Origin of the sequence: Accumulibacter sp., from assembly GCF_029255285.1 — a bacterium.
In the GTDB taxonomy this organism is placed as follows: domain Bacteria; phylum Pseudomonadota; class Gammaproteobacteria; order Burkholderiales; family Rhodocyclaceae; genus Accumulibacter.
In genome coordinates this window covers 57,672-110,302 of record NZ_JAPUVI010000002.1, presented here as the reverse complement: position 1 = coordinate 110,302, position 52,631 = coordinate 57,672, and the positions used below count along the sequence as shown (strand labels likewise).

The following is a 52,631-nucleotide window of genomic DNA, read 5'->3' as shown; positions in this document are numbered from 1 at the left end:
AACGGTCAATGAAGAACTGCAGATCAAGACCGCCGAGACGCAGGAACTCAACATCGAACTGGAAAGCATCCAGAACAGTGTCGACTACCCCCTCATGGTGCTCGACCGGAACGCTTCGCTGCAGCGCTTCAACAGCGCTGCCGCCCGCGTATTCAAGCTCGGTGCGGCGCAGACGGGACGCCACCTGCGCGATCTGCCGCTGCCATCCGACATGCCGGATCTCCTGGCGGACGTGCAGCAGGTGATCGACACCCAGAACGCCCGTGATCGCCAGATCGTCAACGCCAATCGGCGCCATTACACCTTGCACATTGCGCCGCTTCTGCGAGACACGCAGCGGATCGCCGGCGTCATCCTGCTTTTCGCCGACAACACCAATCTTTACGAAGTCGAGCGCTCGGCACGCGAAACACAGGTCAGGTTGCAGGCGGTGATGAACAACTCGGTATCGCTGATGGCGGTGAAGGACGCTCCCGGTCGCTACCAGTTCGCCAACCCGAAGTTCGAGCAGACTTTCGGCTTCGCCACCGGAGAGGTGATCGGCAAGACCGACCTGCAACTCTTTCCGGAGGCCGTCTGCGATCTCTTCCGCGAGAGGGAACTCGAGGCGATGCGCCTGCGCAGGGGCATCGAGCGAGAAGAAACCTTGCCGCTGGCGGCCGGCGAACGCCACTTCCTGGTTGTCCGCTTTCCACTTTTCGACGACGACGGAGCCATTACCGGCCTCTGCTTTCAGGCCACCGACATCACGGCCCGCAAACGCGCCGAGGAGCAGTTGCGGCTGGCCGCGCTGGTCTTCGACCGCGCTTCCGAAGGCGTCATGGTGACGGATACCGAGCAGCGCATTTTGACCATCAACGAATCGTTTTCGACGCTGACCGGCTACACCCGCCAGGAAGTGGTGGGCAAGACACCCCGCCTGCTGCGTTCCGACCGGATGTCGCCCGAGTTTTACGCCGACATGTGGGACAAGGTCACCCGCTTCGGTATCTGGCAGGGCGAAATCTGGAACCGCCGGAAAAACGGTGAGATCTATCTCGAATGGCTGTCGATCAACACCGTCAAGGACAAGGACGGCAAAGTGGTCAACTATGTCGGCATGTTCAGTGACATCACCAAGGCGCGCGAATCGCAGCAGCGAATCGAGTACCTGGCCACCCACGACGAATTGACCGGGCTACCCAACCGCGCGCTCTTCAACGATCGTCTGAACCTCGCTCTGGCCCATGCCGAGCGTTCGCGCGCGAGCGTCGGGGTGGTGTTCATCGACCTCGACAACTTCAAGGTGGTCAACGACACACTCGGTCACGAAACTGGTGACAAGTTGCTCAAGCAGGCCGCCGTGCGACTTCTTGAATGCGTGCGTGCCGAAGACACCGTAGCCCGACTGGGCGGCGACGAATTCGTGGTCCTGCTGGTCAATGCCGATCGTCAGCAGGCGACGCTGACCGCCGAACGCCTGCTCACCGCGCTCAGCACCAGCTACCACTTCGGCAAGCACGAATGCTTCATCAGTGCCAGTATCGGCCTGAGCATGTTCCCCGAGGACGCCGGCGATGCCAACTCGCTGATGCGCAACGCCGACTCGGCAATGTACCGCGCGAAGGATCACGGCAAGAACGGTTTCCGCTTTTTCTCCGCCGACCTCGCCAGCCAGGCCAGCAAGCGCCTGGCCCTGGAGACGGGCCTGCGGCGCGCCATCGAGAACGGTGAATTGTTCATTCATTACCAGCCGCAGGTCAGGCTCGAATGCGATACCGTGGTCGGCGCCGAGGCACTCGTGCGCTGGCGTTACAACGGGGAAGTGATCGACCCGGTGGTGTTCATTCCGATCGCCGAGCAGAGCCACCTGATTTTCGCCGTCGACGACTGGGTACTTGGCGAAGCCTGTCGCCAGATCATCGAGTGGGACAGGGCCGGACTGCCGCCGCTGCGCATCAGCGTCAACATCTCGGCTCGCCATTTCCGCAAGGACGGCATGGCGGCTGATCTGATGGGCATTGTCAGAGCCCATGGGATTTCGCCGCAGCGTCTGTGTATCGAAATCACCGAGGGCGTGCTCATGGACGTCGAGCGTGCGCAGCGCATGCTGGCCGAACTGGTCGACTTTGGGTTGCGCATCAGCATCGACGACTTCGGCACCGGCTTCTCCTCGCTGTCCTACCTCAAACGCTTCCCAATCCATGAGCTGAAGATCGCCCGCAGCTTCGTCGATGGTGTCTCGACCGACGCCGACGACCGCGCGATCGCGTCGGTGATCATCTCGCTGGCGCGACAACTCGGCATGAGCGTGGTTGGCGAGGGGATCGAGATGGCTGGCCAGCACGCCGATCTTTCAGCGTTTGGCTGCCACCGCGGCCAGGGCTTTCTCTATGCCCGGCCGCTGGCACCAGACGTCTTTGTCGACTGGGTGCGCACCCGTGTTGCCGGGTCACCAACCGATCCCGCAGCCGCCGGATAAGCCGATCTGCGCGGGTCCGCGCTTCGATAGCGTTGACCGCCGCGCTCAGTACTTGTACTGAGGTTGCACGTAGATGTGCGGATAGCCTTCGCCTTCCCGCACGACTAGACTCGCCCCATGCCCCGTAGCAAATCTATCGCTGACCGCCGGCGGCGAATGCAGGCGTGTTCACGCGTCGCCCTTTCGCTCATGCTCGGCGATGCGCCGGCGGCGAGCTGCGGTGTGCGGGGGATTCGGATCGCGGCACCATGCCTGCCGCCGACGGACAGGCTTGATTCCGGCGGCCCGTCGGACCAGAACCTCGCCACTCGGAACGTATGGGCTAAGAGGCTGTGCATCTGGGCTCTTCATGAACTTGTGAGATTTCCCGGCAATTCGGACCTTGTCTGCCCGCGCATGAACGCGTTGTTCAGGAAGCGAAACGGCCTACGACAAAGCAAGCGGCCGCAGGATAAATCACGATAAGTCATTGAATTGTAGGATTCTTCAACATTCCGTTAGAACGAAAAGACTCTGCCCAGCGGACGCGCCGCGCCAGTCACGACGCTCGCCTCGACCAATGGCAAGAAAGGGAAGCACGATGACCTATTTCAAAGCCGAAAATTCGGCCGCCCAACATGGGGCCGCACGGCGCGGAGGGATGGCGGACCGTCCAAGGAAACGACAGTCCTCACTCGCCGTGCCGCTCATCGTCATGCTGTTGCCCTTCGCCGAAGCCTGGGCGCTGTCGCTGGACACCGATTCGCCTGACGTGAAGCTGGTCTGGAACAACACGCTGCGCTACAACTGGGGAATGCGGGCGCAGGGACGCGATCCTCGCATCGCCGACAATGCGGTGTTCGACCAGGGCGACGCCCTCTTCGACCGGGGGGCCACGATTACCAACCGGATCGACTGGCTGAGCGAATTCGACCTCGTCTATAAGGAACGATACGGCCTGCGGGTCTCAGCCGCTGCCTGGTACGACGCGGCCTACGGTGACCGCGGTCGCAGCAACCCGTACGCCCAGGGCATGGATGTGGTGCCCAACAGCTACCTGGACAACAGGTTCACCTCCTACGTCAAGCGCTACTACGCCGGCCCTTCGGGCGAGTTGCTCGACGCCTTCGTCTACGGCGTGTTCGACGTCGGCGATTCGGTCTGGAACGTCAAACTGGGGCGGCACGCGCTGATCTGGGGCGAATCGCTGTTTGGCAATACACACGCGATTTCCTATTCCCAGGTGCCCAGCGACGGCATGAAGGGGGTAACCAATCCGGGCGCGTCGGCCAAGGAAACCGCGCTGCCGGTCGCCCAGATGTCGACCATCGCGCAGATCAATCCCGAGCTTTCTTTCCTGGCTCAGGTCGGGTTCGCTTGGGAACCTACCCGCATACCCGAGGGCGGCACCTACTTCGGCGTCGATGTGGTGAACAAGGGCCCGAACGTGAACCGGCTCTCCGCCATCGAGGGCAAGGCGGGCGATCTGGGGCTGGGTGTGAAGCTGAGCCCCGAGTGGCTGGACGGTACGCTGGGTTTCTACGCGCGGCGCTTCGACGACAAGAACGGATGGCTGGCGCAGGACGCGGGTGACGGACGAACCCGGGCGGTGTACGCCCGCGACATCGATCTGCTCGGCGTCGCATTGGTGAAAAGGATCGGCTGGGTTCTCGCCGGTGCCGAGCTATCCTATCGCTTCGACGACCCCCTGAGCAGCGCCGGTTCGGCAGGCCCGGCCGGCGGTTACGAGGGCGCCCGGGGCAATACCTGGCATGGCGTGCTGAACGGCATCGTCAGCTTCAGCCCGAGCGCGGTTTACGACTCCGCCTTCCTGGCGGCGGAACTGGCGTGGAACCGCCTCGACCGGGTGACTCGCAACCGCGAACTGTACTTTGCCAAAGGCTACAACGCGGCCTGCCAATCCGATGCCACCGTCAAAGGCTGCGCGGACAAGCAGTTTCTCAGCTTTGGGCTGTCCTTCACGCCAGCGTGGACGCAGGTCTATCCCGGCGTGGATCTCAGCCTGCCCATGTTCTATTCCCGAGGCCTCAACGGCAACGCCCCGTCGAACGGCGGTGGCGTCGAGGGCTTCACCGTTTACAAGGTCGGCCTGTCAGCCAAGGTCTATTCCATCCACCAGTTCGACCTAACCTACACCGGCTACGATCAAAAGATCAAAAGCGCGCCGGACTCCCCCCTGGGTTCCTACGTTCTCGGAGGGCCATTGCAGGACAAGGGCTGGTTGTCGTTCACCTATCAAGCCACCTTCTAAACATCACAATACAGGAGACGCCATGAACCGTCGCGCGACCCTCTACTTCATCGTCGTCGCCTTGCTCCAGACCGGCATTGCTCGAGCCGAAGTCAGCGCCAGCGAGGCCCAGCAGCTCGGCCAGAACCTCACGCCCTTCGGCGCCGAACAGTCCGGGAACAAGACCGGTACCATCCCGGCCTACACCGGCGGGCTGCCCACCACCACCTCGCCGCCCGGTTTCAAACCCGGCTCCGGGCGCTGGACCAATCCGTACCCGGACGAAAAACCCCTGTTCTCCGTGACGGCCCAGAACCTGGAGCAGTATCGGGATGCCTTGAGCGAGACCGGCAAAGAACTCTTCAAACGCTATCCGAACTACCGCATGGACGTGTATCCCAGCCACCGCAGCGTCGCCTATCCGGCCTGGGTGCTGGAGAACACCAGGAAGAACGCCACTGCCGCCCGACTCACCAAGGACGGCGTGGCCTTGGAGGGAGCCTATGGCGGGATTCCCTTCCCTATCCCCAAGAATGGTAACGAGGTGATGTGGAATCACCTGCTAAGTTATACCGGCGTGGCGTTCGATGCCTATGCGACCCTGTGGTCCGTGGATGAGTCGGGCAAGGCCGTGAGATGGGCAGGGCATTTCAGCTTCCAAAACAGCTACTACGATCCCCAGTCCAACGCCGAGGAGCACAAGAGGAACGGCTCCTACTATTACCAGCACGTCTATAACTGGAGCGTTCCGGCCAGCGCGGCAGGATTTTCCGTGCTCGATACGCAAACCCTTGATCCGACCATCGAGCCACGCCGCATCTGGGATTACGACCCCGCGACCCGCCGCGTTCGCGAGGTGACCGGTTTGCCGCCCGATCTGGGCCTGGGCTCTCTGGGCAGCCTGATCACCTTCGATCAGGACAATCTGTTCGCTGGGTCGCTCGAACAGTTCGACTTCAAACTGGTCGGCAAGCGGGAAATGTTGATCCCCTACAACGATCACGCGCTCTTTTTCGAGACTCCTGCCGAACGGATCCTGACTCCCGGCCACTTGAATCCGGAATTCGTGCGTTGGGAATGGCATCGGGTCTGGGTCGTGGAAGCAACGATCAAGCCGGGCATGAAGAATCAGCATCAGCGCAAGGTTCTCTACCTGGACGAGGACTGGAGCGGCGCCGGCATGAGCGACGAGTATGACGCTGCCGGCAAGCTCCGGCGGGGCCTTTTCCGGCCCGCCATGCCGCTCTACGATGTCCAGGTGCAGATCCCGCGAAGCTACTGGGGCTACGACCTGGAGAAAAACATGTATGCCCTCGACCAGCATTTCGGCGACACCGGCCAGTCGTTCCAGCCCAAACCGCAGGCATTTCCGAAACTTAACCTGAAGCCCGATGCACTGGCCCGGAGAGGAGTGTTTTGATGGTTCCTCGACACGATTCTCCCCGCGAGACGATGAAATAGGCCAAGCGCTATTCGTCGCGGGATCGGCGCCACCGCCACGCCGCCCGCGCGTCGGGAGCGCTTTGGCGCGCGGGCTATCGCCGGTTCGGTCCCGCGCTGCCAAATCGGATCCCCCGACTCCGGCAGTGGCAGGGGGAAGAATGTCGTAATTGAAAGTTGCGGAGAGCGCCATGCGAATTTGGCAGCGCGTAATGGTAGTCCTGGCCCTATTGCTGCAACAGGCGGCACTCGGGGATCCGGTAGCAGGCATCGCGGGTGGCCGGGAGCCCCGCTTCGAGCATGTCACCATGGATCAGGGGCTGTCGAATGGCAATGTGGAAGCCATTTTTCAAGACCGGCAGGGTTTCCTCTGGTTCGGCACCGGCGCCGGGGTGGACCGCTACGACGGTTATCGGATCAAGACCTACCGGCCGGACCCGGACAATCCTCACAGCCTGATCGGCAACGCGGTGCACGACATTCTGGAGGATGCCGACGGCGCCTTGTGGATCGCCACCAACCAGGGCTTGAATCGCTTCGACCGGGCGACGGAACGCTTTACGCGCTACACGCATGACCCCGCCGATCCCGGCAGCATCAGCGGCCATGAAGTCTTCCGCATTCGGGAGGATGGCCAAGGTGGTCTCTGGGCGCTGACGACCGACGGCGGCCTGAATCGACTTGATCGAAAGACGGGCCGCTTCGTCGCCTACCGGCATGACCCGGCGAAACCGAACAGTTTGAGTGGCAACGAGGGACGAGCGCTGCACGTCGATCGGGCCGGCAACCTCTGGGTGGGCATCCAGGGTGGCGGGCTGGAGCGCTTCGATCCGGCTAGCGGCGGTTTCATCCATTACCGCCACGATCCCGCCAACCCCGACAGCCTGAGCGGGGACGGAGTCTGGTCGATTTACGAGGATCGCCAAGGAATCCTCTGGGTGGGCACCATCGGAAATGGCCTCAACAGCTACGACCCCAGGACCGGAAAGTTTACCCGACACCGCTCGGAACCGAGTTTGGTCAACGGATTTGTCTTCGCGCTGACCGAAACCCGCGACGGTGTGTTGTGGATTGCCACCCTGAGCGGTGGCCTGTACAGCCTGGATCCGGAGCGACGCCGATTCACGCGCTATCTGCCCAACGCCGCCGATGCGATGAGTATTGTTCACACGCTGATCGGCCCGCTGCACGAGGACCGTCAGGGCGCCCTGTGGATTGGCTCTCTGGGCAAAGGCGTCAACCGCCTGGACCGCTCCGCCACCAAGTTTCAGTGGTTCCGCCACCGGCCCGACGATCCCACCAGCCTGAGCAACGGCTCGGTCTGGAACCTGCTCGAGGATAGGTCCGGTATCGTGTGGGCGGGTACGGAAGGCACCGGGCTGAATCGTCTCGACCCGGCCACGGGCAAGTTCACCCATTACCGGCACGACCCGGACAATCCACGAAGCCTGATTGGCAACTCGGCCTACAACCTCTACGAGGACAAGCGGGGCGCGCTCTGGGTGGGAACGCGGGACGGCATCAACAAGATGGACCGGACCTCCGGAACCTTTACCCGCTACGTCCACGATCCCAAGGACTCGGGCAGTCTGCCGTTCAACGATACACGCGGCACCTGCGAGGATCGCGACGGCACCCTGTGGGTGGCGACCAGCTATGGCGGTGTCGCCCGCTTCGACCCCGCCACCGAAAAATTCAAGGCCTACCGCCACGATCCAGATGATGTCAATAGCCTGGGAAAGGGAATCATCACGACGCTCAAGTGTGATCCGGCCGGTGGCCTGTGGCTCGGGTTGTGGGGCGGCGGGCTGAACCGATTCGACCCGAAAACCGAGAAGTTCCGGCGCTACGAGAACGACCCTCGCCATCCGGCCAGTCTGAGCAACAACGAAGTGTGGTTCATCCACCTCGGAGCATCGGGAGACGCATGGGTCGGCACCAGCGGCGGTCTCAATCGCTTCGATCCCCGCACCGAACGCTTTAGCGTCTACCGGCGAAAGGACGGTCTGTCCGGCGACCGCATCAACACCATTTTGGAGGATGACCGGGGACAACTCTGGCTGGGAACGGCAGATGGTGGAATCACTCGTTTCGATCCGGCTACTGGCGCCACCAAAGCCTACGACGCCAGCGACGGCTTGCAGGGCAACCAGTTTCTCAACAGCTCCGCCTACAAGTCCCGCACCGGGATGCTGCTGTTCGGTGGCGAGAACGGCTTCAACGTCATCGACCCGACGAACATCCCGACGAACACTCAGGTGCCACCCGTGGTACTGACCGAGTTGCAGATCTTCAACCAAACCATCTCCGCGACGGACAAGGATTCGCCTCTTCAACAGTCCATCACCGAAACGCGGCGAGTGGTGCTGTCGTACTGGCAGTCGGTGTTTTCCTTCGAGTTCGCGGCGCTGAACTACCGGCATCCGCAGAAGAACCGCTATGCCTACAAGATGGAAGGCTTCGACCGTGACTGGACGCACGTCGACGGATCGCGCCGCGTCGCCACGTACACCAATCTCGATCCGGGAACTTATGTCTTCCGGGTCAAGGCGTCCAACAACGATGGGGTCTGGAACGAAGAAGGAACATCGGTCGAGGTCGTCATCACCCCTCCCTGGTGGAGAACGGCCTGGGCAAGAACGCTGGCGGTACTGCTGATCCTGGGGCTGTTGGCCGGCGGGTATTACCGGCGGGTCGGCGCCATCCAGCGCCGCAACCAGGAACTGGAACTCCAGGTCGCCGAGCGGACCCATTCGCTGGCGGAAGCCAAGGAGGCGGCCGAAGCGGCCAACCGGGCAAAGAGCGCCTTTCTGGCCAACATGAGCCACGAACTGCGCACGCCGCTGAACGCGGTACTGGGCTTCTCGGAGCTGCTGCTGCGCGACGCGGCCGGCGGCCGCGAGCGGCTGTCACCGGTCCAGGCGCAACACCTGGCCACGGTCCACCGCAGTGGCGACCATCTGCTGACCCTGATCAACAACGTGCTGGACCTGTCCCGCATCGAGGCGGGGCGGACCACGATCAACCCGAGCGACTTCGACCTGCACGAGTTGCTGGCTGGGCTGCAGGGGATGTTCACGCTCAAGGCGGCGAGCAAGGGGCTGGCCTTGCAAGTCGAGCACGAGCCAGGGGTCCCCCGGCTCGTTCGCACCGACGAGCTGAAGCTGCGGCAAATGCTGATCAACCTGATGAACAACGCCTTCAAATTCACCGAGCGAGGTGGTGTGACGCTTCGCGTAGGCGCGACTTTCCCGGCCCACGACGACCCGGAGATAAAGCCGGGCCGCGCGCTGCGCTTGACTTTCGAGGTCACCGACACCGGCGCCGGCATTTCCGCCGAGGAACTGGCTGGACTGTTCCAGCCCTTCGCCCAATCTGCCAGCGGCCGCAAGGCGGAAGAAGGCACCGGCCTGGGGCTGGCCATCACGCGCCAGTTCGCCGAGTTGATGGGCGGCAGCATCGAGGCGCACAGTCGCGTGGGCGCGGGCAGCACCTTCGCCTTTTCCATCGCCGCGCGCGAGGCGGCGAGCCCGGAACGGGTGTCCGAGCCGGCAAGCCGGCCCATACTGGGCCTGCTGCCGGGACAACCTGCCTGGCGCATCCTGGTCGCCGACGATGACGTCAACAGCCGCCGTCTGCTGACCGAGATCCTGGAGCCGCTGGGCTTTGCGATCGAGGAAGCCGGCGACGGACTCGAAGCCATTGCGGTCTGGGAGCGCTGGCACCCGCATCTGATCTGGATGGACATGCGGATGCCGAACCTCGATGGGCGGCAAGCAACCCGGCGGATCAAGGCCTCGCCCGGAGGAACGGAGACCCGGATCGTGGCCCTGACCGCCAGCAGCTTCGAAGAGGAGCGCGCGGAGATCCTGGCGGCGGGATGCGACGATTTTCTCCGCAAGCCGTATCGAGCGACGACGCTGCTCGGGCTGATGGAGAAACATCTGGGCGTGCGCTACCTCTACGGTGACGACGGAGGCGCCGCAGTGGAGCAGGCGCTGGACGACCACGCCCTGGCCGAAGTCTTGCGATCCCTGCCCGACGATCTGCCCGTCCGGTTGGAAGAGGCGGCGATCCGGGGTGAGATCGACGAGATCGACCGGCTGATCGCCGAGCTTGCCGACCGCAACCCGGCGGCGGCGGCCCGGCTCCGGGCCTTGGCCGACGACTACGAGTACGAGCGGATCGCCGATTTGGCCGGACAGCCTCGGCACCCGGCCGAAAACACTCCCTGAAGTGCCGCACGCGACCTGTGATCCACTCGCCGGCAGCGGAAACCCGGGTTTCCGGACAGGAACGGCCAAGCCCGGTAAAAAAGAAGGGAAATTCGGATGAAGACAATCATCAGAGTCTGCGCCGCCCTCGCCCTATTGGGCGCCGTCTTGGAGCTCTCCGCAGTTGGTGCTCAAGAGCCGACCCAAACCCCCATCCGCCCGAACTCTGGTCCGCAGATCAAGTTCGAGCATCTGACCCCGGACGACGGGCTGTCTCAGGGCACGGTGGAAGCGCTTCTGCAAGACCGTCAAGGCTTTCTGTGGATCGGCACCTGGGATGGACTCAACCGTTACGATGGATATTCCTTCCGAGTGTTCAAGGCAAATCCGCACGATCCCCACAGCCTGAGCGGAAATCTGGTCCACGCCATTTACGAAGACTCCCAGGGAACGCTCTGGATCAGCACCAATAACGGCCTGAACCGGTTCGACCGCCAGACGGAGCACTTCACCCGTTATCAGCACGATCCCAAAAACCCCCGCAGCCTGAGCCAGAATGCCGTCTGGTCGATCCATGAGGATCGCTCGGGAGCGCTATGGGTCGGGCCCCTCGAAAAGGGGATCAATCGCCTGAACCGAGAAACGGGCGATTTCGTTCGCTATGAACCCGATTCGGTCGACCCCAGACAAAGAATGGAAAAAGGCATCGTATTCGCCATTACCGAAGATCCTGCCGGGATTCTCTGGGTGGCGACTTCGATGGGTCTTTATCGTTCCGATCGGGAACGTAAGGCGCTTGTCCGCTATCAGACCGATCCCAACGATCCGCACAGCCTCAGCAATTCTTGGCTCTTGACGGTCTATATCGACCGTCTCGGTACGGTCTGGACCGGTACATGGGGAGCGGGATTAAACAAGCATGACCCAGGCGCCGCAAAATTCAGACTCTACCAACACAAAAATAGCGAACCCAACAGTTTGATCAACAATAACGTGACATCCATTCTGCAAGACAATGAGGGGAAGTTATGGTTTGGAACGATGACTGACGGCTTAAGCCGTTTCGATAGAACCACCAATACCTATACCCACTTTCGCGCCAACCCGAACGCGCCTGACAGCCTGACCGACAACCAGGTGATGAGCCTTTACCAGGATCGGGAGGGATATCGGTGGGTCGGAACCCACGACGGAGGCTTGAACCAATTCGACCGCAAGACCGGAAAATTCATCGCTTACAAGCGCGACCCCAACGATCCCGGCAGCCTGGGACACAACGACGTGCGCGGCATCGTCGAATCGGACGACGGAACCCTCTGGGTAGCCACCACCTATGGCGGTTTGAACCAATGGGATCGTCAGACCGGAAAATTCCGGCGCTACAAGCACGATCCCAATGACGCCAACAGTTTGGGCGACGGGATTATCTATACTCTGCGTAAGGATGCTGAAGGGATGCTCTGGCTCGGTCTGTGGGGTGGCGGCCTGAACAAGTTCGATCCGAAGACCAGAACCTTCAAGCGCTACAAGCGCCACTCCGACGAGCCCGGCAGCTCGAACCAAAACGAAGTCTGGGCGATCGGCGAAGACGCGAAGGGAAATCTTTGGATCGGGACCAGCCAGGGCCTCGAAAAATTCGATCGCAAGACGGAAACATTCACCCGCTACGGAGAAAAGGACGGTCTCGCCAGCAATAGCGTGGTGACCATTGTGGAAGACAATCAGGGGGCTCTATGGATTGGCACGCGAGGCGGCGGCTTGTCGAGATTCGACCCTCGCACCGGCGCGTTTCGGAATTACGACAAGCACGACGGCCTGCAAGGCAACGATTTTTATGAGGCCGTTTGGAAAACCGACGATGGCGAACTCTATTTCGGCGGGGTCAACGGCGTCAATGCCTTTTATCCCCAGGAAGTCAAGGATTCGACTTTCCTTCCGCCCATCGTCATTACCGGATTCCAGGTCTTCAACAAGCCGGTCGCCATCGGCGCTCCCGCCTCGCCTCTGGAACGAGCGATCAACGAAACCGAAGCCTTGACCCTCGGCCACGAGCAGTCGGTGTTCTCCCTGGAGTTTGCCGCTTTGAACTACCGGTTTCCCGACAAGAACCGCTACGCCTACAAGCTGGACGGCTTCGACCAGGACTGGAACCAGGTGGACAGTCGGCGCCGCTTTGCCACCTACACCAACCTCGATCCGGGCACCTATGTTTTCCGGGTCAGAGCCTCGAACAACGACGGCATCTGGAGCGAACAGGAAAAATCGGTACGTATCGTGATCTTGCCACCGTGGTGGAAAACCGTCTGGTTCCGAGTGTTGCTGATCGTCTTCAGCGTAGCGCTGCTGGTCGCCGCCTACCGTCACCGCGTCAGCTTCATCCAGCGGCGCAACCGCGAGCTGGAGCTGCAGGTCGCCGAGCGCACGCGGGCGCTGTCCGAGCAGACGAAGTCGCTGGCCGAAGCCAAGGACGCGGCCGAGTCGGCAAACAAGGCCAAGAGCGTCTTCCTCGCCAACATGAGTCACGAACTGCGCACGCCGCTGAACGCCGTGCTGGGTTTCTCCGACGTGCTGCTGCGCGACGCCCAGGTCGGACGCGAGCATCTCTCGCCAAGCCAGCGGAAACATCTGGCCACCGTACATCGCAGCGGCGAGCATCTGCTCACCCTGATCAACAACGTGCTCGAACTGTCGCGTATCGAAGCCGGGCGCAGCGTGGTGCGCGTCGTCGAATTCGACCTCCACGAACTGCTCGCCGGGCTGCGGGGCATGTTTTCGCTCAAGGCCGAAGAAAAAGGCTTGAGCTTCGGCGTCGAACGCTCCGCCGCGACGCCGCGCTATGTCAGTTGCGACGAGGTCAAGCTGCGGCAGATACTGATCAACCTGCTCGGCAACGCTTTCAAATTCACCGAGCGTGGTGGCATCAGCCTGGCAGTCTCGGTCGTGGGGGGAGAGCCGGCCAACACCGGCGCACGATTGCGCTTCGAAGTCAGCGATACTGGCCTGGGCATCGCCGCCGACGAACTCGAACAAGTCTTTGTTCCCTTCGTGCAAGCGGCGGCGGGACAGCGGGCGACCGAGAGCACCGGCCTTGGCCTGGCCATCTGCCGCCAGTTCGTCGAGCTTATGGGCGGCACGATCCATGCCGAAAGCACCTTGGGCGTGGGCAGCGTGTTCAGTTTCGAGGTTCCGGTTCAGCACGCGACACAGGCGACCGCCGAGACAGCGACCGAGAAGCTGCCGGTGCTCGGCCTGGAAGCCGGTCAGCCCGCCTGTCGCATTCTGGTGGTGGATGACGACATCGACAACCGCCGCCTTCTGCTGAGCCTGCTGGAACCACTGGGTTTCGAGCTTGCCGAGGCCGGCGACGGACAGCAGGCTGTCGATCTCTGGCAGAGCTGGCGGCCGCAGTTGATCTGGATGGACATGCGGATGCCCGGCATGGACGGGCGCGAAGCGACGCGGCGGATCAAGGCCACGGCAGGGGGACACGAAACCAGAATCATTGCGCTCACCGCCAGCAGTTTCGAGGAGGAGCGCAAGGAGATCCTGGCTGCCGGCTGCGACGACTTTCTGCGCAAACCCTTCCGCGAATCGGAACTGCTCGCCATGATGGCGCGGCAATTGGGCGTGCGCTATGTCCGTGGCTTGCCGACGCCGCCACCCGCGGAGCAGCCGACGCTCGATGCCGCGGCTTTGGCTGCCGCCCTGCGGAGCGCGCCGGCCGAGTGGCTGACGCGCCTGGACGCCGCCGCCGTGCGCGGCCAGATCGCCGAGGTGGACGGACTGATCGACCAAGCCCGTGCTTTCGATCCGGCGCTGGCGAGTACCTTGGCGCGCTTCGCCGACGACCTCGACTACGGCCGCATCGCCGCCTTGACGGGTCACGCCATGGGGCACAAAGTGCTAGCATCGGAGAAAGATCCAGGCAAGGACAGCGACTCATGACCGATTCATCCGGCGACGCGCCAAGCTACCTCGGACGAGTGAAGCTCTCGCTTCGACGTTCGGAGTTGTGGCTGGTCACTGTCCTTCCGTTCATGTTGCTGATCGTGATCACCGTCGGCCTGGTCAGCTACTTTTCCTATCGCGGGTCGGAGCGGGCGGTCGCTGTGCTTGCGGCAAGCTTGATGGCGGAAATCGGGGAACGGGTCGAACAGAAGCTATCCCGCCTGTTTGACGACATGGAGCGCGTCACGATCGACAACGCCGCTCGGGTGCGGGCCGGCAAGCTCGATCCCGCCGACGCGTCCGCCGTCGTCGAGCAATTCTCCAGTCAGTTGTCGCAGTTTCCGGACGTGAACACCGCCGCGCTCGGAAGCACGCAGCGGGACTTCACGGTGATCGAGCGCGACTCCGACCAACGGATCCTGCGCGAGTTCGACAAGACCCACAGGCGCTTCGTCAGCCGGCGCTTGAGCGCGCAGGGTGAACGCGGCGAGATCACCGGCGTGATCGAGAACTACGACCCGCAACGCGATCCGCCCCACGATCCGTGGTACCTCGGCGCCATGGCGCGGCAGGGTGAGCCTTTCTGGTACCTGGCCGTTTCGGTGCCGGAAGGGCTCAGCCAGCCGAAGCTGATGTTGATCAACTTTCGTGCCATTCTCGACGGCCCGCGGCCATTGGGCATCGCAGCCGCCAGCAGCTATCTCGGTGACATGAACCGGTTTCTCGCCACGCTCAGCGTTGGTCGTACGGGCCAGGTGTTCATCATCGATCGTCAGGGCAACCTCGTCGCCTCGTCGTCGGGCGAGGCGCCGTTCAAGAGAATACTGGACACGAGTTATGCCGCGACGGCCATGCAGGGCAGGCACCGCCTGGCCGCCGTCGACAGCGCGAATCCGCTCACCGCCAGCAGCGCCCGGGCGATCCTCGATCGCGTCGGCACGCTCGACGGCATCGTTAAGGCGGCGCAGTTCAGCTTCCCATGGAACGACGGCGAACACTTCGCGCGGGTAATTCCTCTGCGGCGCGCCAATCTGGACTTGCTTTCGGTTGTCGTGGTGCCGGCGCGGGATTTCCTGTCCGAGGTCGATCAAGCCCGGCGGATGAGCATCTATCTGGCCGTGCTGGCCGCCGTGATCGCCACCGTAATGGGCGCGTCGATTGCGCGCTGGATCGCGACGCCGATCCAGCGCCTCAATGCCGCTGCCAAGAGGACAACCCGAGGCGAGTGGAACGAGCCGCTGGTCATCCACCGCGCCGACGTGATTGGCGAACTGGCGGAATCGTTCAACCAGATGTCGCAGCAACTCAAGCTGTCGTTCGAAACCCTCGATCAGCGTGTCGAACAACTTGACCGTTCTCGCGAACGGCTCGAGGTGGCCACCCGGGCAGCGGAGATCGGCATCTGGGACTGGGACGTCGAGAAAGACGAGCTGGTGTGGGACGATGCCATGTACCGGCTCTACGGTCTGCGCAAGGAAGACTTTGGCGGCGCCTACGAGGCGTGGTCGGGCGCCCTGCATCCAGAGGACAGGGCACGGACCGAAGCCGGTATCCAGGGCGCGCTGCGCGGCGAAAGGGAATACAGCGAGGAATTCAGAGTCGTCTGGCCCGACGGTTCGGTGCACTACATCCTCGCCGCGTCCCGTACCTATCGCGACGCCGATGGCCGGCCGTTGCGCATGGTGGGCACCAATATCGATACCACCGAGCGCAAGCTGGCCGAAGCCGAACTCATCCAGTATCGCGACCATCTCGCCGAATTGGTCGAACAACGCACAGCGGAACTGGCGCACTCCAACAAGGAACTCATCGTCGCCAAGGATGCGGCGGAGGCGGCAAACCGTGCCAAGAGCGCCTTCCTGGCCAACATGAGCCACGAGTTGCGCACGCCACTGAATGCTGTGCTGGGCTTCTCCGACGTGTTGCTGCGCGAGGCCCAGGCCGGCCGTGAGCAACTTTCGCCGCTACAACGGGAGCATCTGGCCATCATCCATCGCAGTGGGGAGCATCTGCTCACCCTGATCAACAACGTGCTGGAACTGTCGCGCATCGAGAGCGGCCACAGCGTGGTCAACCCCGTCGAGTTTGACCTGCATGAACTGCTTGCCGAATTGGAAGGCATGTTTACGCTCAAGGCTCAGGGCACGGGTCTGGGCCTGAGCGTCGAACACTCGGCTACGACACCACGCTGGCTGCGTGGCGATATAGTCAAACTTCGGCAGATCCTCATCAACCTGCTCGGCAACGCCTTCAAGTTTACCGAGCGCGGCAGCGTCAGCCTGAAGGTGAGCATCGTGGCGGGCGAGCCGGCGGCGGGCGAGCCGTCGCCAGGCCACACCGTCCGCCTGCGCTTCGAGGTGACAGATACGGGTATCGGCATCGCCGGCGACGAACTGAATCGGCTCTTCGTTCCCTTCGCGCAACTGGCGGCCGGGAGCCGGACAGCAGAAGGCACCGGCCTCGGGCTGGCCATCAGCCGGCAGTTCGTGGAACTGATGGGCGGTGCGCTCGATGTGCAAAGCACGCCGGGCATGGGCAGCGTGTTCGGTATCGAGATCCCGCTGGAAGCGTTGGCGGAAATGGCCACGCCGGCCGAGAAGCAACCGGTGGTCGGTCTGGAGCCCGGGCAGCCGAGCTATCGCATCCTGGTGGTGGACGACGACGAAATCAACCGCCGTCTGCTCTCCGGATTGCTGACGCCGCTGGGCTTTGCGGTCAAGGAAGCCGGCGACGGGCAGGAGGCCATCGCCATCTGGCAAAGTTGGCAGCCGCGCCTGATCTGGATGGACGTACGTATGCCGGGAATGGACGGGCGCGAAGCGACGCGCCGAATCAAGGCCGCCGCAGGGGGACATGAAACCAAGATCATCGCGCTCACCGCCAGCAGCTTCGAGGAGCAACGCCAGGAGATCCTGGCCGCCGGCTGCGACGACTTCCTGCGCAAGCCCTTCCGCGAAGCCGAGGTGCTGGACATCCTGGCGCGCCATCTGGGCGTGCGCTATGTGCGCGGCGTCCAGGCCGCGCCGCCAGCCATAGCCCCGGCAATGGATGCCTCAGACATCATTGCGGCCTTGCGGACGGCGCCGGCCGAATGGCTGGCGCGCTTGCAGTGTGCCGCCGTGCGCGCCTGGATTTCCGAGGTGGAGAGCGTGATCGCCGAGGCCCGCGTCTTCGATGCGGCGCTGGCGAGCACCTTGGCGCGTTTCGCCGACAACCTCGACTACGGCCGCATCGCGGCCTTGGCCGAGCAGGCCATGACGTCGTCCACTTTCGAAGGAGAACGCAGTGACGATTGACGACGTAGCTGCCCGCGTTCCTGGCAGCATTCTCGCGGTGGATGACAACCGGGAAAATCTGCGCTTGCTGGTGCGCGTGCTGTCGGCCCAGGGTTACGTCGTGCGGCCGGCGCTGGACGGCGCCACGGCCCTGGTCAGCGCCCAAGCCGAGCCGCCCGATCTGATGCTGCTCGACGTGCACATGCCCGGTATCGACGGCTACGAGGTCTGCCGACGGCTACGGGGCGACCCGCGCACCGCCGCCATTCCCGTGATTTTCGTCAGTGCCGCGAGCGAACTGTTCAACAAGGTACAGGCCTTCGAGGCCGGCGGGACGGATTACCTGACCAAGCCCTTCGAGAGCGCCGAGATACTGGCGCGGGTCGAAGCGAATATTCGCGTGCACCGGCTCAAAGCTCGCTTCGAAGCGCAAAATCTTTCCTTGCAGGCGGAGGTGGCGGAGCGCGAACGAGCGCAGAAAGCGCTGCAAGACTTGAATCAGCGCCTCGAGGCCCTGGTCGGCGAGCGCACCAAGGACCTGATCCAAAGTAACGAGGAACTGCATCGGGAAATCGAGGAGCGCGTTCTGATCGACAAGGCGTTGCGCGAGAGCGAAGCCCGTTTTCGGCGCCTGCATGAAACCATGCGCGATGCTTTCATCAGTGTCGATATGGAAGGCCACATCCAAGATGCGAATTCCGCCTTCCAGGAGATGCTCCGCTACGACCTCGAGGAACTGCAGCGCCTGACTTACGTCGATCTGACACCGCCGCGCTGGCATGGCAGCGAGGCGAGGGTCGTCGAAGAGCAAATACTGGCGCGTGGCTATTCCGACATCTACGAGAAAGAGTACGTTCGTCGCGATGGAACAGTGTTTCCGGTGGAGTTACGCAGCTTTCTGCTGGCCGACGATGGCGGCGTTCCGATCGGCATCTGGGCCATCGTGCGCGACGTCACAGAGCGCAAGCGCGCCGAGGCGCAAATCGAGTCCGCGCTGAGGGAAAAGGAGGTCCTGCTCAAGGAAATCCACCATCGCGTCAAGAACAACCTGCAGGTCGTCTCCGGCCTGCTGGATTTGCAGGCGCGCGAGATTGCTGATCCTGCGGCACGTGCGCTGCTCGGCGACAGTTCGGCGCGCGTACGCGCCATGGCCTTGGTGCACGAACTACTGTACGGTGCGGCGGATCTGTCGAGCGTCGCGTTTGACGCCTTTATCGCTCGCCTGCTCGATCAGGCGACGATCCAGAACCATCGCCCGGAGATCGTCATTGGCCGCGATCTGGCGCCGGCCGCGCTGGGCATCGAGTTGGCGGTGCCCAGCGGCCTGATTGTCAATGAACTGGTCTCGAATGCCTTCAAACACGCGTTTCCGGGCGGCCGCGGCGGACGCGTGGACGTCGTGCTGGAATGCCGTGCCCACGGTGCGATGCGTATTTCGGTGAGCGACGATGGCGTCGGCCTGCCGCCGAACTTTGACATCGCGCGCCAGAAAAGCATGGGCTGGCGGTTGATCGTCAATCTTATCGAGCAGATCGACGGAGAGATCCTCCTGCTTTCGGGAGAGCGCACCGCCTTCGTGTTGGTGTTTCGCGAAGAGCCTCGTGCCGGTCGCGGCCGGAGCCAGGCTCTCGACGCGGCGACCGGCGCAACGAAACCATGGCTTTGCCCGGGCCTTCCCCAGACAGCTGCCGTGCCAACTCCAAACCCGTGAATTGGCCACGCACAATTATTTAGCTGGAGATTTGGCGCTGATGCACCGGATGGCAAGCCGCAGGTCGAACATATCTGCTTCCCTTAGGTGTTAGAATCCGCCACTCCGCTGTTAGCGTACGGGATTCGTCATGACTTTTGCAGCCCTGCTCGATGCCGAAATCGGGCGCAATGTCGCGGCCGCACTCACCGAGGATGTCGGGAGCGGCGACCTGACCGCACAACTCGTTCCCGCCGGCGTCCGCGGTCGCGCCGCTGTTGTCGCCCGCGAGGACGCCATCCTGTGCGGCTGCGCCTGGTTTGAGCGTTGCTTCACGACGCTCGAGCCAAGCATAGAGATCGTCTGGCACGCGCAGGATGGCCAACGCATCGCTGCGGATCAACTGCTCTGCGAGATCATCGGCCCCGCCCGCGCATTGCTCACCGCCGAGCGCAGCGCGCTCAACTTTCTGCAGTTGCTGTCGGGTGTCGCCAGTAAGGCAAGGCGCTTCGTCGACCTGGTCGCCGGTACGCGGGCCCAGATCGTCGACACCCGAAAGACGATCCCCGGCCTGCGCCTGGCGCAGAAGTACGCGGTTCAGTGCGGCGGTGGCGGCAACCACCGCCTTGGCTTGCATGACGGAATTCTGATCAAAGAAAATCATATTCTCGCCGCCGGCAGTATCGCGGCGGCTCTGACGGCAGCCCGGCTGATCGCACAGACAGCGGCCGGGCGCTGCCAGTTCGTCCAGATCGAGGTCGAAACCCTGGACGAGTTGCGGCAAGCGCTCGCGGCCGGAGCGGAAATGATATTGCTGGACAACATGAATCTTGCGCAAATGCGTGAAGCGGTGGTCATGACCGCCGGCCGCGCGATTCTCGAAGCCTCCGGCAATGTCAGCGTCGAGACCGTGCGGGGAATTGCCGAAACCGGCGTGGACCGCATTTCGATCGGCGGCTTGACCAAGGATGTTCGCGCGCTCGACCTGTCGATGCGTTTCGTCGCCTAGTTCGCGCGCCGCATCCGAGTTCTGCACATCAAGTAAAAGGGTGGTTTGATGCTATTCGCGCTGTTCTATGTAGTGGCGATCACGATTCTGATCATGCACTTCACTGGCTTCCTCGCCCGGCACAATCTCGAATGGCTGGTGCTCGTCCTCGCCGTTGCCGTATTTCCTGCCGTCATTTATCTTTGACGCTCATCGCATCAACCCGCTGCGCAATCAGCCGCTTGACAGTCTCGACGCTGACATCGACCACTTCGACCCTCTGCGGCAAATCTTCGATGCCCTGCAAACCAGGCGGACGTACCGGCTGACAGCCAATGGCCTCGACGATCGTTTCCTCGAACTTGGCCGCTAGGGCGGTCTCCAGCACGACCATCGGCATCTCCGGCGTTCGCCATTGGGCGGCTACCTTGAGCCCGTCGGCCGTATGCGTATCGATCATCAGACCGTATTTCTCATACGTTTGGCGGATCGTCAGCAAGCGATCGGCGTGCGTGCTCTTGCCCGAGACAAAGCCGAAATCGGGCAAGCGGGCAAGAAACGGGGTTCCGGACAGGTCGAAACTACCTCCCGCGTCGACCGCCGCCCACAATCGGCGAACCACCGCCGGATCGCGCCCCACGAGATCGAACACGAAACGCTCGAAGTTGGACGCCTTCGAGATGTCCATCGACGGACTCGACGTGGTGCGGGTTTCAGCGGCGGAGCGTGGACGGTAAACACCGCTCCGGAAAAACTCGTCGAGCACGTCGTTCTCGTTGGTCGCCAGGACCAGGCGGCCGATCGGCAAGCCCATCATGCGCGCGATGTGCCCGGCGCAGATATTGCCGAAGTTCCCGGAAGGCACGGCAAAAGCCACTTGCTGCCGATCGCTGTCGGTTGCCGCGAAGTAGCCCTTGAAATAGTAGACGACCTGGGCAGCCACCCGCGCCCAGTTGATCGAGTTGACCGCACCGATGCGATACCTGGCCTTGAAGGCCTGATCCTTGAACACGGCCTTGACGATATCCTGGGCATCGTCGAACATGCCGCGCACGGCGATATTGTGGATGTTGGCATCGTGCAGCGAGTACATCTGGGCGCGCTGAAAAGCGCTCATCCGTTCATGCGGCGAAAGCATGAAGACGTGCACGCCCTGTTTCCCACGCAACGCGTACTCGGCCGATGAACCGGTATCGCCCGAGGTCGCGCCGAGAATGGTGATCTCTTCCCCCTTGATCGCCAACACGTACTCGAAAAGGTGGCCCAGCAACTGCATGGCCATATCCTTGAAGGCCAGCGTGGGGCCGTTGGACAGTTCGAGAATCGCCAGCCCGGCTTCGCCGCGCGCCGCATCCGGCCGCTCGAGCCAGCGCAGGGGTGCGATGTCTCTGGCTTGCCCGTCGCGGCGTCCATTCCCGAAAACCTCCGCCGTGTAGGCCCGGCCAACAAGACGCCGCAGGTCGGCCAGCGGGATGTCGTCGATGAACTTGCCAAGAACGGCGCAGGCCAGTTCCGCGTACGACAGCGTCCGCCATTGCGCAAGTTCGGCCACCGTGACTCGGGGATAGGTTTCCGGCACATAGAGGCCACCATCCGGAGCCAGCCCGGCAAGCAGTATCTGGCTGAAGCTCGGTCCTGGCGAATCGGCTGTGCTGGAGGGATTACCGCGAGTCGAAAGGTAGCGCATGATGATGACCGTCGGGACGTGGCGAGAAGAGGGAGCAACAAAGGCGGCAGTCTAGCACGCTCTCTACAGCGCACGGCCGGCAGCCGGAGCAAGTCGCGTCAGCGGCACGTCACGCGCTGATGACGCAGTTCTTACCCGCCCGCTTGGCCTCGTAGTTCGCTGCGTCGGCACGCCGAATCGACTCGTCGAGCGACTCGCTGAAGCGCTGAACGACGACACCGGCGCTGAAGGTGGCGACGATCTCACGCCCCGGAACGGCGCTCGCCGCGAACTGACGCTGAAAGCGGGAGATCGCCGCCACCGCCTCGGCGAGCGCCGTTTCCGGCAGCAGCAGGACGAACTCTTCGCCACCGAAACGACACAGGATGTCCGACGGGCGTAACGCCGTGCGCAAACCCTTGACCAGATGCACGAGCACGTCGTCACCCGCCTGGTGACCCAGGGTGTCGTTCAAGGCCTTGAAATTGTCGAGATCGATCATAGCAACGGCGAGTTGGCTACCACTACGGCGCGCGCGGGCAATCTCGCGTCGGTAGGCGTCCTCGAAGCCTCGACGATTGAGCGCGCCGGTCAAGACGTCGGTGAAGGCGGCCGCGCGCGCCTCGGCCAAGGCCGCTTCGAGCTCACCTATGCGTGCTTCGGCCGCCAGAAGTTCCATCAGCGGCGTTGGCGAAACGGGCGTGGCCAGCCGCCGGATATGCAGGTGGTGGGCGCGACCCGGCGCCGCCGGCGGCAGAGCGCGCTCCGCCGCGGCCTGCCGCTGGACGGAGGGTTGCCGGTGAAGGCGGCGCGACGCGCGCCGCGATGACAGAACATGGAGTGAGTGATCGTGCTTGAACATTTTCTTGACTCCGTCCGATGAGCCGCTGACAACCGGGATTACCTCGCCAACGGATGCTCACCGGGAATCTTGAGACTTATTTCACGGATCTGTGGCTTCCCGGTTGTGCAACATCTCTTCTGCAGGGCGGCGGCTGGATAGGCGAAGCCGACAAGCTGACGGCGAGCGGCGTCGCCGGCTCGTCGAGCGCACGGTGCAGGAGAAGCGCCGGGGCATCGACCCGCCGGCAGTGGCGCAGCCTGCCGAGTTGCCGGAAACCCAGGCAGCGCTGATAGTAGGCCGCGTGACGGGGGTTGACTTCGATCACCACGTCACTGGCCGCGAAGAACTCTCTGCCGTAGCGATGCGCGGCCTGCCACAGACTGTTCAGCAGACCCGGCGAACGATGCTCCGGGTCGACCGCCAGCCTCGATACTTCGCACACGGTGCAGCCGGCGCGGCGCAGGCCGGCCAACTCGCTCGCGTACAGGGCATCGGCCAGCAAGCCGGCCGGCGAATCACCGCCGACGGTGAGCGTCGCCACCACATCGTCGTCGCACCATGCGACGAGTGTCAGCCGGCTGGCGTCTTCGCCTTGCGGGGCAAGCGATTCGGTGCGGTAACCTCGCCCGGCGTACATGCGTCGCACCAGAAGGCTGGCCAGTCCTTGCTGTTGCACCGTTCTGGCCAGACGAATGTCTTGCGCGCGTTGGAGCGAGGACCCTCCAGGAAGTCGACGCGGCGACAGCGACACGCGCTCTGCCGGCGGTCGCGGCGACATCCGGTCGTCTGGCCCGAAGGGCGCGGCAGACCGCCGACCGCCGTCGATGACGATGGACATGCGAAGCTCGTCCGTCGATCGCTTGGTCAGACGAGCGCGGCGGCGAGCGTTTGGATCACCGTCCTCGGCCGAGCAGCGTCCTGGTCGGCCAGCACGCCGATCTCGCCGCACAGTTCGCCGCCCTCGTCGACCACCAACTTGCCGTAACGAATCTTGCCGCTGACCCGCCCGGTCGAATGGATGATCAGTTGGCAACGCGCGGTCAGTTCGCCATCGAAACTGCCGTGGATTTCGGCGATATCGATACTCACTTTGCCGACGAAGGCGCCGCTCTCGGCGATCCTGATCACCCGGCTGTCCATTGTCGCCTCGACCCGGCCTTCGACCACCAGCGTGTCGCAGTCGAGAATCTCGGCGCCCTTGAGCTTGACGTCGGGACCGACCAGTAAGCGGGCGTCGATCACCTTGTCGTTGGCCGGCGACGGCCGCGGTTCGGCCACCGCCGTACGCACCGGCGAAACGGCCGGACCGACCGCCGGAGTGATGGCCGCTTGAGCGGCGACTGGCTTGTGACCAACCGCACCGGCCGCCGCTGTTTGTACGGCCGGAAGCGCGCCACCCGTACCCGTGTCTGCCGCGATCGATGAGGTGGCGGACGGCAGACCAGTGGCCGCGGCCGGCTGGGAGTCGCGACGCGTGATCGTCTCATTGCGACTAAAGACGTTGGGTTTGTTGAACATCTGTTCTCCTTTTCGCTTGAGTTGTCGAAGCCAACTTCCGGAGAACCAAAGCGGAATTCATGCCAGACTCTAGTTATTCAAGAAATCAGTCTGTTAAAAAAACAAGCCGACTCCCTCTCGAGCTTCCTCCCCGTTCGCTGTCGTGAAAGACCGACGCCATCGACGAGCTTTTCCGAAAAGTCCTGCGGGTCCAGAGACTTGCTTTGTCGTCAGGTGGCGACATCACACACAAGGTATTGATTGTTGGCTCCTAAACAGAAGCGAGCGAGCTTCCCACGGGCTGGGTACGGAGAAATTTCTCGCCCATGAAGTCTCTCCGGCGGTCTAGAATGGTGATCTGCTCGACAAGCGACAAGCCTTGCTGGCCACGCCCGACACGCGGCCAGCCGGGTGCGGCGCGACTTTCGGCAATCTCCGCCGGCGCCCGAGCCGGCCCGACGAGGCCGACGCTCCGACACCGCCCGCGTAACCGAGCGGCCATCCTCGACCACCCACCGTTGCCCGGAGAAGGCATTGACCATGCTTCGCCTGTCGTTTCGCCAGAGCATGCTGGCTGGCTTCCTGTTGATCGCCTTGCTGCTGAGTTGGGCAGCGGTACGGAGTTGGCTCGTGCTCGAACAGTTCGTCGAACGAAGCCGCCAGGACGGCGAGCGTGCGCTGCAGCTCAGCGCGTCGATCCAGGAACTCGCGGACCGCCGTGTGGACCTCGAACGGAACGCGCGGCAATTCCTCGTTCTCGACGATGCGACGCTACTCGAACGCTTCGACGCCAACGTCGCGCACGCTCTGGCGACGGTCGGTCGGCTCGAGTCGATCGCCGGGCAGGCGCTGGGCCGGCTTCCCGGCGACTGGCGCCAAGCGGTCGATGAACTCGGACAGGGGCTTCACCAGGCGGCGTCCGGCGGCGCGCTGTTTCCCCTGCTGAACCGGCTGGCCGAAGTCAACAGCGCGCTCGGGCACGCTGGCCAGCACTGGATCGACGAGCAGAATGCCGGCCTGCTGGCCGAACTCGATAAGAGTCGCCAACAACTCGCCGGGCTGGTGGCGGCCGCCGTCGGCGGCGCCTTCCTGGTCGCACTGGCCATGAGCTGGTGGCTGGCGCGGCCGATCGGCACGCTGGAGCGTGCCATCGAACAACTCGGCGAGAGCCGCTTCGCTACGCCGGTGGCGGTTGACGGGCCGGCCGACCTGCAGCGCGTCGGACGCCGGCTCGACTGGCTGAGACAGCGCCTGGGCGAACTCGAAGCCGAGCGCTCGCGCACCCTGCGGCACGTCTCGCACGAACTGAAAACGCCGCTGACGGCTTTGCGCGAAGGTATCGCGCTGCTGCAGGAACAGGTACCGGGGCCACTCGACGGAGCGCAGCAGGAAGTGGTCGATATCCTGCAGCACAACGTGATGTCGCTGCAGAGGCAACTCGAAAGCCTGCTGCGGCTCAATGCCGCGTCCTTCGAGGCACGGCGCCTGTCCTTCCGCCCGCTAGCGCTGCGCCGGCTACTGGCCAATGTCGTCCAGGGCCGTGAACTGCAGATCCAGGCGCGCCAACTGACGGTCCTGCGCCGTGCACCGGCGATCACACGCGCCCTCGACGGTGAAAAGCTGTCGGTGGCGGTGGATAACCTGCTCTCCAACGCCATCGATTTCAGCCCCGAAGGCGGCGTCATCCGGCTGGAGGTCAGCGCCACCGGCAAGATGCTCCGCATTTCCTGCATCGACCAGGGACCGGGAATTGCCGCCGACGACGCGGAACGGATTTTCGAGCCCTTTGTCCAGGGCCGTCGTGCCGCGCCGGCGCCTCGCCAGGGCAGCGGAGTTGGCCTGTCGATCGTGCGCGACCTGATGACCTCGATGGGTGGGCGGGTCGCCCTGGTGCCCGGCGACGGCAAGGCCAAGGGCGCGCATTTCCGGCTCGAGCTACCCTGTGAAGCCTAGAGGCAATGGCGTGAACCGCTTCCGCGCTGGCCGACGAGCGCTCACCCTGCTCGCCGCCGCCCTGTTGGCCACGGCCTGCGTCGCGCCACCGGCGGCCCCGCCGGAAGCGCCGCCGGTGGCGGCCAAGGTCGACGAAGCGGCGATGTTGCCGCTGCTCGGTTACCTGCAACTGCTGCAACGCATGTCGCCACCGGAACTGCTACGCGAACGCGGCGTCCTGGCGGCGATTCCGCAAACCCCGGCGACTCATCTTCGCCTGGCGATGCTGCTGGCGCAGCCACGCGGGCCGCTCGACCTCGGTCGCGCGCTCAGTTTGCTGGACGGGGTGCTGAAAGCCAGGGAAGCGGCCGCGGTCAGCCTGCACCCGCTGGCCCAGACCCTCGCCAGTCAGTTCCAGGAGCGGCTCAGACTCGACGCACAGAACGACAGACTCGCCCAACAGTTGAAGGAAAGCCAGCGGCGCAACGTCGAACTGCAGGAGAAGCTCGATGCGCTGACCGACATCGAGCGTTCGCTGTCGACACTCCCGACGAACAGCCGGAACTTGCCCGGAGCGACCCGATGAAGCCCCTGCCCCGTGCGGCGGCGGCGCACGTCCTGGTGATCGACGACGACCTCGACCTGCTGCGCCTCCTGTCGATGCGCCTTCACGCCCGCGGTTTCCGAGTATCGACGGCGACCTCGGCCGAGGAAGGACTGGCGCGCATTGCCGTCGAACCACCACAACTGGTGGTGAGCGATATTCGCCTGCCAGGCCTGGACGGCCTGGCGCTGTTCGACGAAATCCGCGCCACCCGACCGACCCTGCCGGTAATCCTGCTCACCGCGCACGGGACGATCCCGGACGCGGTGCAGGCCACCTCACGCGGCGTCTTCGGCTATCTGACGAAGCCTTTCGACAGCAAGCGGCTGCTCGAGAAGATCGAACAGGCATTGCAGCTCTCGCCGCTCGGTGGCAACGGGCACGAAGACGGCACGGGCGAAGCCTGGCGCGAAGATATCGTTTTCCGCAGCAGCCGCATGGCGGAGTTGCTCGAAGAAGCCCGCGTGGTCGCCGCCTCGGACGCCAGCGTCCTGATCCGCGGCGAAAGCGGAACCGGCAAAGAGGTTCTGGCGCGCGCCATCCACCGCGCCAGCCGGCGCGCGCGGGCGCCCTTCGTGGCCATCAACTGCGGCGCGATTCCCGAGCCATTGCTCGAGTCCGAGCTTTTTGGGCACGTCCGCGGCGCGTTCACCGGCGCCGCCAAGGCGCACGCCGGTCTGTTCCAGTCGGCCGACGGCGGCACGCTGTTTCTCGACGAAATCGGCGACATGCCACCGGCGCTACAGGTCAAATTGCTGCGCGTATTGCAGGAGCGAGCCGTGCGGCCGGTCGGCGCGACGCGCGCCGAGCCGGTGGACGTGCGCGTGCTCTCGGCGACGCATCGCGATCTGGAAGCGGCCATGACCGAGGGACAGTTTCGCGAGGATCTCTATTATCGTCTCGATGTCGTGACGCTGACGCTGCCGCGTCTCGACGAGCGGCGCGAAGACATTCCCCTGCTTGCCAACTCCTTCGTCCAGCAACTGGCGAAGAAATACGGCAAGCCGATCGCCGGCATCGCGCCGGAAGCGCTCGAAGCGCTTGCCGTCGCCGCCTGGCCGGGCAATGTCCGGCAGCTCTACAACGTGGTCGAGCAGTCCTGCGCCCTGGCGACGACGCCGCTGATTCCGCTGACGCTGATCCAGCGCGCCCTGCGCGTGCCGGCGCTCGAGGCGATGACCTACGCCGAGGCCAAGCAGCGCTTCGAGCGCAACTATCTTGTGCAGATCCTCAAGCTGACTGACGGCAATGTCGCCGACGCGGCGCGCCTCGCCGACCGCAACCGTACCGAGTTCTACCGCCTGTTGCAGAAGTACGAGCTGACACCGGCGATGTTCCGCAGCGCGCCCGGCAGTTCGGGGCTCGCCGAACGCTGACGCGAAAGCCCGTCTCTCGGCCACGCTACAACAACGAAGCGACGCAGGAAGGGCGAGCAGCGGCGGGCCGACCGTCGTCGCCGTGACCTCGTCGGCCTCAAGCATCGCGGTGGACGATAAAAGGCTTCCGGCGATCACGAGGCAGAAACGAGGATGGCCGATCGCTGCCCCCGGCTCGTGCAGATCGCGGCTGGCCCAGGCGGCGATCCCGGCACACAGCGCTCGGCGGTCAACAAACCACATCGATTGCAGCGCACCGTGCAAACCCTCGGGGCTGTCGCCCAGCGCGTCCGGATCGTCGATCCGCTCGCTGCGCAAAAGTTCGCCGAATAGACCGAATCGGCTGCAACAGACTCTCTGACGCCGACCGCCGCGGGCGATCGGCTGAAACGGCAGCCGCCTAGCGCGAGCGCCGCTGCATGTCGGCCAGCGCGGCCATCAGCCAGGAACGCATGCCGATGACGATGGTGTAGGGTCGGCGTTGCTCGGGCGGCAGCCTCTGGTCGGCCAGATGCTGCTTGGAAAAATCCTGGCCGATGCGCATCAGCCGTTCGCGGAAGGAATTGGCAAGACCGCGACCGATCTTGCCGTGCACCACCATCAGCATCTCCGATTCGCCGTCGAAACCGCCGGCGAAATAGTCGTGCAGCACCTCCTTGCGGAAGAAGGCCATCACCGGACCATGCGGCAGCCAGCGAAACCCCTTGGCCACCTTGAGCCGATAGCGGTTGCCGGGGCGCAGGTCGATGATGCCAAGCTTGTCGAGCCGGGTCAGGCAGCGCACCAGGGCCGCCTCGGTCAGATCGTAGGTGGCGAGAATTTCCTCGACCGGCATCTGGCTCATCACGCAGATCGCCACCACCAGCAGTGTGCGGTCCGCGACCACCGCGTTTTCCTGCGCCAGCGTCAGCTCCAGCATCAGTGGCTGGGCGTCGGCGACGCGGCGCGCCAGATCGGCGAAATCGAGGTTGATGACGCGGCAAATGTCGTCGATGCGCGATACCGGCATGTCGCCCCCCTTCGAGAACATGCGCTTGACGCTGGACTCGGCTAGGCCGAGCCGCGCGGCCACCATCGCGTAGGTGACGCCGGCGGCCTTGAGTTCAGCCTTGAGATGGGTCAGCAGGTCGGCGGTCGTACTCATGATAATGGAGAATGGGGCGCCAAAAGTATCTCCAAACGATACTACAAGTCGCCATCGAGTAGACGCCGCTGCCTTGTCTTGCCCCATCGACGCGCTTTCCCCATGATGCAGCCGTCAAACCTGACGCACATTGGGAGCTCACCATGGAAAACAAGACACGCATCATCCAACGCGACACCGGCGCCTGGCGCCTGCAGGTCTGGATTTCCTTCGCCATCGCCCTGCTGCTCTGCGGCAGCGGCCTGGCTTGGCTACCCGGCGGCGACCTCGATCGCGCCTTCATGATCATGGGTTACTTCTTCTGCCTCTCGTCGGCTTTCGCTCTGGCCAAGTACGTGCGCGACAACGCCGCCAAGACCGCCGACACGCCCATGTGGTCGCTGGTGGTCTGGGGTGGCTTCGTGCTGTCCATGGTGCTCACCGCATGGGGACTGTGGCGCATGGAAATCAACCCGACCTGGAAGGCTTATCTGCTGGTGAGTTGGCTCTACCTGATCTCGTCGGCCTTCACCCTGGCCAAAACGCTGCGCGACGCCTACGAAGCCGATCGTCTCGAGTGCGCCCAGGAGGTGGCGAGCGGCCAGTCGGCCGCCGATTTCGGTGCCGCCAAGCACTGACCCTCACGTCCTCAGGGAGCTCGCCATGACCACCGATCTGTCACGCCGCACTGCCGTGCGCACGCTTTTCGCGCTCGCCCTTGCCCCTGCCGCCGCCCTGTTCGCCGCGCCTGTCCACACACACGGCAGCGAGGCCAGCGCAGCGTCCAGCCTGTTGTTGTCGGTGCCAGTCGCCGCGCTGAGCGTAGCGCCGGCGATGATCCTCAGTGCCGGCGCCACGCTCAGCGTGGTGGCGGTCGATACGCTTGCCGGCGGCACGGTGTGGTTGCTGCGGCGAACTTCCGACGGCGCCACCGCGAGCCTGCGCCTCGGCGCCGAGATCGCGGGAAGCGTCCTGGTGGTCGCGGGCAGTGTGATTTTGGTGACCGCCGTCACCGCCGGTTGGCTGCTGTCGGTAGCCGGCGAAGTAATCTGCCTGGTGCCCAATGCCTTGGGCGAAGCGCTGCTCTACAGCGAGAGGATACGGTGATGAGCTTCCCCAATTTCAGCAGAGCTTGCTTACGCCACGCACTGTGCGCCATGCTCGCCGGCGCGTGCCTAGCGCTGGACACGGGCGCGGCGGCGGCCGGCCAGTTCTGCGAGCCGCGAAAACGCAGTCTGGAGTCCATTCGGCGCGATCTCTCACTGGCCGCCAGCGTGGCCCAGCAACTCGACGAGTTGGCCCGGCGCGGCACCCAGGTGCTGTTGATTGCTCGATCCGGCCAGGATCTGAGCGACTACGGCCTGCGCTATTCACACCTCGGCATCGCCTATCGCGACGAGGCAGCGCTCGACGGACGCGGCGCCTGGCGCGTGGTGCATAAGCTCAACCAATGCGGCACCGATCGCAGCATGCTCTACCGGCAAGGATTGGCCGAGTTCTTCGGCGACGGCCTGCACGCGCACGAGGCCGGCGTGGTCGCGCTCAAGCCCGCAATCGCTGCTCGCATCGTCTACCGGCTCAAGGACGACCGCCTGCTCGGCACCTTGCACGAGCCGCGCTACAACATGCTCGCCTATCCATGGTCCGGACCCTACCAGCAAAGCAACCAGTGGGTAATCGAAACGCTGGCGTTGCTCGTCGAACCGGGTGCAAGCAACCGGGAGGCAGCCCGCAGGTGGCTGCTCGGCCACAACTACCGCCCGACGACATTGCGGATTCCTGCGCTGACGCGCCTCGGCGCGCGCCTATCGGCCGCCCACATCAGCTTCGACGACCATCCGTTCGAGCGCCGCATGGCCGGTCAGATCGATACCGTAACGGTAGACTCGGTGTTCGCCTGGTTCGACCGCGCCGGTCTGGGCGAGGCGCCGCTCCACTTGCGTCGCCGGCCTGACGGATAATTCCCCAACTGGCCACTTCGGCGGGGAAAACGGAGTTTTTGGGCAGACGGGCCCGCTTCCGCCTGTTCATGCGTCAGAGGCGTGGCCAGTACTTTGGCATTGACAGCGCCGATGGTGCAATGCAGAATCAAGGGTCGGGGTCGTCAGCGGATATTGCCATCGTCGCGGTCCGGAGCTGCCAGTCGTTTCAATCGTCAACCAGAAAGGAAAGATCTATGACGCAACGTGTTGCTTTGGTTACCGGTGCTATGGGCGGAATCGGTACCGCCATCTGCCAGGAACTGGCCAAGGCTGGCCACAAGGTGGTTGCCGCCTATCATCCGGAATTCGACAAGCCGGCGGAGTGGACGAAAGCCATGGCCGAAGCCGGTTTCAACGACTTCATTTGTGTTGCCGGCGATGTCTCCGACTATGATTCCTGCGTCAACCTCGTCGCCGAGGCGGAAGCCAAGGCAGGCCCGATCGATATCCTAGTAAATAACGCCGGCATCACCCGCGACAAGATGTTCGCGCGAATGGAACCGGCGCAGTGGAATGCCGTGATCTCGACGAACTTGGGTAGCCTCTTCAACATGACCAAGCAGGTCGCGTCGAAGATGGCCGAGCGCGGCTGGGGCCGGATCATCAACATTTCATCCGTCAATGGCCTCAGGGGTCAAGCTGGTCAGACCAACTATTCGGCAGCCAAAGCCGGTGTGATTGGTTTTACCAAGGCACTTGCCGCTGAACTGGCGGCCAAGAACGTGACCGTCAACGCCATCACGCCCGGCTATGTGGCAACCCAGATGGTGATGGCGATCAAGCCCGAGATCCTGCAGGGCATCATCGATACGGTGCCGATGAAGCGTTTGGCCAAACCCGAAGAGATCGGTGGGGCCTGCGTCTATCTTGCTTCCGAGATCGCCGGTTTCATGACGGGCTCGACGATGAACATCTGCGGTGGTCTGTACTACCAATAGACCTGCCTTTTTCTTTCGCAGCGGTCAGAACAGGCTCCGAGAGGGGCCTGTTTTTTTTGGCTGGAGTATAATTGTGCTGCACCGCACCAACGCGCTCCCGCCGAGTCATCAGCCAATGGAGGAAGGGTTATCATGCCCGAGCAGTTGCGACTGATCAAGAAGTACCCGAACCGCCGTCTTTACGACACCAAGACAAGCGCCTACATTACCTTGAGCGATGTCAAGGATCTGGTGCTGTCGCGCGAGAATTTCAACGTGCTCGACGCCAAGACCGGCGAAGATATCACCCGCGCCATTCTGTTGCAGATCATACTTGAGGAGGAGGCGGCCGGCATCCCGTTGTTTACGACCGACCTGCTCGCCCAGATGATCCGATTCTATGGTCACGCCATGCAGGGGATGCTCGGCAAGTATCTGGAGACCAACATCAAGTCTTTTGTCGATTTCCAGAAAAAGCTGCAGGACCAGTCGCAGCAGCTCTACGGCGAAAACAGCAGCCAAATGCAAAGTGATATGTGGTCGCAGTTCATGAACTTCCAGGGGCCGGCAATGCAGACGATGATGGCCACTTATATGGAACAGAGCAGGAAGATGCTGCACCAGATGCAGGACCAGTTGAAGACCCAGACGCGTACTCTGTTCACCAGCATTCCTCTGCCCGGGTTTCCTGCGGATACGGGCAAACCAACGGGCGACACCGAGAAATAACACTCGTCCGACAGCCCGTGCCGACGCGACTTGCTCGACCAAGCGGGCTGCCGTTACCTCAACCCCGCCGACGAAAAATCCACCTCGACAAGGCGCGCCGACCGGGATTCGGTCACACCGGGACTAGCGCAACAACGCCACATAGGTGGCGGCGATGATCGCCGTCGTAATGACACCACTGATGTTGGCCCCGAGTGCCTGGGGCAGGATGATTGCGCCGGGGTTCGCGTCGGTGGCGATCTTCTGGACTACCTTGGCCGTTGTCGGAACGCAACTGACGCCGGCGACGCCGATCATCGGGTTGTACTTTCCCCCAGTCCAGAAATAAAGGATGTAGCCGCCCAAGATGCCGCCCAGTGCAGAGATGGTCAGCGCCAGCATGCCGAGCAACAGCAGCTTCAAGACCGTCGGGTCGAGCAGCGTGTTGGCTTCGCAGAGAATGCCGAGAGTCAAGCCGAGGAAGAAGGTTGCGGCATAGAGAAACACTTCCCCGAGTAGCTTGGTAAAGGCGTCGATTCCACTCTCGCGTACCGCGACGCCGAGAAACAGCGAGAAGAACAGCGGTGCGGCGACCGGAAAAAGCAGACATAGCAACGTGCAGGCAACGACCGCAAAAGTGAGCTTTTGCGACCGGCTGATCTTCGGTCCGCGGTCCGCCACCATGTTGATGCCACGAATATGCTTGGGTATCAGCCACTTGATCAGGTAGGGATAGGCACCATAGGTGAGGCCAAGATACAGGTAGCCGACGACCGTAATCGGTACGAACAGGTCCTTGGCAAGCACCAGCGAAGTAAATAACACCATTGGCCCATCAGCGCCGCCGATCGTCGCCACTGCCGCCGCTTGTCCCGGATTTAGGCCCAGCCAGACGGCGATCGGAAAAACGGCGATCGTTCCGAGTTCGGCGAACAAGGCGATGAAGATACTCTGGAAAGGACGTGCCATCACGTAACCGACGTCGAGAAGGACGCCGATCCCCATAAAAACCAGACAGGCGATCAGTCCGTTGCTGAAGGTCAGCGTGTAGATCGGTTGCAACCAGTCGATCTGCATGATGTTCATCAGTTCGATCGGATCCGAAATCAACGGATCGACGAACAGCGTTCCCATTTTCCTGCCCTCGAGGAACATCACCCCAGCGTTGACCGACGACATGCCCAGCCCCATCGGGATCATCAGCAAAGGTTCGAGGACGTTCTTGGAGCCCAGATAAATCAGAACAAAGCCGAGCAGCATCAAGAAGATGCGCCCGAACATGATTTTCGGCTCGGAGGCCGCCAGCGTGGCGATCCCCTGGAACAGATCGAGAAAATGAATGCCTTCCATACGCTTTAGTCCTCGCGCCCAGCGAAAGCTATCGCTCGCCGGCGCATCGAATTGCGGGCGGCAGGAGCTCGCTCCTGCTTGTTTGTCCAGCTCAAGCGATGGTCACCAGTGGCTGACCGCCCTCGACGGCATCACCCGGAGCGACCAGCACACGGGTAACTTGCCCGGCGCGAGTTGCCATCACCGGAGTCTTCATTTTCATGGCTTCGAGAACAAGAAGACGGTCGCCGACGGCTACCGTCTGACCGACCTTAACGTCGACCTCGACCACGACGCCACCCATTCCCGCAACCGCGTCACCAGCCTCGGCAGCCCGCGGCGCCGCGGCAGCCGCCGGCGCCGCGCTGGTGGCGCTGCCGGCCGCCGCCGCGACGGGAAGCGGAGCGGCGGGGACGGATTGCGCCGCTTGTCCGGCGGTGAGTTCCAGAACGCTGACCTCGTACTCGCGTCCGTTGACGGTAACCTTGAATTGTCTGGGCATGTCTTACTCCTGTTATCTGGGGCCTCGGCCCGCAGGCCCCGGCGTATGGGAATGCTGGGCGGCGCGCGCGCCGGCTGCCCAGCCATGACTGGTTGGCGCGATGTGCAGTATGCGGTGCGGTCCCATGGCGACAAATATCGCCGCCGACAGCGCGGCAACGTCTTCATCGGGAACGCCGAGTCCGATTGGGCATACGGTGCCGATCGGAATGTCGAGCGGCTTGATCTTCTCCATCCTCCCAGTGATCGAAACCATCAGCTTGATCAATACGGCGACGAGCACCGAGATGACGATGGAAATGCCGTAGACCTGTAACGCGGTCAAGATGGCGTCAGTTGCCATGGGGGTATCTTCCTTCCGTAGCCGGTTACATGGGGATATTGCCGTGTTTCTTGGCCGGCCGGAGCTCGCGCTTGTCAAGGATCTTGCGCAAGGCGAGAGCCACCATCCAGCGCGTGTCCTGCGGCTCGATGACATCGGTGATGTAGAAATTGCTCGCCGAGACGTAAGGCGAGGCAAACTCGTCGCGGTATTCCTGCGCCAGTTCCGCCGCCTTGGCCTGGCGATCCTCGGCCTGGTCCAGTTCTTTGCGATAGAGGATTTTGACCGCGGCTTCGGCACCCATGACCGCGATCTCGGCCGTAGGCCAAGCGTAAACCATGTCGGCGCCCATTTCCTGGCTGCACATGGCGAGGTAGGAGCCGCCGTAAGCCTTGCGCAGGATAACCGTAATTTTCGGCGCGGTGCACGAACCGTAGGCCGAAAGCATCTTCGCTCCATGACGAATGATTCCTCCGCGCTCCTGCTCCACACCTGGCAGAAAACCCGGAACGTCGACCAGGGTCACCACCGGCACGTTGAAAATATTGCAGGTCCGCACGAAACGAGCGACCTTGTCCGCCGCATTGAGGTCGAGTGCGCCAGCCATCACCATCGGCTGGTTGGCGACGATGCCGACAATGACCCCGCTAATGCGGGCAAAACCGACGATCACGTTGCGGGCGAAGCCAGCATGCACCTCAAGAAGCTCCCCCCGGTCAACGAGCCGGCGAATCACCGCATACATATCAAGCGGCGCGGAAGGGCTGTCCGGAATGCAGTCGTTGATATCGGGATCTTCCAATTCCTCGATTGGTACGGACAGATCGTGTGGAGGGTCCTCGGTATTGTTGGCTGGCAGATAAGACAGCAGCGACTTGACCAGTGCGATGGCATGCGCGTCGTCTTCGGCGACGAAGTGCGCGTTGCCGCTGACTGTCGAATGCATTTCGGCACCGCCAACCTCGGCCATCGTCGTTGCGCGGCCGGTAACGGCCTTGATCACCTCCGGTCCGGTAAGGAACATGTGCGCGTTGTGGCGCGTCATGATCACGAAATCCATCAGCGCAGGCGAGTAGGCAGCACCGCCGGCGCAGGGACCGCATATCACCGCGATCTGCGGCACGACTCCGGAGAGCAGCACGTTGGTGTAGAAAACGTCGCCATAGCCCGATAGCGCATCGACGCCTTCCTGTATTCTTGCGCCGCCGGAATCCTTGAAAGCCACGACAGGCACGCCGATTTTCAGGGCATGGCGCATGATCCGGGTGATCTTCCGGGCCTGCATCTTGCCCAGAGTGCCTGCCACGACGCTAAAGTCCTGGCTGAACGCGGCGACCTGCATGTTCCCGACATAGCCGTTACCGGCGATCACGCCGTCGGCCGGGAGGACCCGCCCGGCCATGCCAAAGGAGATCGCGGCGTGCGCGGCATGGAGACCGAGTTCCTGAAAAGTGCCCTCTTCAAAGAGGGTATCGAGCCGTTCGCGAGCCGACAACAGGCCCTTGGCGTGCAGTGCTTCCAGTTTTTCAGGACTGACGTTATCGGTCAGTTTGGCACGTCGAGCGCGCAGTTTTTCTATCAACTCCGGTCGTATCGTCATCTGGATTCCTAAATAGGGCTAAGTTGGAACTGATTTTCATTCTTGTAGCAGCGGGTCGCAGGCGACCTTCCGGCAGCGTAGTATCCATATTTTCGAGCGTGTTGGCTAGTGCTGGTGGAATCGGGGTAAGAGCGTCCGGTGGTCAATACTCGAACAATCCGCTGATCAAGAGCCCTCCCTGAGTTCGACGGTAGGCGTCTTTGCGGCAGTGGAGCGAGGCGGCGTGGCGAACGCTGTGGATACCGACTTGTGTCGGCCGGCGAGGCGAACTAGTTTCGGACCGTTGCTAGGCAGCGGGAGCGCCCGAGAAGACACTGGCGTTCCACCTGAAGGGCGATGTGCCTGAGGCGGGAAAGCGCGAACTTCTCTTCAGGCGGCCGAGTGAGCAGTGGCGCAGTCGGCTTCCGCCTGCGGGCATGTGTCAATCCATAAAAAACGAGCAGGGCGAGGTGATACCCCACTCATTTCACCCAAGGGCGTGGGTCAGCGACGGTGAAACGCTGTCGGCCAACCGCTGGCGTCTGCTGGGACGATCGGAAGTCGGTTAGATGAAACTCAAGTTCGGCTTGTCCAATGCCACGCCCAGCGCTTTCCTGCGCCACCTGCTTTTCTGCCGCAGCTTGTGGCGATCAGCGTTCGCCCACCAAGATCGTTACCGGCCAGGACCTCGCGCCATCCACCATCGACGGCGGCGCTAAGCCATGGAATTCGCCTGATGTGATCCGGTAAAGCAAAGCCCGACACTTTCTCGCGGTCGACGGGCACGACCCGCAAGCTCGGATACAATGCAGACGCTTGGTGGATGCTGCGCGGCGATCGTCTGCGGGCGGCGCGCCGGCACTCAACCGAGAAGGTGAACCAAATCTGGCAAGCGTTTCGGGTTACAGTCACATCAAGGACGGTCATGTCGACAGAGAGATCAAACGAACGGCATCGACGCCTCGGCGGCGCGCAGAGCGCCGGGCGCTTCGGCGATTGCTGGCGTAGCCACGCGGTGCCCGCCCGTCATGCCGTCTGACGCTAGGCCTCGTACTCGCGATCACGACAACGCGGCCGTGGTACAGGCACCGCACCCCCCGCTGACCGAATACTACGCGGGCGAATCCCGCCGCCGCGACTGGCTACGCACGGTCTTCGACAACTCCGCGATCGATTACGATCGCGTCGAGCGTCTGCTGGCGCTCGGCAGTGGCTCCTGGTATCGGCGGCGCGCCCTGCTGCGCGCCGGACTGGCACCGGGCATGCGCGTCATCGATGTCGGAGTCGGCACGGGACTGGTCGCCTACCAAGCAGCGCGCATCGTTGGCGCGGCGTCGCTCGTCACCGGCGTCGACCCGAGCCCCGGAATGCTCGGCCGTGCTCGCCTACCGGCTGGCGTCAGGCTAATCGAGGGACGAGCGGAGGCGCTGCCGCTGCCGGATGCTTGTGCCGACTTCCTCAGCATGGGCTACGCGCTGCGCCACGTGGGCGACCTGGCGGCCGCCTTCGACGAGTTCCGACGCGTACTCAAGCCGGGAGGAATCGTCTGCCTGCTCGAGATTACGCGCCCGGCGACACGCTGGGGGCAACGACTCCTGAAGAGCTACATGCGTGGCGTGGTGCCAGCGTTAGCCTGGTGCGTGGCCCGTCACGCCGATACGCCACGGCTCATGCGTTACTACTGGGACACCGTCGAGCACTGCGTACCACCGGAACGGGTAATTTGCGCTCTCGAGCGGGCAGGCTTTGCGGACGCACGGCGGCATGTTGAAGCGGCGATCTTCTCGGAGTACCTCGCGCACCGCTCTGCCTAACGGTCGGCTCGCGGCCGCCAGCAGACCCCCAAAGACGCCGTCACGGCAGACGGCAGTGAGAACCTTCCGGGCTTTGGCGTTGTTGTGCTCCACGAGTCTTCGGCTGGCACCTCTGGCAGCGAGAACAGGGAAGGCAATCCACCGTTTTGGTTAAACTTCGGCATTGTCTGGCGCGCCCTGCGCTGCCAGAATGCGCCATTTGACAACCGCTTACCGAGGGCTTGCCGTGGATGTCGTCCTCTTTCTCAAGGCACAACTGATCGGCCTCTCGATTGCCGCGCCGGTCGGGCCAATCGGACTGCTCTGCATTCAGCGCACGCTGGATCATGGCGCGCGCATCGGTTTCCTCAGCGGCCTCGGCGCGGCGACTGCCGATGGGGTCTATGGCGCTATCGGCGCTTTCGGTTTGGCGGCGGTCACCCGTTTTTTCGTCACGCTGGCCGCTCCGCTCGCCCTTTGCGGCGCCGCTTTTCTCGTCTGGATGGGTTGCCGCATGCTGCGTACGGTGCCGACCAGCGAACTGGCCAGCGTCCCCGACATCGGTGGTAACTGGTCTGCCTTCGCTTCGGTCTTCGCCTTGACATTGACCAACCCGGCAACCATCGTTTCCTTCATCGCCGTCTTTGCCACGCTTGGCGGCGATGCGGCGACCACGACGTCGGCGGCGCTTGTCATGGTGTGCGGCGTCCTGTCGGGGTCGGCGCTCTGGTGGCTGGTCCTGGCGCTCGGCGTAGCCGGCGTGCGCCACCGCATCGGGCCGCGTCTCAGGCTGGCCATCAACCGCTGCTCCGGCCTGTTCCTGCTCGGCTTTGCCGCATGGCAACTGGCGACAGTCTTCCGTTGAACGTGAGGAGGTGGTCGCACTAAGGTAAAATCACGTGGATGAAAATCGCTCGTTGCTTCTTCTGGCTCATCTTCTGCCTCTCGCCGCTGGTCACCCAGGCCGAGACTTACGGCTTCGTCGATGAGAAGGGCGTCGTCCACCTCGCCAAGGAGAAGCTCGACGAACGCTACGAGTTGTACTTCCGGGGAGAAACCACACGTGAGTTCAAGCTGTCGTCGGAACTCAAGTTCGTGCCGGTTCCGGCCACTGGCCGCGTCGAAGATCACGTCATCGCCAAGCGCCTGCAAGCCATTCCCAACGTCCGTAAGTTCGACGCCCTGGTACTCAAGGAAGCCGAGCGCCAGAAGCTCGAGCCGGCGCTGGTAAAGGCGGTGATTGCCGTGGAGTCGGCGTACGACCCGGCAGCCGTATCGCCCAAGGGTGCCACCGGCCTGATGCAGCTGATCCCCGACACGGCCCAGCGTTACGGCGTGCGCCAGATCGAAGACCCGCAGGAAAACGTACGGGGAGGCACGCGCTATCTGCGCTATCTGCTCGACATGTTCGATGGCAACCTGCTACTCGCGCTGGCCGGATACAACGCCGGCGAGGGCGCCGTGCAGCGCTACCGGAATACGGTGCCACCGTTCCCGGAAACTCAGGCCTATGTGAAGCTGGTGATGCAGTTTTACGATTACTTCGGGGGTGGCGTGAAAAAAGTGGCGCAGATCCGGGACGGCCGCGTTCGTCTCGCGCTGCCTCCGCGGCGGGGCAATCTGCCAGCAGCGGCCGCTCTTCTGCCGGGCGCCTCTTCTCCGGTCGCGGAGACCGGCGGCGAAGAACCGCGCTAACCAGAATTGACGGCCACCCGCCTGCGCGACGGGACGACATGGTGTACGTCAGCGCGGCGCGGATTCGGCGCCTGGTGATGATCGCGCGTGACCGGCGCGCCGCCTTCTTCGGCAAGCAGTCGAGCTTTATTTTCGAGGAGACGAAGAATGAACCCTGAAGGGTCAGGCGAGACTATTCAAACGTCAAGCTGCGCTTCCTACTAGCCTTCGCCATTGGCGCTCTGCTGCCGGCCGTGCCCGCCCTGGCGACCAGCCTGAGCAGCCAGGTGCTGGGGACCGGTGCGCCGATCGCCGTTCCACCGTTACCCTGTGGGCAGCCAGCAGCGGCGTGGCTAAGCAATTGGCGCAAACCCGGAGCGGCGCCGACGGGCATTTCGCGGTCAACGCTCCCGGCGCGGTCGACAAAGACACCAGCCTCTATCTTGTCGCCAAGGGCAGGCGTTCGGCGGCCGACAACTCGCCCGGTGACAACCCGGCAATCGCACTGCTGACGGTCGTCGGCAGTCATCCGCCGGCCAGAGTGACGATCAACGAGTTCACGACGATCGCCTCGGTGTGAACCCACAACCAGTTCATCGAGGGTGCGGCGATCCAGGGCCCACCGCTCGCGCTGCACATCGCCGCGAGCCACGTCCCCAGCTTTGTCGATCTGGCGACCGGCGGCTACGGGAACGTCATCGGTGACGCGCTCAACAGCGCGTAGACACCGACCCTGGCCAACTTCGCGACGCTGGCCAACGTGCTGGCCGGTTGCGTTGCGCGCGTCAAGCCCGAAGCGTGACGCAGCGTTTTCGCCGCTGCCCGGGGCCTGGCCGGAAACGTGCCATCGGACACGCTGACGGCAACCGAGGCCATCGCTCGCTACCCGTCGTACCAGCCGGAGCGGATGTTCGCACTACTTGACGTTTTCTATCCGACGCCCTCCTTACGCCTGCGGCCGACGCCCTACATGCCCTACCTGAGCTTCGCACCGAGTGCCTGGGTACTGCCGCTGAGATATTCTGGCGGCGGCTACAGCGGCGGTGGCAAGTTGATGTTCGACAGCCAGGGCAATGCCTGGGTGGCCAACAACTTCATCGTCGGCGCACAGAATCAGGATCAGTTCTGGTCCGGCTCGCTGTCCAAGTTCGCACCCGACGGCCGGCCGCTGTCACCGGCGATCGTGGGATTTACCGGCGGCGGCCTGTTGGGCCCCGGCTTTGGCTTGACGCTCGATGCCCATGACAATGTCCGGGCTACCGGTACAAGTTCCAACGCGATCGCCAAATTCGACAATGCGGGCCGTCCGCTGTCGCCACCCCAGGGCTACAACGTCAATGGTCAGCTCAACAAGATGCAGGGCATCGTCGGCACGACGAGCGGCGACATCTGGGCCGTCGAGACGGTGAAACCCCAACTCGTTCACCTGCCGCAGGGAGATCCGGCGAGAGCGCAACTCCTCTGCCAAAACAAGTCGGGCGATCCTCTGAAGAACCCGTGCAAGCTGCTGACGCCTTTCGCGCTGGCCCTCGACCAGAGCAACCACCTTTGGCTTACGAACCTTCTCGGTTCGCATATGACGCGAATTTCAGCCACCGATCCGGGCAAGGTGGACACCTTCAAGACTGGCTACTCGGGTAGCGGACTGGCCGTGGACAGCCAGGGCAACATCTGGATCGCCAACAGGCTCGGCAGTTCGCCGCGCGGCGCCTGGAAGCAAGCGGAAATGGCTCTCGCCTTCAAGCTCAATGTCGACCATGACCCCGACGCCCTGGCGCGAGTCAACCGGCTACTGGTCGATGCGATGGTCGCTCAGAAACCCGGCTACGAAGGCGGCAGCTTGACCGTGCTGCGCGCCGACGGCAGTGAGGCCAGTTTCTCGCCAATCTACGGCAAAGGGATCGCCGCTCCATGGGCGGTGTCGGTCGACGGCAACGACAACATCTGGGTCAGTAATCTGACAAGCGCCGCGACCGGGCTCGTTCCCCTGTGCGGCATGCGCAGCGAGAACTGTCCGCCCGGCATGAAGAGCGGCGATGCTATCTCGCCACCCGGCGGTTATGTCGGCGGCGGCATGCAGTTGCTGGCCGACGTCGGCATTGGGCCGGCCGGCGATGTCTGAGTGACCAACAACAGGCAGTATTACCCAGCGGCGCTCGGCAAGGTCGAGGAGGCACTGCAAACGCTCGGCGCGGGCCAGGGAGTCGTCGTCTTCCATGGCATGGCGAAGCCGGTCAAGGTGCCCATGGTCGGACCGGTGCGCACGCCGTAGTAGCGCCCCTCCCGGACGGGCCGTCGGCCAAGCCGGCCCGAATCGGATGCCCATCGACAACCAGGATGACCGGACGCGCTGTGCGAATCAGCAAACGCTTGAGGAATTCCTTGAATACCTCCGCATTGACCGAGCCATCGTGCCACATGAAACGGAAGTCGCCACGGGGGCTGACCGCCGAAATCATGTTCAGCGAAAAGCGACCTTCGCTCACTTCCACCTCAGCGGTCTCGCCTACCGGCGCCCAGGTCGTACCCGAGTGGTAGTCGGAACGGATGCCCGATTCATCGGCAAAGTAGATCGTCGCCCCGGCGGGTTTCGCTTCGGCACGAATCGCCGGGGAGATATCCGCTTCTCGGGCCTGTACCAACGCCGCGTCCTGCGGCCATGCCTGTTGGAACGGCTTCCGCGTCGAGAAACCCAACAACTTCATGATCCGGCCGACCGAGGCCAGCGAGAGCTTCTTGCCGAATTCTCGCTCGATCAGCGCCGCAATCAGCGACGGCGTCCAAAGGCCAACTTTGAACTGGAGCGGCGTTTGGTCTTTCACCGCCTGGGCCAGCCAGCGCATTTCCTCCGCACTCACCTTCGGCGGGCGCCCCGGAATCAGCTTGGCCAGCAGCGCGTTCGGTCCGCCGTTGGCAAAATCCGCCAACCAGCGGAAGAAGCTGCGCACATTGACAGCGTAGGCCGCCGCAACACTGTTCACGTCCTGACCTTCACGAATGGCCTTGATCGCTTGTTGCCGCATCACCGCCAACGCCGCTCGGCCATGCTTACGGCCGTCGCTGGCCCTCTTGCATTTCATCCGCATGTTCTCTCATGCTTATGACATCGCTATCTGAAAAGCTGGCAAACTACGAGGTACGGGTAACCAGCGCCTGGCTGCTGGCAGTCGTGTGAACGACGCGGTCACCGACTCGGGGGTCAGAGAGCGGCCCAACGGCCAGCTCGTAGCGGCGCGTCAACCGGACGACAACGATCCGCCGATCAGGAGTGGTGCGAGCGTTCTATGGCCTGCGGCCGACGTGCTATGATCGTCGCGTCTCAATTTTGTTGTCGGGCTGGCTCATGCGAGCCACTGTCGTCATCTTCCAGAAACTGCGCGCCAGCTCGCAATATTGTGCTCCGATCGGCGAATCGCCCGGGAGAACCACGTCCTGCTCGGCTGATCGTATCGGGAGCCGTCCGGGCACAGCACGACGCAACGGGACGATCAACCTTGCTCACCTTAGCTCTTACAGGAAAACTGATGAAAACGACTCCAGATCTCGGACGACTGCCTGTCGCGTGCCTGGCGCGGACGGTCGCCGTGACAGCTTGCACTTTCCTCGTCGGCTGCGCCGCCGACAGCACCCTATTGGGCAGCGGAACGAACGTAACCGCGTCCGACAAGGCGCGCCTGACGCGGAGTGGATTCCTCTCGGATTACACGCGCCTCCAGGCGACGCCATGGGGAGACGGCATTGAGTGCTGGCGCGACCCGGCACTCGACGTCGCGAGGTATGACAAAGCGCTGGTATCGCGCATCTTCGTCTCGCTTGCGCCGCCAGGTGACAGCAAGTCCAGCACCACCGTCGATCCCAACGACCTCAAGACTCTCACCGACTACTTCCACCAATCGCTGGTCAAGGCACTGCAGCCTCAGCTGCCGGTGGTGGAACAGGCCGGGCCCGGAGTGCTGGTCCTGCGCGTCGCCCTTACCGACCTGGTACCGACAGCGGTCGGCAACAGCTTGGCCGGCACCCTTGTTCCCTATGCTTTCGTTGCCGAAGCCGGCTCGGGTGTGGCCACCGGCCGGCCAGCCGGATCGACGCCCTACCTGGGTGAAACCGGGATGGAAATGCAGTTTCGCGACGGCGAATCGGGCAACGTGCTGGCCGAGTGCCGGGACACCCAGATTGGCCGCAAGTACGCCGCGGACGTCGATTCGGGTGCCGTCGGCGCCGCGCAAACCTGGGCTAACGGTTACTTGAGCTCCTTCCAAGCCTGGACCTACGCCAAGCACGCTTTCGACAAGTGGTCGGTACTCGTTGCGCAACGCCTGGCCAAACTGCGTGGTTCCCAGCCGTAGCGGGCTTGCACGGAGCGCGAGTCCCCATCGACCCGCTTCGACCCGGCGAACGATCCGCCCAGCATGGTCGCCAATGCTCTGGCGGCCGCGGCACCACTTGGGTACAGCGCTACGCTGCGGCCGTCGCTGCCGACTCGTCGGCGCGGCCGCCTTTCGGCTCTGCCGATGCGCGCCTTCGGCCGCACGAGCAGAGCGACCCATGCCCGGTTTCCCCGCACTTCGACCGCCTCTCGCGCCACCCGGGATAGCGGCCAACCCCGGCGATTTGGTCGCTGACTCGGTCGTCGTTCCGGAAGCCGCCGCGGGCGGCCGGCGGTGACGGCACCGGCGGCCTGGGCCGCGCGCTGGACGCGCCTGATCGATTGTCGGCCCGGCGAGGGACGAGCCTTGTTCTGGTCCTTTGCCGGTTTTTTCCTGCTCTTGGCCGGCTATTACGTGCTGCGACCGGTACGCGAGGAGATGGGCGTGCAGATCGGGCCGGACCGGCTGCCATGGGCATTTACTTTGACTTTGGCCGGTATGCTGGCGATCGTCCCGCTTTACGGCTGGGCCTCGTCTCGCCTAACCCGGCGGCGGCTGCTGGTCACGGCGTTTGCCGCGACAGCCTTGGTGCTCGCCGGCTTCCAGACGTGGATCGCCCGCGGCGCGTCGCCGATGGCGGCTCTCGCACTCTTCGTCTGGATCAGCGTTTTCAATCTGATCATCGTCTCGCTGTTCTGGGCCGTGATGGCCGACAGCTTCACGCACTCGCAAGCGCGGCGACTGTTCGGCATGATCGCGGCCGGAGGCAGCAGTGGCGCGCTGGCCGGCCCGACGATCAGCGCCCTCTCGGTGCACGCTGTCGGCGTGCATGGGCTGCTGCTGGTCTCGGTCGCCTTGATGCTGTTGTCGCTACTCTGCATCCTGCGGGTGTCTGATCGCCATGCGGCACCCGAGGTGGGTCAGCCGCTCGGCGGCAGTGTCTTCGCCGGGCTGGTCGAGATAGTGCTTTCTCCTTACCTGGCGATGATCGCGCTGGCGATCATCGTGCAGGGCGTCGTCGCTACGTTTGTCTACTTTGAGCAGGCGCGCTTGGTTAAGGCAGCCGCGCTGAGCGCCGAGACGCGTGCCCAACTCTTCGCGCTCATCGATCTGGCAGTCAACCTCGTAGCACTGGGGTTGCAGGCAATGGTCGCCGGCCGCCTGATGCAGCGACTGGGCATCGGCCTGACATTGGCCACCGTGCCGCTCTTGCTGTTCGTGCCGCTGGCGGTGCTGGCGGCCGTCCCGGTGCTGACTGCGCTGCTCGTCATCCAGGTCATTTCGCGCGCTGGCGGCCATGGCCTGTTGCGCCCGGCACGCGAGGCACTTTTTACGGCCGTGGCACGCGAACCGCGCTATAAGGCCAAGAACGTCCTCGACACCGTGGTGTCGCGAGCGGGCGATGCCTTCGGCGGCTGGTTGCACGCGGCGGCCGGTCTGGGCACGTCGGGCGTCGCGCTGGCGGCGATACCCGGCACGCTGCTGCTCGCTTGGCTGGGCCTGCAACTTGGCCGTCGTTACCAGCGGCAGGTCGGCGAAACCTCGTCGCCCAGCACTGCTCAGAGCACGGGGGGTAGAGCAAGCGTGGCAACGCAGGCGCCGAAGTGAAAAGAGAAGACAATGGAGATTGGTGACAGCCGGACCGTCGACGACGGTCGGCGCCGGGTACTAAAGACGCTGGCTAACGGCGGGATGGCACTGGCCAGTGGCGCGCTTCACGCATCCAAGCCCCTCGGCGAAACGGCAGCGAGCTCTGACACCGGCATGCTCAGACGGCCAGTTCCGAGCTCGGGCGACTCGATCGCGGCGGTCGGCCTGGGCACCTACGAGAGTTTCGACGTCGTCGATGCGGCCAGTTCTGCACTGGAAGCGGTGCTGGCGCGCTTCGTGGCACTCGGTGGAGAGTTGGTGGACAGCTCGCCGATGTACGGCCATTCCGAAGCGGTGATCGGTGAACTGGCGGCAAGGCTCGGTGTGCGCAATCGCCTGTTCCTGGCCACCAAGGTGTGGACCCGCGGGCACGCTGAAGGTGTTCGACAGATGGAAACCTCGTTCAGCCGGTTGCGGACGATGCGTCTGGAGCTCATGCAGGTTCACAACCTGGTCGACTGGCGGGTGCATCTGCCGACCCTGCGCGAATGGCGGAATCAGGGACGGATTCGCCATGTCGGCGTAACGCATTATCACGCCAGCGCCTACCGCGAGGTCGAGGCCGTGCTGCGGGCCGAAAAACCGGATTTCCTTCAGATCAACTACAGCATGGCCGAACGCGAAGCAGAAGCCCGGCTGCTGCCTCTGGCCCAGGACCTAGGTATCGCTGTGATCGTCAACCGCCCCTTCGCCAAAGCCTCGCTGTTCTCGCAGGTGCGCGGCCAGCCGCTGCCCGCCTGGGCGGCGGAGTTCGATTGCGCAAGCTGGGCGCAGTTCTTCCTCAAGTTCATCCTCGCCCAGCCGGCCGTAAGCTGCGTCATTCCGGCGACCAGCAAGCAGCCGCATCTGGAGGATAATCTGGCGGCAGGCCGTGGCCGCTTGCCCGATGCTCGGCAACGGGCAAGAATGGTTGAAACGCTGGCACGGACTTGAGCACCGGCCAGTAAAAGCCGCAGCCGAATCCAGGCACAGCGGCCTGCCGCATCAATTCTCGGCCGGGACCAAGCCGCCCAGCCCGGATCCAATAAGCAATGGGCGCGCCAAGCGTTCCGGCCGGTCGCCAAGCGACCGGGGCTTCGACCCTCCGCCATACACCGGTATCGCTAGCGAACGCCTCCGGCTACGGGTCGGTGTGCAGGTAGGGCGGCGGCGCGAAGGCGAGCGCACAGGCATGCTCGTGGCCAACCAGATACTTGGGCAAAGGAGTGACTTCGACATCGGTAACGCCAGCGTCAATCATGCCCAGGCGTACGGCGGCCTCGCGCGACAGGTCAATCACGCGGCTCCGATGGCCCATCCGATCGTTGATTCTGACGACGATACAGCGTGCCGAAAGAACGCGGCGTACGGCCACCGTGGTCCCGAGAGGAAAACGACTGCTTGCTGCCGAAATCGTCTGATGATCATAGCGCTCGCCGGAGGCGGTCTTGCGTCCGTGAAAGGATGAACTATAAAAGCTCGCTCGTCCCGAGACGATGGGCGGTGGCTCCGGCGCCATACGCGACACCCCCAGGCCGAGAGGGTGCTCGCCGACAGCCGGTTCGCCAACGACGGTGCCGCACAGGAGCGAAATCAACAGCACGAGAAAGATCTTCACAGAACTGGACTCGTCAAGGTGGCCACCAGGGCGAGACACCCTGGTCCTGCGGTGCAATGGTCAACATGGGTGTCTCGTTAGTTGTGGCGTACTGCGATCCCGACACCCGGCAAACCAACGAGCCCCACGGCGGCAACCGAGTAAGGCGGACATGGGCGACAATCGGGACCGGCGCTAAGCACGGCTCAGACGCTGACCGGCGGCTTAGAGGAGAAGGCGGCGCAGCACCACCGGCTGGCGCACGCTGGCCAAGAGAGTGTCGACGATTCCGGTGCTTGCTGAAACGTCGCGCATGGCATGTTGACGATACCTCCGTCGCCGTTGAGATTGATCAATACTTTGTAGCCGCATAAGCATATCCTGCCAAGCACCGGTCGTACAAGCCTTCGCCGGCCGGGCCGGCCGCCAGAAGGCCAGGAAAGCTGCTACAGACATGAAAACTCACGTCCTTCCCGACTGGTTACGCCAGCTACTGATGCGCAGCGTCGCGCATCGCTACTATAGCCTCGTCGTCACGGCGATCGCTTTTGGCGCCACGATCACCTTCAGCTTCCCCTTCGTCGCCGTGTTGGTCCCGGCGGTTCTGCTTTCTCCACGGCGCTGGCGCACGCTTGGCCTGCTCAGCGGGATTGCTAGCGGCTGCGGCGCCGCGGTACTGGTCGAGATCTTCCAGTACCTCGGCTACGAGTTCGTCTTTGCCCATTACCCATCACTCGTACAGACCGAAGCCTGGCGGTTGACCAGCGAATGGCTGCAACGCTGGGGCCTGCTGGCCATCCTGATCATTGCCGGCTCGCCCATGCCGCAGACCCCGGCGCTGCTCTTCTGCGCTTTGGCCAACGTATCGACGCCCGGCATCCTGGTCGCCGTCGGAATCGGCAAGACGGTCAAATACCTGTTTCTGGCCTGGGCGACGGCGCGCTACCCGGCGCGCTTCATTCGCTACAACTGAATGGCAACACGAAGCGCCGTCAGGCGACGCCTGCCCGGTGCGCCTGGGCATCGGCCCAGTAGCTCGAACGGACCATCGGTCCGCAGGCGGCGCCGGTGAAACCGAGGTCGATCGCCTGCTGCTCGTACATCCGGAAAACCTCCGGATGGACGTAACGCGCCACCGGCAGGTGGTGCGGTGACGGCGCCAGGTACTGGCCGATGGTCAGCATCTCCACGTTATTGGCCCGCAGATCGCGCAAAACCTCCAGGATCTCGTCATCGGTTTCGCCGAGGCCGACCATCAGCCCCGACTTGGTCGGCACCTGCGGATAACGAGCCTTGAAAGCCCTCATGAAGGCCAGTGAGTGCGCGTAGTCGGCGCCCGGACGAGCCTGCCGATAGAGCCGCGGTACGGTCTCCAGATTGTGGTTGAGGACATCGGGCAGCGACTGCCCGAGCAACTCGATGGCCACCTCAAGGCGGCCTCGGAAATCGGGAACGAGCGTCTCAATGGTCGTCGCCGGCGACTTTTCGCGTACCGCCCTGATGACGTCAACAAAATGCTGCGCGCCGCCATCACGCAGATCGTCCCGGTCGACGCTCGTGATCACCACGTAGCGCAGTTCGAGTCGGGCAACGCTGTCGGCAAGATGAGCCGGTTCGTCAAGGTCGGGCGGCAGCGGCTTGCCATGTCCGACATCGCAGAAGGGACAGCGACGGGTGCAAATGTCGCCGAGAATCATGAAGGTCGCCGTACCGCGCCCAAAACACTCGCCGATGTTGGGGCAAGCCGCCTCCTCGCAAACCGTATGCAGCTTCTGCTCGCGCAGCATTTTCTTGATCTCGCCGAAACGGCCGGCGTCGTTGCCGGCCTTGACGCGAATCCAGTCGGGCTTGCGCTGCGCGGCTTGCGGGACGATCTTGATCGGGATGCGCGCCGTCTTCAGCTCGCCCTTTTCCTTGATTCCAGCGACCGGGGACGTCGCTCTGGGTAGGAGCAGACGCCCACCATCCTCACTCTCACGGCTCATGGCCAGCGCTCCAGTTGTCTTTCGAGGCACCTCGCCAGTGCCACCTCAGCGGCCGCCGGCGTCAAGGAGATGCCGAGGTCGCGCGTCTGCGTCACCGGCATACCGGGATAGCCGCAGGGATTGATCGCCGCAAACGGGGAGAGGTCCATCGCGACGTTGAGACTGACGCCGTGGTAGCAGCACCCCCGGCGCACTCGCAGACCAAGGGCCGCGACCTTGGCCGAACCGACGTAGACTCCCGGCGCGCCGCTCTGCCGCCGGGCGACCGTACCGTGCTCCGCCAGGAGGTCGATCACCGCCTGCTCGATCGAGAAAACCAACTCACGCACCGCGAGCCTTCGCCTGGCCAGATCGAGCAAGAGATAAACCACCACCTGGCCGGGCCCGTGGTAGGTAATCTGACCGCCGCGATCAGACGGCACCAGGGGTATCCCGCGGTCGCTAAGCAAGTGCTCGCGCTTACCCGCCTGACCCAGCGTGAACACCGGTGAATGCTCGCAGCACCACAGTTCGTCAGCCGTTTCGTCGGTGCGCGCCGCGGTAAACTCGACCATCGCGGCCCACGTCTGCCGGTAATCGGTTCGCCCCAGATGGCGCACCCGGATTTTCACCCGGCCCCGCCCATCGGCCGGGGCCACGGTCGTCGCACCGGGCGCCCCGTTCGCCGAAGGACTCAAAATAGGATCCTGACCAGCGGATGGCTGCTCAGTTCCCGGTAGAGCGCGTCGAGTTGTTCTCGGCTGGTGGCGCTGATCGTACAGGTCAGGCTGACGTACTTGCCAGCCGACGAAGAGCGCATCTCCATCGTCGCCCCGTCGAAATCCGGTGCGTGTCGCAGGACGATCTCGAGCACTGCCTGCGCCAGTTCGCCGCCGGCCAGCCCCATGATCTTGAGCGGAAAGGCACAGGGAAATTCGAACAGGTCCGAACTTTCATCAACCATCGGGCGGACGTTAGTTGAACCACAGACGAACGGTGTCGATCAGGCGCCCGACGATTCCGGCGCTCGGTACCGCCTCGAGCGCCAGGACCGGATAATCCCCGAACGGCTTGCCGTCGACACTGACCTTCAAGGTGCCAAGCGCCTGACCCTGCGCCACCGGTGCCATCAAGGGCTGCTGCGAAACCAGCTCGGTCCTGATCTTGGGACCGAATCCCTTGGGTACCGCGATCACCAGATCGTTCACGAACCCGAGCTTTACCGAACTTGCCACCCCCTTCCAGACCCTCAGCGAGGATACCGCTTCGTTCTTCGCATAGACCTGTACCGCATCGTAGAACTGGAAGCCAAAACTGAGCAGTTTGAGCGACTCCTGAGCACGAACCTTGTCCGATGCCGCGCCGAGAACCACCGACACAAGGCGCCGCGGACCGCGTTTGGCCGACGAGACGAGACAGTATCCAGCCGCCTCGGTATGGCCGGTCTTCAGACCGTCGACCGTCGGATCGATCCACAACAGACGATTGCGATTCGGCTGCGTGATGTTGTTGTAGCGAAAATCCTTCAGCGAGTAGTACTTGGCGTACTCTTCGGGAAAGTCGCGAATCAGCGCGCCCGCGAGGGTGGCGAGGTCGCGTGCCGTGGTGTAGTGTTGCGGGTCAGGCAGACCGCTCGCGTTGCGGAAACTGGAGTCTTTCATGCCCAATCGCTGGGCCTCGCGATTCATCAATTGCGCGAAATTCTCCTCGTCACCAGCAATCGCTTCGGCCAGAGCAACGCAGGCGTCGTTCCCCGACTGCACAATCATTCCCTTGAGCAAGTCCTCGACCCTGACCTGGGTACCAACCTGAATGAACATCCGCGAACCGCCGGTCTTCCACGCTTTCTGCGACACCGGCACGGTCTGGTCGAGCTTCAGCGTACCCTGCTTGAGCGCCGCGAAGCTCAGGTAGGCAGTCATCAACTTGGTCAGGGATGCCGGTTCCAGACGCTGGTCTGGGGCCTGCGACGCCAGTTCCTGTCCGGACGCGGCCTCGATCAACAACCACGAGCGCGCCGCGAGCACCGGCGCGCTCGGAGCCTGCTGGGCAAGAGCCAGAACGGGAAGGTAGAGAACGGCGACCAGCAGGCGGCGGAAGATAGTCATGACCATGACGGCATTTTTAACAAAGGGCAGATTATAGCAAGCGGGAACAAGGTGGCCTGTACGCGTTTGTGACGACTTCCGACGCGAGATTCCTGCCTTCCGTGACATACTGCCTACTCTGGCAGCGGCCCTGGAGCTTACGATTAATGCTGTTTATGGCTTGCGCGCCTACCCGCCGGTGGCGCGGCGCGGAGTGTCAATGTTGCCGCCTTTTCGACCTCTTTCGAGTTCCCTTGACCTGCAGGGCGCGTTTGCACAGCTATCGCGGGACGGATTTGCCAGTTGCAGCCTGGACGAAACCCTTCGCCAGTTGACCGCCGCGACAGCGCGCATGCTCAACGTTGAGCGGGTCGGTCTGTGGGGCCTGACGGCGCGGCGCGCCAGCCTCGAGTGCATCGACCTCTACGAACTCTCCCGCGACCGCCACAGCAGCGGGGTGACGCTACACGCGGCACGCTACCCCGAGTACTTCCGGGCGCTGGTACGTGGCGAGCCGATCGTCGCCGACGATGCGATGAAACACCCATCGACGCAGGAATTCGGCGAAGACTACCTGCTGATGAACGGCATCAGCGCCGTGATCAACTCACCGATTCACGTCAACGGTGAATTGCAAGGCGTGCTCTCCATCGAGCGTGTTGGCCCGCATTCGGCCTGGACATCGGTCCAGCGGCTGTTCTCACACGCCATCGCCAGCCTGGTGAGCCTGGCGCTGCTGCAATCCCAACTGGCACTGATGGAAGAGGAACTGTGTGACGTCAAGCATCTACGGCGCGCCTTGTTCAACGGCACGCGTGATGCGATCCTGATCTCAGACGCCAGTACCGGGCATGTGCTCGACGCCAACCCGCAGGCGGAGAAACTGTTCGGACG

43 protein-coding genes and 1 pseudogene (1 of these 44 only partly in view) are annotated in these 52,631 nt (G+C 63.4%); 29 read left to right on the top strand and 15 right to left on the bottom strand.

The genetic code is table 11. The features are described 5' to 3' along the window. The 9 genes from Q1M07_RS00585 to Q1M07_RS00545 all read left to right on the top strand — a co-directional run. Positions 1–2,461, top strand: a 2,461-nt coding sequence (locus tag Q1M07_RS00585; protein ID WP_300449238.1) for an EAL domain-containing protein, incomplete at its 5' end; no start/stop codon positions are given. A gap of 679 nt (positions 2,462–3,140) precedes the next feature. After that, entirely contained in the window at positions 3,141–4,712 is a 1,572-nt protein-coding gene (locus tag Q1M07_RS00580; protein ID WP_300449237.1) for a DUF1302 family protein, read from the top strand. Positions 4,713–4,734: 22 nt separating this feature from the next. Further along, complete coding sequence (locus Q1M07_RS00575; RefSeq protein WP_300449236.1) at positions 4,735–6,111, top strand: DUF1329 domain-containing protein; 1,377 nt, start codon at positions 4,735–4,737, stop codon at positions 6,109–6,111. 211 nt (positions 6,112–6,322) lie between these two features. After that, positions 6,323–10,366 carry a hybrid sensor histidine kinase/response regulator gene (locus tag Q1M07_RS00570; protein WP_300449235.1) on the top strand — a complete coding sequence of 1,348 codons (4,044 nt, stop codon included), beginning with the start codon at positions 6,323–6,325 and terminating at the stop codon, positions 10,364–10,366. A 96-nt stretch (positions 10,367–10,462) separates the two neighbouring features. Next, positions 10,463–14,290 (top strand): hybrid sensor histidine kinase/response regulator, encoded by a 3,828-nt coding sequence (locus tag Q1M07_RS00565; RefSeq protein WP_300449234.1) that lies wholly within the window; start codon positions 10,463–10,465, stop codon positions 14,288–14,290. Then, on the top strand, positions 14,287–17,589 hold the full coding sequence (locus Q1M07_RS00560; RefSeq protein WP_300449233.1) for a response regulator: 3,303 nt from the start codon (positions 14,287–14,289) through the stop codon (positions 17,587–17,589). The genes Q1M07_RS00565 and Q1M07_RS00560 overlap by 4 nt, the downstream gene beginning before the upstream one ends. Continuing rightward, positions 17,579–19,279, top strand: coding sequence for a response regulator (locus tag Q1M07_RS00555; protein WP_300449232.1), 1,701 nt, complete (start codon positions 17,579–17,581; stop codon positions 19,277–19,279). The genes Q1M07_RS00560 and Q1M07_RS00555 overlap by 11 nt, the downstream gene beginning before the upstream one ends. A gap of 130 nt (positions 19,280–19,409) precedes the next feature. Then, positions 19,410–20,267, top strand: coding sequence for a carboxylating nicotinate-nucleotide diphosphorylase (nadC, locus tag Q1M07_RS00550; protein WP_300449231.1), 858 nt, complete (start codon positions 19,410–19,412; stop codon positions 20,265–20,267). A gap of 48 nt (positions 20,268–20,315) precedes the next feature. Further along, a complete protein-coding gene (locus tag Q1M07_RS00545) occupies positions 20,316–20,453 on the top strand; it encodes a hypothetical protein (protein WP_300449230.1) in 138 nt (45 codons plus the stop codon). Here Q1M07_RS00545 and thrC read toward each other — a convergent pair. The 4 genes from thrC to Q1M07_RS00525 form a co-directional block, all read right to left on the bottom strand. Continuing rightward, positions 20,440–21,933 (bottom strand): threonine synthase, encoded by a 1,494-nt coding sequence (thrC, locus tag Q1M07_RS00540; RefSeq protein ID WP_300449229.1) that lies wholly within the window; start codon positions 21,931–21,933, stop codon positions 20,440–20,442. The genes Q1M07_RS00545 and thrC overlap by 14 nt on opposite strands. 109 nt (positions 21,934–22,042) lie before the next feature. Next, a complete protein-coding gene (locus Q1M07_RS00535) occupies positions 22,043–22,774 on the bottom strand; it encodes a GGDEF domain-containing protein (RefSeq protein ID WP_300449228.1) in 732 nt (243 codons plus the stop codon). A gap of 76 nt (positions 22,775–22,850) precedes the next feature. After that, positions 22,851–23,594, bottom strand: coding sequence for a GNAT family N-acetyltransferase (locus Q1M07_RS00530; protein ID WP_300449227.1), 744 nt, complete (start codon positions 23,592–23,594; stop codon positions 22,851–22,853). Between the two features lie 26 nt (positions 23,595–23,620). Beyond that, positions 23,621–24,274 (bottom strand): polymer-forming cytoskeletal protein, encoded by a 654-nt coding sequence (locus Q1M07_RS00525; protein ID WP_300449226.1) that lies wholly within the window; start codon positions 24,272–24,274, stop codon positions 23,621–23,623. Between the two features lie 519 nt (positions 24,275–24,793). On the opposite strand from Q1M07_RS00525, the gene Q1M07_RS00520 reads away from it, so the two are divergent. The 4 genes from Q1M07_RS00520 (at position 24,794) to Q1M07_RS00505 (ending at position 28,498) form a co-directional block, all read left to right on the top strand. After that, positions 24,794–26,206, top strand: coding sequence for an ATP-binding protein (locus Q1M07_RS00520; protein ID WP_300449225.1), 1,413 nt, complete (start codon positions 24,794–24,796; stop codon positions 26,204–26,206). Between the two features lie 10 nt (positions 26,207–26,216). After that, complete coding sequence (locus Q1M07_RS00515) at positions 26,217–26,771, top strand: permease (protein WP_300449224.1); 555 nt, start codon at positions 26,217–26,219, stop codon at positions 26,769–26,771. Further along, positions 26,768–28,165, top strand: a complete 1,398-nt coding sequence (locus Q1M07_RS00510; RefSeq protein ID WP_300449223.1) for a sigma 54-interacting transcriptional regulator — start codon at positions 26,768–26,770, stop codon at positions 28,163–28,165. Before Q1M07_RS00515 ends, Q1M07_RS00510 begins: the two co-directional genes overlap by 4 nt. Before the next feature lie 153 nt (positions 28,166–28,318). Then, a complete protein-coding gene (locus Q1M07_RS00505) occupies positions 28,319–28,498 on the top strand; it encodes a hypothetical protein (protein ID WP_300449222.1) in 180 nt (59 codons plus the stop codon). A 67-nt stretch (positions 28,499–28,565) separates the two neighbouring features. Here Q1M07_RS00505 and Q1M07_RS00500 read toward each other — a convergent pair whose 3' ends face one another. Then, entirely contained in the window at positions 28,566–29,309 is a 744-nt protein-coding gene (locus tag Q1M07_RS00500) for a helix-turn-helix transcriptional regulator (protein WP_300449221.1), read from the bottom strand. Positions 29,310–29,452: 143 nt separating this feature from the next. Between Q1M07_RS00500 and Q1M07_RS00495 the strand changes: the two genes are divergently transcribed. From Q1M07_RS00495 to phaR, 5 genes are all read left to right on the top strand, one after another. Next, positions 29,453–29,926: a YiaA/YiaB family inner membrane protein gene (locus tag Q1M07_RS00495; protein WP_300449220.1), complete on the top strand. Its 474-nt coding sequence runs from the start codon at positions 29,453–29,455 to the stop codon at positions 29,924–29,926. 25 nt (positions 29,927–29,951) lie between these two features. Further along, complete coding sequence (locus tag Q1M07_RS00490; protein ID WP_300449219.1) at positions 29,952–30,395, top strand: hypothetical protein; 444 nt, start codon at positions 29,952–29,954, stop codon at positions 30,393–30,395. Further along, complete coding sequence (locus Q1M07_RS00485) at positions 30,395–31,249, top strand: DUF2145 domain-containing protein (protein ID WP_300449218.1); 855 nt, start codon at positions 30,395–30,397, stop codon at positions 31,247–31,249. Before Q1M07_RS00490 ends, Q1M07_RS00485 begins: the two co-directional genes overlap by 1 nt. 215 nt (positions 31,250–31,464) lie before the next feature. Next, positions 31,465–32,208: an acetoacetyl-CoA reductase gene (phbB, locus tag Q1M07_RS00480; RefSeq protein ID WP_300449243.1), complete on the top strand. Its 744-nt coding sequence runs from the start codon at positions 31,465–31,467 to the stop codon at positions 32,206–32,208. Positions 32,209–32,340: 132 nt separating this feature from the next. Next, positions 32,341–32,916 carry a polyhydroxyalkanoate synthesis repressor PhaR gene (phaR, locus tag Q1M07_RS00475; protein WP_300449217.1) on the top strand — a complete coding sequence of 192 codons (576 nt, stop codon included), beginning with the start codon at positions 32,341–32,343 and terminating at the stop codon, positions 32,914–32,916. A gap of 123 nt (positions 32,917–33,039) precedes the next feature. Here the strand turns inward: phaR and Q1M07_RS00470 are convergent, their stop codons facing one another. The 4 genes from Q1M07_RS00470 to Q1M07_RS00455 form a co-directional block, all read right to left on the bottom strand. After that, positions 33,040–34,245, bottom strand: coding sequence for a sodium ion-translocating decarboxylase subunit beta (locus tag Q1M07_RS00470; RefSeq protein WP_300449216.1), 1,206 nt, complete (start codon positions 34,243–34,245; stop codon positions 33,040–33,042). Positions 34,246–34,336: 91 nt separating this feature from the next. Continuing rightward, entirely contained in the window at positions 34,337–34,726 is a 390-nt protein-coding gene (locus Q1M07_RS00465; RefSeq protein WP_300449215.1) for a biotin/lipoyl-containing protein, read from the bottom strand. Between the two features lie 12 nt (positions 34,727–34,738). After that, a complete protein-coding gene (locus Q1M07_RS00460) occupies positions 34,739–35,068 on the bottom strand; it encodes a hypothetical protein (protein WP_300449214.1) in 330 nt (109 codons plus the stop codon). A 25-nt stretch (positions 35,069–35,093) separates the two neighbouring features. Beyond that, positions 35,094–36,647, bottom strand: a complete 1,554-nt coding sequence (locus Q1M07_RS00455; RefSeq protein ID WP_300449213.1) for an acyl-CoA carboxylase subunit beta — start codon at positions 36,645–36,647, stop codon at positions 35,094–35,096. A gap of 1,007 nt (positions 36,648–37,654) precedes the next feature. Here Q1M07_RS00455 and Q1M07_RS00450 point away from each other — a divergent pair. The 6 genes from Q1M07_RS00450 (at position 37,655) to Q1M07_RS00425 (ending at position 42,365) form a co-directional block, all read left to right on the top strand. After that, the gene (locus Q1M07_RS00450) at positions 37,655–38,440 is read left to right on the top strand and encodes a class I SAM-dependent methyltransferase (protein WP_300449212.1); all 786 of its coding nucleotides are present in this window, start codon (positions 37,655–37,657) and stop codon (positions 38,438–38,440) included. Between the two features lie 190 nt (positions 38,441–38,630). Beyond that, positions 38,631–39,284, top strand: coding sequence for a LysE family transporter (locus tag Q1M07_RS00445; protein ID WP_300449211.1), 654 nt, complete (start codon positions 38,631–38,633; stop codon positions 39,282–39,284). Positions 39,285–39,322: 38 nt separating this feature from the next. Further along, positions 39,323–40,114, top strand: a complete 792-nt coding sequence (locus Q1M07_RS00440; protein WP_300449210.1) for a transglycosylase SLT domain-containing protein — start codon at positions 39,323–39,325, stop codon at positions 40,112–40,114. A gap of 340 nt (positions 40,115–40,454) precedes the next feature. After that, positions 40,455–40,673, top strand: a complete 219-nt coding sequence (locus Q1M07_RS00435) for a hypothetical protein (RefSeq protein WP_300449209.1) — start codon at positions 40,455–40,457, stop codon at positions 40,671–40,673. A gap of 261 nt (positions 40,674–40,934) precedes the next feature. Next, complete coding sequence (locus tag Q1M07_RS00430; protein WP_300449208.1) at positions 40,935–42,215, top strand: hypothetical protein; 1,281 nt, start codon at positions 40,935–40,937, stop codon at positions 42,213–42,215. Then, positions 42,216–42,365, top strand: a complete 150-nt coding sequence (locus Q1M07_RS00425; RefSeq protein ID WP_300449207.1) for a hypothetical protein — start codon at positions 42,216–42,218, stop codon at positions 42,363–42,365. It abuts the gene before it with no gap. A 40-nt stretch (positions 42,366–42,405) separates the two neighbouring features. Here Q1M07_RS00425 and Q1M07_RS00420 read toward each other — a convergent pair. Then, positions 42,406–43,173, bottom strand: a pseudogene (locus Q1M07_RS00420) (IS630 family transposase); the annotation flags it as partial. Between the two features lie 444 nt (positions 43,174–43,617). On the opposite strand from Q1M07_RS00420, the gene Q1M07_RS00415 reads away from it, so the two are divergent. The 3 genes from Q1M07_RS00415 to Q1M07_RS00405 all read left to right on the top strand — a co-directional run bounded on the left by Q1M07_RS00415 (position 43,618) and on the right by Q1M07_RS00405 (position 47,043). Continuing rightward, positions 43,618–44,439, top strand: a complete 822-nt coding sequence (locus Q1M07_RS00415) for a DUF3313 domain-containing protein (RefSeq protein ID WP_300449206.1) — start codon at positions 43,618–43,620, stop codon at positions 44,437–44,439. A gap of 315 nt (positions 44,440–44,754) precedes the next feature. Next, on the top strand, positions 44,755–46,068 hold the full coding sequence (locus Q1M07_RS00410; protein ID WP_300449205.1) for an NTP/NDP exchange transporter: 1,314 nt from the start codon (positions 44,755–44,757) through the stop codon (positions 46,066–46,068). Between the two features lie 12 nt (positions 46,069–46,080). Beyond that, positions 46,081–47,043, top strand: a complete 963-nt coding sequence (locus tag Q1M07_RS00405) for an aldo/keto reductase (protein ID WP_300449204.1) — start codon at positions 46,081–46,083, stop codon at positions 47,041–47,043. 187 nt (positions 47,044–47,230) lie between these two features. On the opposite strand, the gene Q1M07_RS00400 is transcribed toward Q1M07_RS00405, so the two are convergent. Next, on the bottom strand, positions 47,231–47,707 hold the full coding sequence (locus Q1M07_RS00400; RefSeq protein ID WP_300449203.1) for a septal ring lytic transglycosylase RlpA family protein: 477 nt from the start codon (positions 47,705–47,707) through the stop codon (positions 47,231–47,233). A 433-nt stretch (positions 47,708–48,140) separates the two neighbouring features. Between Q1M07_RS00400 and Q1M07_RS00395 the strand changes: the two genes are divergently transcribed. Further along, on the top strand, positions 48,141–48,659 hold the full coding sequence (locus Q1M07_RS00395; RefSeq protein WP_300449202.1) for a hypothetical protein: 519 nt from the start codon (positions 48,141–48,143) through the stop codon (positions 48,657–48,659). A gap of 19 nt (positions 48,660–48,678) precedes the next feature. Here Q1M07_RS00395 and lipA read toward each other — a convergent pair whose 3' ends face one another. From lipA to Q1M07_RS00375, 4 genes are all read right to left on the bottom strand, one after another. Beyond that, a complete protein-coding gene (lipA, locus tag Q1M07_RS00390; protein WP_300449201.1) occupies positions 48,679–49,671 on the bottom strand; it encodes a lipoyl synthase in 993 nt (330 codons plus the stop codon). After that, positions 49,668–50,282: a lipoyl(octanoyl) transferase LipB gene (lipB, locus tag Q1M07_RS00385; protein ID WP_300449241.1), complete on the bottom strand. Its 615-nt coding sequence runs from the start codon at positions 50,280–50,282 to the stop codon at positions 49,668–49,670. Before lipB ends, lipA begins: the two co-directional genes overlap by 4 nt. Before the next feature lie 62 nt (positions 50,283–50,344). Beyond that, entirely contained in the window at positions 50,345–50,614 is a 270-nt protein-coding gene (locus tag Q1M07_RS00380; protein ID WP_300449200.1) for a DUF493 domain-containing protein, read from the bottom strand. A 10-nt stretch (positions 50,615–50,624) separates the two neighbouring features. Next, entirely contained in the window at positions 50,625–51,758 is a 1,134-nt protein-coding gene (locus Q1M07_RS00375; RefSeq protein WP_300449240.1) for a D-alanyl-D-alanine carboxypeptidase family protein, read from the bottom strand. A 199-nt stretch (positions 51,759–51,957) separates the two neighbouring features. On the opposite strand from Q1M07_RS00375, the gene Q1M07_RS00370 reads away from it, so the two are divergent. Then, a protein-coding gene (locus Q1M07_RS00370) for a GAF domain-containing protein (RefSeq protein ID WP_300449199.1) crosses the window boundary here: on the top strand, positions 51,958–52,631 show its 5' portion. The gene runs 250 nt beyond the window's last position; the window shows 674 of its 924 coding nt (coding positions 1–674); it begins with the start codon at positions 51,958–51,960; its stop codon lies off the right edge, out of view.

What these genes read in the sequence shown, in the direction of transcription:
- Q1M07_RS00570 (WP_300449235.1), top strand. Translation starts at nt 6,323, where the DNA reads ATGCGAATTTGGCAGCGCGTAATGGTAGTCCTGGCCCTATTGCTGCAA.
- Q1M07_RS00415 (WP_300449206.1), top strand. Translation starts at nt 43,618, where the DNA reads ATGAAAACGACTCCAGATCTCGGACGACTGCCTGTCGCGTGCCTGGCG.
- Q1M07_RS00545 (WP_300449230.1), top strand. Translation starts at nt 20,316, where the DNA reads ATGCTATTCGCGCTGTTCTATGTAGTGGCGATCACGATTCTGATCATG.
- Q1M07_RS00405 (WP_300449204.1), top strand. Translation starts at nt 46,081, where the DNA reads ATGGAGATTGGTGACAGCCGGACCGTCGACGACGGTCGGCGCCGGGTA.
- Q1M07_RS00535 (WP_300449228.1), bottom strand. Translation starts at nt 22,774, where the DNA reads ATGTTCAAGCACGATCACTCACTCCATGTTCTGTCATCGCGGCGCGCG.
- phbB (WP_300449243.1), top strand. Translation starts at nt 31,465, where the DNA reads ATGACGCAACGTGTTGCTTTGGTTACCGGTGCTATGGGCGGAATCGGT.
- Q1M07_RS00510 (WP_300449223.1), top strand. Translation starts at nt 26,768, where the DNA reads ATGAAGCCCCTGCCCCGTGCGGCGGCGGCGCACGTCCTGGTGATCGAC.
- Q1M07_RS00470 (WP_300449216.1), bottom strand. Translation starts at nt 34,245, where the DNA reads ATGGAAGGCATTCATTTTCTCGATCTGTTCCAGGGGATCGCCACGCTG.
- Q1M07_RS00485 (WP_300449218.1), top strand. Translation starts at nt 30,395, where the DNA reads ATGAGCTTCCCCAATTTCAGCAGAGCTTGCTTACGCCACGCACTGTGC.
- lipA (WP_300449201.1), bottom strand. Translation starts at nt 49,671, where the DNA reads ATGAGCCGTGAGAGTGAGGATGGTGGGCGTCTGCTCCTACCCAGAGCG.
- Q1M07_RS00560 (WP_300449233.1), top strand. Translation starts at nt 14,287, where the DNA reads ATGACCGATTCATCCGGCGACGCGCCAAGCTACCTCGGACGAGTGAAG.
- Q1M07_RS00495 (WP_300449220.1), top strand. Translation starts at nt 29,453, where the DNA reads ATGGAAAACAAGACACGCATCATCCAACGCGACACCGGCGCCTGGCGC.
- Q1M07_RS00520 (WP_300449225.1), top strand. Translation starts at nt 24,794, where the DNA reads ATGCTTCGCCTGTCGTTTCGCCAGAGCATGCTGGCTGGCTTCCTGTTG.
- Q1M07_RS00380 (WP_300449200.1), bottom strand. Translation starts at nt 50,614, where the DNA reads ATGGTTGATGAAAGTTCGGACCTGTTCGAATTTCCCTGTGCCTTTCCG.
- Q1M07_RS00530 (WP_300449227.1), bottom strand. Translation starts at nt 23,594, where the DNA reads ATGTCCATCGTCATCGACGGCGGTCGGCGGTCTGCCGCGCCCTTCGGG.
- Q1M07_RS00440 (WP_300449210.1), top strand. Translation starts at nt 39,323, where the DNA reads ATGAAAATCGCTCGTTGCTTCTTCTGGCTCATCTTCTGCCTCTCGCCG.
- phaR (WP_300449217.1), top strand. Translation starts at nt 32,341, where the DNA reads ATGCCCGAGCAGTTGCGACTGATCAAGAAGTACCCGAACCGCCGTCTT.
- Q1M07_RS00525 (WP_300449226.1), bottom strand. Translation starts at nt 24,274, where the DNA reads ATGTTCAACAAACCCAACGTCTTTAGTCGCAATGAGACGATCACGCGT.
- Q1M07_RS00375 (WP_300449240.1), bottom strand. Translation starts at nt 51,758, where the DNA reads ATGACTATCTTCCGCCGCCTGCTGGTCGCCGTTCTCTACCTTCCCGTT.
- nadC (WP_300449231.1), top strand. Translation starts at nt 19,410, where the DNA reads ATGACTTTTGCAGCCCTGCTCGATGCCGAAATCGGGCGCAATGTCGCG.
- Q1M07_RS00465 (WP_300449215.1), bottom strand. Translation starts at nt 34,726, where the DNA reads ATGCCCAGACAATTCAAGGTTACCGTCAACGGACGCGAGTACGAGGTC.
- Q1M07_RS00460 (WP_300449214.1), bottom strand. Translation starts at nt 35,068, where the DNA reads ATGGCAACTGACGCCATCTTGACCGCGTTACAGGTCTACGGCATTTCC.
- Q1M07_RS00575 (WP_300449236.1), top strand. Translation starts at nt 4,735, where the DNA reads ATGAACCGTCGCGCGACCCTCTACTTCATCGTCGTCGCCTTGCTCCAG.
- Q1M07_RS00450 (WP_300449212.1), top strand. Translation starts at nt 37,655, where the DNA reads ATGCCGTCTGACGCTAGGCCTCGTACTCGCGATCACGACAACGCGGCC.
- thrC (WP_300449229.1), bottom strand. Translation starts at nt 21,933, where the DNA reads ATGCGCTACCTTTCGACTCGCGGTAATCCCTCCAGCACAGCCGATTCG.
- Q1M07_RS00455 (WP_300449213.1), bottom strand. Translation starts at nt 36,647, where the DNA reads ATGACGATACGACCGGAGTTGATAGAAAAACTGCGCGCTCGACGTGCC.
- Q1M07_RS00500 (WP_300449221.1), bottom strand. Translation starts at nt 29,309, where the DNA reads ATGAGTACGACCGCCGACCTGCTGACCCATCTCAAGGCTGAACTCAAG.
- Q1M07_RS00395 (WP_300449202.1), top strand. Translation starts at nt 48,141, where the DNA reads ATGAAAACTCACGTCCTTCCCGACTGGTTACGCCAGCTACTGATGCGC.
- Q1M07_RS00565 (WP_300449234.1), top strand. Translation starts at nt 10,463, where the DNA reads ATGAAGACAATCATCAGAGTCTGCGCCGCCCTCGCCCTATTGGGCGCC.
- Q1M07_RS00490 (WP_300449219.1), top strand. Translation starts at nt 29,952, where the DNA reads ATGACCACCGATCTGTCACGCCGCACTGCCGTGCGCACGCTTTTCGCG.
- Q1M07_RS00505 (WP_300449222.1), top strand. Translation starts at nt 28,319, where the DNA reads ATGGCCGATCGCTGCCCCCGGCTCGTGCAGATCGCGGCTGGCCCAGGC.
- Q1M07_RS00445 (WP_300449211.1), top strand. Translation starts at nt 38,631, where the DNA reads ATGCGCCATTTGACAACCGCTTACCGAGGGCTTGCCGTGGATGTCGTC.